This window comes from Emticicia sp. BO119 (assembly GCF_013912375.1).
In the GTDB taxonomy this organism is placed as follows: domain Bacteria; phylum Bacteroidota; class Bacteroidia; order Cytophagales; family Spirosomataceae; genus Emticicia.
The window spans coordinates 288,358-346,028 of sequence record NZ_JACETV010000006.1 but is presented as its reverse complement, the minus strand read 5'-3'; the positions used below and the strand labels follow the sequence as shown (position 1 = coordinate 346,028).

Below are 57,671 nucleotides of genomic sequence, written 5' to 3'. Positions count from 1 at the left end.
ATAAAATAGGAGAGGATTCACTCTACGCACATGGCATTGTACCCTGGCATATTAATTCTATGAAATATCAGCTAACAGAAGCATTCCGAAAAAAGGATGTTAAAAGAATATTGAGCCTTTCAACTGATATAGGGCATTATATTGCTGATGCTCATGTACCATTGCATACTACCAGAAATTATAATGGACAGCTAAGTAATCAGGTAGGAATACATGGATTCTGGGAAAGTCGTTTACCTGAAACTTTTGCGGAAAATTACGATTTCTTTGTCGGGCAAGCTACTTACGAAGAATTCCCCCAGAAAAGAGCCTGGCAAACTGTAATAAATGCCAATGCTGCTTTAGATTCAGTGCTCTTATTTGAAAAGGATTTAAGCATTCAGTTTTCTGAAGATAAAAAATTTAGTTTTGAAGAGATAAATGGTATTACCACGCGTGTATATTCCAGAGAATTTACCACTAAGTATCATCAGATGCTTAAAAATCAGGTAGAACGACAAATGCGGGCATCAGTAAAAATGATTGGAGATTTCTGGTTTACTTGTTGGGTAGATGCGGGCCAACCTGACTTACTGCCACTGAAAAAATATAAGCCTAACAAAGAAGACGAGGAAGAAGAAAAAGCTGAGAAAGTAAATTGGTTGAGAAGAATATTTGAGGTGAGAAAGGAGGTTGATAATTAGTTGATAGTATGATTTAAACCACGGAGTGGCTCCGACTTTATCACAGAGTAACACGGAGTTAAAAAATACTACTCTGCGTTACTCTGTGCCAAACTTTGTGAGACTCTGTGGTTAAAAACAACCTATATCCGAATAAACAATTTCTTATTATACATCCATTTCAAAATCAACCAATCAATGGCAAGCATCAGAAAACCATGAACTAAATATTGATAAGGTTCTCCAAAAATGGTAGCATAGTTTTGCCCCAGATGTATTTTTAATGATTTAGAAACATAAGAGTTAAGTCCATCAGCAATTACATAGGCGGCAATCGAGTTCATGCCTATTACTGTCAGAAAAAAGAACCAGTTGCGTTTTTGCAGAACATCTACTGTCCAATAGAAAAAGGCCAGAAATAAAAAGCACCAACCGGCACTAAATACAACCCAGGTGGGCGTCCAGATTCTTTTTACATTCGGACAAATGCCAAGCCAGTTAAGAAGCAATCCTATTACAAGCCCTGAAACACCTAAAATAGCAAATAGCTTAATCTTCTCCTGCGGGGTTTTATCTGATTTTAAGAGATTCCCGGCAATTAAGCCTAATATCATTGTTGCTAAAGTAGGAATAAAGCTTAAGGTAGCGTAGCCACCTCCATTAAACAGAAATGGTTTTTCTCGCGGGAAAAGATTCAGAAACCAGCGGTCAAAAGCCCATGCAAGGTTGGTATTTTTATTCCAATGTGCAGCAAAGCCAGTCAGGTTATTTTCCCAGTCTTTAACTGCCCCGGCATTGGCATAATCAAAGTCAGGACCAGGTAATGGATAAAGTGCAAATGCCGCCCAGTAACAAACAAGAATAACCACTAAAGCACCTATCTGAACACGATGAGAAGCAAACCCCAAAAGAAATAAAAAAGGATAACCTAAACCTATCTGGGTAAGTGTATCTTCAAAGGTAAAATTCGTTTGTTCCTTCCACTGAGAACGTAAGAATATGCCTAATAAAATTAATATCAACGAACGCCAAATTGCATGACGGAAAGTTTTCCAGAAGTTGTTTTCTTTACTTAGACGGCTGGCAATAGAATAGGGAAGAACCACCCCAACTAAAAACGAGAAAGATGGCTGAATCATGTCATGTAAGGCACAACCGACCCATTCGACATGGCTTTGGTGATAAGCTAAGAAACTCCAGAATGAACTATCAGGTAAGGCTTCAGAAACTTTGTGTAATCGAAAGACTTCGGCCATCATTAGTAGCATAACAAAGCCACGATAGACATCCGCCGATGCAAGGCGGGTAGGTATGTTAGTGGTGGTCATAGAATAGAGGTTGAGATAAGGAAAGTAAAAATATAAATTTCTTTACTAAGTCAACCTACTATACTTATTTTATTCTTACATATACCCCTCTACCCCCAAACCAAATAAAGCAAAATCATATTTTACCGGGTCGGCAGGGTCAAGCTGTTTGAGATTTAGAGTAAGTTCAACAGCCGTTTGCCAATCTGCTTTCAGGCGGGTTATCAACCCTAATTTACGACCTACCCGTTCTACGTGCACATCACAGGGACAAACCAATTGAGCAGGAGATATCTTATTCCAGATGCCAAAATCTACTCCTTTTTCATCTTTCCGTACCATCCATCTTAAAAACATATTAATTCGTTTACAGGAAGAGTTTTTAGTAGGAGTAGCAATGTGTTTCATAGTTCGAACCGGATAATCCTCCAAACTAAAAAAGGCTTTCTGGAAATTTTCTAAAGCAATTTTGGTGTCTGTTGATTCAGGAGTCAGACCTTTAATAAATGCCTCCTCTAAAGATTCATGTCTTGAATAGAAATCTTTAAAAAACTCAATAAAGTAGAGAGTATCTGTTGTATTGAAAGTACGATGCTTGAATGAAAGAAAACGCTTCAAATCAGAATCCTGATGATTTTTTATAAAATCAAAGGGCACACCATCCATTAATTCTATCAACTCATTGCATTTGTTAATAATGGTCCTTCGCTGTCCCCATGCTAAGATGGCCGCTATAAAGCCCATAATTTCAATATCTTGTTTCAGGATAAACCGATGTGGAATACTGATGGGATCGTTAGGAATAAAACCGGGATGATTAAACTCTTCATATTTATCATTCAGGAGACTCAGTATATAGTCAGACATAGGAAAGCAATAAAATGCTCAAATATTATTGGAGTTATTCTATAAAACAGTGATAATTTATTTCTTAATTAATCTCAGAAGAAATACACAAACCCTTGAAATAGCAGAAAAAATTGCTACAATACCTGTGAATAAAAGGCCAAAAATAGTAATAATGGGGTAAAGAATAGCAAAGAATACTGTCCATATCTTATTTTTTGCAGTAGTAGCTATTGGTTTGAGCGAATTGTCTTTTAACTGATTAGGATTCATAAAATTGTGTTTTGTGTACTTATTATCCAATATTTTATAAAGCATAACTCAAAGATGCACGAATACGTTTATCTTTTGGCTGTAATTTTTCAAAAGCTTTAGGTGAAATCTTGATAATGGCATCTCCAGGACCAGATAATTTACCAATTACTTTTACCCAGACACTTTGCCCATTAGCTTCATTAACAATTTTAATCAATGTGCCTACCGGAGCCGTGCGATGCAGAGCTAAATATTTATTTGTTGACGAACCTGCCTCTATTACTTCAGCAATACCTTGTTCACTATATTTTTTTCCTGTTGGAGCATTTGGTACTGGCGTTTGAGGTTTATTGGCTAATGGTTTGGTAATAACTGTATTTGAAGGCTTCGTTTTTTCTACATCTCCGGCCGGGCCTGAGGCCGTTTTAGGTTTACCTACCGAAGCAGCAGGGTTTACTACTGGTTTGGGTTTAATCGCTTCTTTTTTCTCATCTTTAATGGCATTCGATATTAAATTTGCAGGTTTTTCTACTATTAATATCTGATTGATTTTTAGTATATCGTTGGTAAGCTTATTCCACTCTCTCAATTGCCATACTTTTACTTTATATCTGTTTGCTATACTAAAGAGTATATCTCCGGCTGCTACCGTATGAGTTTTAGGTTTAAAATCTTTTATTTCAGTAGTATTGTCAGTTACTGCATTTTTCAAGCTATCTTCTTTTTTAGGCAGGTTCTCTTTAGGTGTAGCCTCCGGAATATCAATTACCTCTATGCCGTTTTCATCTACAATTCCCCTTGGCCGGGTTGTTGTATCCTGTACAGAGTGGCCCTCTGTTATTCTTGGGCGTGGTATACTTTTGCTTCTGGTATTAAGAGGGATACTGATTACCTGATTAATGGCTACTATAGCATCTTTCTTAAATTCAGGATTAGTAGCATAAAATTCTTTTTCTGAAGAATTATATCGTTTCAAAACTGAGTAGAGAGTTTCGCCTTGTTCTATCTTGTGTAGAACAAACAATTTTCCATTTTTTTTCTCAATACCAATAGAATCGAGTGGGGTTGGAAGTGAATTACTGAATGATTTTGTCAGGTAAAGCACGAAAAAAGCCGTAGTAAAAAAGTATCTTAACATAGTAGTCAAGCGATTGGATTTAACGCAAATTTAATGATTCTGCGAGAGATTAACGCATATATTTTTTTTTTCGTGTAAATTAGCCCCGAATAAAACATTGAAACCTATGAAAATTCTTGGAATTATACCGGCAAGATTTGCCTCAAGTCGTTTTCCGGGCAAGCCTTTGGTCGATATTAATGGTAAAAGTATGATTCAGCGTGTATATGAGCAGGCATTAAAAGCAAAGAGTTTGCAAAGAGTTGTGGTAGCAACCGATGATGCCAGAATTCTGAATCACGTTTTAGAGTTCGGAGGTGATGCAGTGATGACATCAAGTAGCCATCCGACTGGTACCGATCGATGCTTTGAGGCACTTGAAAAGTCAGGAGGGGTAACAAAGTACGATTACGCTATTAATATTCAGGGAGATGAGCCTTTTATTGACCCCGATATAATTGACCAAATTGCAGGGTTATTGGATTTTAAGACTGAAATTGCAACGGCAGTTAAAAAAATCAGAGATTACGAAACACTAAACGACCCGAATGTAGTAAAAGCAGTCTTGACAATTCGTAAACAATGTTTATATTTCAGTCGCCAGATTGTGCCTTATGTTCGTGGTTATGAGCCTAATGAATGGTTGGAGCATGCTGATTTTTACAAGCATATTGGTATTTATGCTTATCGTAGCGATGTTTTAGAGCAGATTTCACATATTCCGACATCTCCTTTAGAAAATACAGAAAAATTGGAGCAGTTACGTTGGTTAGGTTTTGGATACAAAATTTATGCAGTTGTTACTAACTACGAAAGTTTTGGTATTGATACTAAAGAAGATTTAGAGAAAATACACCATTAAGAAAATCATATAGTATTTGTCTCGTAAAAGAAAGCAGGAAAATGGAGAATCGATTAAGTTTTTCTCTGTTTTTAAAATAGTAGTTATCTCTAAAAGGCATTTTTATTTTCCTTTCTCCATTTTCCTTGTTTCTTTGATCTTTTACTTCAATAAGGCACATACCCAAACGCCAACAGCACAAACACCTAAGCCGAGTGATTCTCGTCCTAATTCAATATTGATAGTTTTCATTCCCAATTCGTTCAACATTACCCCTTCCCATTCTGGAGGAAACTGATTGATAGCCCACATGAAGTATAATAATCCAATTGTAAAATAAATAATAGCCTCCCCTTTACCCTGTAATTTATGATAGCATAAAAAAACTGGAATGAGATAAGTCGGAATCCAGACATAAGGGTCAGGATCATTATACTGCACGAGGGCAGCGTAGACGAAAAAGGCCATAAAAAGCCATAAAATAATTTTTTTTGCCATTGGTCGAAAAAATTTGCAGTTAGGATTAGTATATCAAAGCAACCTAAAAAAACATTTGCTGTCAAGTTAAAAGTTTTATAACTTTCCTAAGTATTGCTCATTGGAATATTTTTTAGCTATGAACCCTAAATTTCTTTTAATCTTTTTACTCCCATTGTTATTTTCCTGTAATAGCAAGACCAAAACACTATTTACACTATTACACGGCTCTGAAACAGGGATTAGCTTTCAGAACACGGTGATTGAAAACGAGCAGTTTAATCTTTACGATTTTCATAACGTATATAATGGCGCTGGGGTGGCCGTGGGAGATTTGAATAGTGATAATCTACCGGATTTATATTTTACCGGGAACATGTCTGGCGACCGTATTTATATAAACATAAGTGATAAGGAAAAAGGCTCTTTAAAATTTCAGGATATTACAGATCAGGCAGGAATAATAAAACGAGGTTGGTCTACCGGCGTAACTTTAGCTGACGTTAATGCAGATGGATTGCTGGATATATACGTCTGTAAATCGGGAAACTATACGGGTGATTTACGCGCTAATCAATTGTATATCAATCAGGGAGTAGGCCAGAATGGGATACCTGCGTTTAAAGAAATGGCTCAGGATTTTGGTTTAGCAGATACTACTTATTCGAGTCAGGCCGCTTTTTTTGATTATGATAAAGATGGGGATTTAGATATGTACCTATTGACAACCACCAATGTTATTCGGAATCCTAACCGGATTACTATACCTGTAAATGATGGGACCGGGTACTCTAATGATAAACTTTTTCAGAATGATGGCGATGCCAAATTTACTGAGGTAACTAAAAAGGCAGGCATTCTGCATGATGGTAATGGCTTGGGACTGTCTATCTGTGATATTGATAATGATGGGTGGGAAGATATATTTGTTAGTAATGACTTTCTTCCTAATGATTTGCTCTATATAAATAATCATGACGGAACCTTTAAGGAAATGGCAAAAGAGTATTTGAAACACCACAGCCGTTTTTCGATGGGTAACGATGTAGCTGATTTCAATAATGATGGAAGAATGGACATTATGACAGTAGATATGTTACCTGCTAATAATGAACAACGTAAAATGATGACAGGACCAGGTAATTTTGAACAGTATGAAGTAGAGCTAAATACAGGTTACCATTCGCAATTTATGCGGAATATGCTTCACATTAATTTGGGAAAAACACCTGAAGGAAGAGTCCTTTTTTCAGAAATAGGTCAGATTGCGGGTGTACATAGTAGCCAATGGAGCTGGGCACCTCTTTTCGCTGATTTTGATAATGATGGATTAAAGGATTTATTTATTTCAAACGGCTATTTAAGAGATATTACCAACCTTGATTTTATTTCTTATAATGTAGCTTATGAAGAGCGTAATTTAGGAAATCTTAGAAGGTATATGATTGACAGGTCTCTGGAATTGCCTTCATGGAATGATGTAAATTGTTTTTTTAAAAATAGAGGTGACCTGACTTTTGAAGATGCTACAAAACAGTGGTTTGGCGATTCACTTTCAGTGTCAAATGGTGCGGCTTATGCTGATCTGGACAACGATGGTGATTTGGATCTGGTGATAAATAATACCAATAAACCAGCCTATGTGATGCGGAATGACGCTCCAAGAACTAATTTTTTGAAAATTCAATTAAAAGGAACTCCGAAAAATATTCATGGTTTGGGTAGTGAGATAACCATTTATGCCAAAGGTGTTCTGCAGAAATATCATCAGGCTGTTACGAAAGGGTATGCTTCTTCGGTTGATTATATTATTCATTTTGGTTTAGGTAGCAATACTAAAATAGATTCGTTAGAAGTAGTCTGGACAGATGGCAAAACACAGAAACTGAAAAATATAGGGGCAAATCAAACTCTTAAATTAGATTACATCAATTCTACAGCAAATAATAAATCTGTTGATAACCCGGAACCTACATTATTGGCAGATGTAACATCGTCAGTTAATATTAGTTTCAAGTCTGAAGAAGAGCGTTACGTAGATTATAATGTAGAAACCTTATTGTTACATAAATTATCACAGCAAGGTCCTAAAATGACTGTTGGTGATATAAATGGTGACGGTCTGGATGATTTTTTTGTTGGAGGCTCTTATAAAAACTACGGAAAATTCTTTGTGCAGACACCGGTGGGACTGTTTATACAAAAGTCTTATATCAATGAATCTTTACCCAAAGGTGAAGAAGATATCGAAATGGTATTATTTGATGCTGATAGCGACAAAGATTTGGATTTATATATAGTAAGTGGCTCTAATGAGTATCCTGACGGTTCAAACTATTATCAGGATAGATTATATCTGAATGATGGAAAAGGAAATTTTACTGATGCCACCAATCAGCTTCCAAGCATCAGACATAGCGGTTCTTGTGTGGCTGTGGCCGACTACGATAAAGATGGGGATTTAGATATTTTTAGGGGTGGTAGGCTAACACCTTTACAGTATCCTCAATCTGGGGATAGTTATCTGTTTAAAAATGATTATGGAATTTTTAGTGATTATACGACACAGACTTCCGCTGAGTTAGCTAAAATAGGTATGGTTACAGATGCTATATGGATAGACGTTGATAATGATACCTGGCTTGATTTGGTCGTAGTAGGAGAATTTATGCCTGTTACTGTTTTTAAAAATATCCAAGGCAAGTTAAGCAAATCAGGCGCCTTTCCTGATTCTGAAGGCTTTTGGAATACAGTTTCAGCCGCTGATTTTGATAAAGACGGAGATATTGATTTAGTTTTAGGTAATCTGGGCTTAAATTCCCGTTATAAATGCTCAAAGAATCAACCTCTCACAGTATATGGGGCAGATTATGATGACAATGGCCGTTGGGATGCAATACCTTCATATTTTATAAACGGAAAGGAACATCCAATTCCAACAAGAGACTATTTGCTTCGTCAATTACCTTTGTTTCGCAAGAAATTTCAAAATTATGCAAGCTATGCCAAAGCAACAATGAAAGATGTGCTGACAGACCTACAAATGAAACAGGCAATTATCAAAAAAGCGTACGTTCAGGAAAGTATGTATGCTGAAAACCTTGGCAGTGGTCTATTCGCTTTAAAACCGCTACCCCAAATGGCACAATGGGCACCTGTGCAAAGTATGCTAATAGACGATGTAAACCATGATGGCAATTTAGATATAATGATCGTTGGTAATGCTTATGATGCTGAACCTATTGCAGGAAAATATGATGCGTTTGTTGGACTTATTCTAATGGGTGACGGAAAGGGAGGCTTTAATGCTGAGCTTTATGATAAAACAGGATTTGTAGTAGATGGAGATTGTAAAGATATTATTACAGTGAAAACCGCCTCAAAAAACAGACTATATGTAGTTTCTCAGAATAAAGCTTCTCTTAAGCTATTTAAAAGCAAATAAAAAGTCCGTTAGCATACTGAACTATCGGACTTTTTGAGTAATCTAAATATTTATTCGACTAACTTAATAGCTTTTGTTTGTATAGGAATTGTATCAGTAAATAAAGCTGCTATCACCCCTATAATTGGTAAATCTTTGGTTGAAACTTCAACTGAACCTTGTTGTTGAGTCAAGCTGATTTTCTTTAGAATCTGGTCTGCTTTAGGATGAAACAAAATAATTTCTCCTGATGTTTTCCCAGTAGGCAAGGCATACTTTAACTTGAATGATGCAACCGTTTTTGCAGATGTATCTTCTTGAAGATAAGGTTCTTGCACAGGAGCAACAGAGGTTATTTTTTGTTGCTCGGGGGTACGGCCGTTCTGGTCAATGCTCTGGCAAAAGGCAGATAAGCTCAGAAAACATAGAATAATGAGTGTGTATATAATCTTCATTTTTTCAGATTTATTTTTTTTCGGCTTTTTTCTCTTTTTCTTCTTTACTCAAAATAGCTTCTTTATTCAAGACAGCCTCCAATCGGTCTAAACGGGTATTTAACGCTTCATATTGAGCCAATTTAGCCTTCAGATCTTCAATTTCTGCCTTTTGTTGTTCATTTACTGCTATCTGCTCTTTTAAACCCTGTAATAAAACAGGAATAAGGCCAACATAATTGACAGTTTTAAAGGTTCCCTTTTCACCGGGGAATGAGGTGGGAGTTACAAAAGTAGGTAAAACTTTTTCAACTTCCTGTGCTATCAGACCATATTGCAGCGTGTTTGAGAAACCTAAGTTAGGATATTCATCTGTTTTGTAATAAAAGGTTTTGGGGCTTAGCGAGCTAATAATTTTTGACATACTGCCCATATCCAAAATATTTCTTTTCAGTTTTATATCAGATGGTAAAACAATTGAACCTGGTAATATAGAGCCTTTTACAAATAATGAGTCTCTGACAAAAGCAAAGCCTTCCACATGAAGTGTAGCAAGAGGACTTGCAGTACCGATCCCAACTTTCCCTGAAGAGGAAATATCAACGCTACTCGTAGGAGCTCCTGGTCTGATTCGGAAAGGCAATTTGCTACCACCAGTTACATCTCTGATAAAAAAATTGGCTTCATTACCAGCCATATCCCAGGTTTGGGCAGTAAAGCCGCTAGTATTATTTTGTTCTAATCTTATGGCAGGTGTATCTCCGGTGTTGAAATGCAAGTCTAATACAGGTGTAGCGGTGCGTAAGCCAATTTTACCGTTTGAGGCCATAAAGAAAGAATTTGTTGGTGCACCAGCAATAATTTTAAATGGAGTCCTTGCTCCGGTTACATCATTAATAGCAAAGTGGCTACTACCACCACTTGCTGTGGCATTTGCTTCTAATTCCCAATCATTCGCTGGAAACGCACCGACGCTTGTATCGTCAAAGGCCAGACGTGTATTGTTCTCTTTTAATCGGATAGTGTTAAATCCAAAACTTTCGTTGTTGACACAGTCAAAACCAACGCATTCACTGCCTTGCACTATCAGATCATCAGCAATTACCTGATCAGCTATGCTACGCTCTTTTAGTTCGATTTTCTGCCCTAACTGGTCTTTCAGAAATTGCTCGGGGCTTTTGCGTTGTGCATAAACTTTCGGCACAACATATTGAGAATTCGTCTTTGTTTTTTTTGAGGTTTTCTGCGTATTCTGGGAGAAAGAATCATAGAACAACATTAGGCACAAAAACAATACACAACATGACATAGTAGAGGTTGTCATTTTCATGTTAGATTAGTTTTATGGTTTTAAATCAATTAGGTGACGGCCAATAAGCGGCTGGTATATTACTTATTGTTGTCAAAGTTAGATTTTTTTTATAGAAACTGGACTCCCTTTGACAGTTTTTTAGCCTTAAAAATTTATTTAATGGTTTTGTAATACTTTGAACCAACAATTGCTTAGTCTTTTTTCTGAAACCATTTGTAGAGAGCGGAAAAGTTTCTTACCTTTGCAGCGGCAAATTACCAGCTCCTGCTGAATCCCCCAGGTCTTGACCGAAGCAAGGGTATTGTGGTTGAGCGGTGAATTTGCCATTTTTTGTTTTTGGCTCATAGCAATTGTTCAAATATAAACCACTACTTTCATGTAGCTAACCCCCAAAGGCATGAAAGTTCCTAACAAAATCTTCCGGTTTTCGGATATGGGGCAAAATGTTCTATGAAATTTTTTATCGATACCGCCTCCCTCAAAGAAATACAAGAAGCACAAGACCTGGGTGTGCTTGATGGTGTTACCACTAATCCATCATTAATGGCAAAAGAAGGTATTGCCGGAAAAGATAATGTAATGCGCCATTATAAAGCTATCTGTGAGATAGTAGATGGTGATGTAAGCGCAGAGGTAATCTCGACGAAATATGAAGAGATGATTAATGAAGGTGAAGAATTAGCAGAAATAGATGAGCAAATAGTAGTAAAGATACCAATGATAAAAGATGGCATAAAGGCTATTAAGTATTTTTCAGAAAGAGGTATCAAAACCAACTGTACGCTGATATTCTCGCCGGGTCAGGCATTATTGGCAGCTAAGGCAGGTGCCACCTATGTATCACCGTTCGTAGGTCGTTTAGATGATATTTCAACTGACGGTATGAATCTGATTGAAGATATTCGTTTGATTTATGATAACTACGGATACGAGACTCAGATTTTAGCAGCTTCAGTTCGCCACCCTATGCATATTATTCAGTGTGCGAAAATTGGTGCCGATGTCATGACAGGTCCTCTTTCAGCAATTTTAGCATTATTGAATCACCCTTTAACTGATAGCGGCCTGGCGAAGTTCTTAGCCGACCATGCGAAAGTGAATCAGAAATAAGTCTTATTTTAATTGCAAGTCATTTTTGTGGTAATCAGCAAAGTGACTTGCTATTGATAGACATTAATGCTCAATACATGGAACCCGTTATTTCTTTACAGAATGCCTATATTTATCAAAGAGACCAACTGGTGCTATCAGCGGTCAATTTTACTATTTGCAAAGGTGAATTTGTTTATCTGATCGGGCGGACAGGTAGCGGGAAATCTTCAGTTTTACAAACACTCTATGCCGATCTTTGGTTAGAAAAGGGTACAGGTGTTGTAGTAGATTATGAACTTCATGCATTGCGACGCTCACAAATACCTTACTTACGGAGGAATATCGGAATAGTTTTTCAAGATTTCCAGTTATTAAGCGATAGAAATATAGAGCGAAACCTCATGTTTTATCTGAAAGCAATGGGTTGGAAAGATAAAGAAGAAATGAGTGTGAGAATCAGTGAAGTTCTTAACTTGGTCAACCTGCCTAATATTCTTGAAAAAATGCCTCATCAATTGTCAGGTGGTGAGCAACAACGGGTAGGAATCGCCCGTGCCTTACTAAATCAACCTCAAATCTTATTGGCTGATGAACCGACAGGGAATCTTGATGCTGAAATGTCGGTTGAAATTCTGAAACTATTTATGGATATTAACGAGCAGTCGAATACGGCTGTGCTGATGGCCACACATGATTTTGAACTGATAGAACGATTCCCTCGACGTACCCTGTACTGTGACAAAGGTCTGGTAAAAGATTTATCTGAAAGTATATAATTTCCTTAATTAAACCCGGTAATACCTATTTTAACGACCCACTGGTTTGTTGTTGTAAGAATCTGTTTACTTTTATATTCGAAGTTATTATCAATCTCAACCGTATGAGGTTTTACAATTTTTGTTGCATCGGCCTGTTGATAATAGACTCCTATATCTAAATAAGCATTTTTCATACTTCCAAACAATTTGAAACCAACGCCGACACCTAAGCCATAATTAGGTGTTAGTTTAGTCCATCTTTGCAAAGTTTCAGATTCATCTTCATTCAATTGCTCCACCAGGTTGGTCTGAATAATTTTAGCTCCAAAAAAAGCATCGGCATAAGGATTTATCTTTGAACTCCATAAGATAGGACGGTAGCGCGCCAGTCCATTTATCCAAAAAGAGGTATTATTTACTCGGAAATCACCACTATAGGTAGTAATAGGGTCTTCCCGGCCATCTCCCTGAAAACCAATTTCGGCACCATAAAATACGGGAGAGGCCTTTTTTCGTCCATAAGGATTAAATAAAATACCACCGGTTAGCCCGAATTTGGTACCGGCTTTATTTCCTTCTTTCAGAATGGTTCGGTAACTCCCGAGGGCATTGCCTAGATTCAAGGCAATAAAATAGGAGTACTTATCTTCAATATATTTAGGTTGTTGCTCCTGTTGAGCAACAACCTCTAAGAAACTTGCGCAAAAGAATAGATAAAGTATGAATCTCATTTTGTTACTACATTGGTTGAGATTATGAAATTATTTATGAATATTAATAAATTTGGACTGATAGAACATTTCCATGAAGTGCAAATAATGTGATAAATATATTGCAAATAGCTTATTCGAATTTTGTATTAAACCATGTAAGCCCTAGTTTAACTACCCATAAATTGGTATTTGTTACTATTTCTGTACTTGTAATTCCAAAGCTATTATCAATGAGTACAGAATTTGGCTTAAGAATTTTAGTAGCATCTGCCTGCTTGTAATAAATGCCAACATCGAAGTATAAATTTTTTTCACTTCTGAATAACTTAAGACCGACTCCGATGCCTACACCATAGTTTGGAGTTGTTGTTGTCCACTTTTGTAAATCTCGTGCCCCATCTTCACCTAAATTTTCCCACAGACTTGAATTAATATATTTAACTCCATAAAACGCGTCAATGTACGGATTGAACCTTGAACTCCATAAAATAGGACGGTATCTCACCAGAACGTTTAACCAGTTAGAAAAAGTAGTAATAGAAAAATCTCCGGGATACGAGGTAATTGGTCTTTCCCAATAGTTTATGGTACCAACTTCTCCACCTATCATTATTGGGAAAGACTTTTTTCCAAAAAAAGGATTCAATAACAAACCACCAGATATACCAAACTGGGTTCCTAATCTGTTTCTTTCTTTCAATAGGGTTTGATATTTCCCAGCGCCATTGCCCATATTCATGACCGTGAAAAAAGAGAATTTATTACCGATATATTCATTCCGGTCTGGTTGAGCTACACCCTCTAATAGGAATGCACAAAATAATAGACACAGCAAGGCTCTCATTTTTATTGCTATTTAGCAGTCAGATACGCAAAAGGTACTATCATTTCTTCTATTGAGATGCCTCCATGTTGGAAAGTATCTTTATAATGGCTCACATAATGATTATAATTATTAGGATACGCAAAGAAATAATCTTCCATCGTAAAGAAATAAGCCGTCGATACATTAGGCTTTGGCAACATAAATGCTTCGGGTCTCCTTACTACCAATACATGGTCGCCTTTATCGTCCAGATTCAGGTTTTTACCTTGTTTGTAGCGCAAGTTAGTATTTACATTTCTATCTCCTACAATTCTTTTAGGGTGTTTTACCCGAATCATACCATGGTCGGTGGTTATTACTAACCTACCTTTTTTCTCCGAAATTTTCTTCAATAAATCTAATAAAGGTGAATGTTCAATCCACGATCTTGTAATAGAACGATATGCCGACTCATCAGGTGCAAGTTCTTTAATCATACCCATTTCAGTACGTGCATGAGAAAGCATATCTACAAAGTTATAGACAATGGCTATCAGTTGGTTTTTTAATAAATTATTAAAATTATCAACCAGACTTTTCCCTTGATTTGTATTTAAAATTTTGTGGTAAGAGAAGCTGATATTCAGACGACTTTTATCAATCTGGCGTTTCAGAAATTCAGCTTCATTGTTGTTTAATGCATCTTCATTCTCTCCTTCATCATTCACCCATAAATCAGGGTGTTGACGAGCCATATCTGAAGGCATTAAACCCGAAAAAATTGCGTTCCGGGCATAGGAAGTTGCAGTTGGGAGTATGGCATAATAATCACTTTCTTCCTCTACATTAAAATAACCACTAATAACTTCCTCTAATATTTTCCACTGGTCATATCTCAGATTATCTATCAACAAGAAGAAAAGAGGAGAGTTAGCCTGCACCAAAGGGAAAACTTTTTTCTTCATTAATTGATGCGAAAGTAAAGGTTTATCAACTTTCGGGTCGTTGAGCCAATCTTCATAATTTTCTTCTATAAATTTACAGAAGTTAGAATTTGCTTCTGATTTCTGCATTTCAAAAACCTCTTCCATACTTTTATCTTCCGAACGGTCTAACTGAAGCTCCCAGTAAATGAGCTTTTTGTAGATTTCAGCCCATTCTTCATGCCCTATGCGGTCATTATACTGCATTGCCAGATTACGGAAATCCTGTTGATAGCCTAAATTGGTTTTTTCGGAAATTAGGCGTTTATTTTCAAGAATCTTTTTCACTGATAGCAGAATCTGATTCGGATTAAGGGGTTTTATCAGATAATCGGCAATGTTTGAACCGATGGCATCTTCCATGATCCGCTCTTCTTCCGACTTTGTAATCATTACTACGGGCAAATTTGGCTTCAGTAGCTTAATTTGTGAAAGGGTTTCCAGTCCGGTCATACCAGGCATCATTTCATCTAAAAAGACTACATCAAAGCGTTCGGTTTCTACTTTATCGATGGCATCAGCCCCACTTGGCACCGGAGTAACGTCATAGCCTTTGCCTTGTAAAAAAATTATGTATGGTTTTAGTAAATCAATCTCATCGTCTGCCCAGAGTATGTTATATCGCATAAGAGTATCAGTTTTATAAATTATGTAAAGCTACAATGCAAAAATATTAACTTTTATTGCCTATACGCATGCTTAATTTTTCTTAATTTGCGTAGATTGCGATATCGCCAAATTCATGAAAATTGATGCAATGAATAGTTAAGTCAGGTAAATTCGTATTTTTGTAACAAGACCAAAGACGACCCGAATTTGAAACGACTTCAACAATTTCTTGAAAGTATCCATCTATGGAACACAACAGTTTCACTGTATGATTTGTTGACGATTCTCTGGAAAAAAATTATAACCTTCGATATTGATCAGCGAGCCGCCTCTGTTTCCTATAGTTTTTTGCTGGCGGTTTTTCCGGGTGTTATCTTCTTATTTACTCTTATTCCATTCATTCCGATTAATCATCTCGATCGTCTGATTATGGATTTTTTGAGTGATGCCATGCCCCGCGGGATTTATGAAAATACATCTGTAACCATATTAGAAATTGTAAGCCGGAAACGGAGTGATATTCTATCTTTTGGGTTTTTCTTTACGGTTTTTGCAGCTACCAATGGTATGATGGCACTTATGCGTGCCTTTAATATGGCATTGCAAGTAAGAGAAAAACGTAATTATCTCAAGGCCCGACTTATTGCTCTCTTCCTTACGATACTGTTGATTATTGTGATGGTTTGTGCTATTGTTATTTTAGTGGTAGGCAGAATCATTATAGACTTCCTGTTTGCTAAAGGATTGCTGAGTGAGAATTTCACTTTTTATCTGTTTCAGATGGTTAGGTATGGGGGTATCTTTCTGATTTTCTTTTTTGGTATTTGTGTAATTTATTATTTTGCTCCTGCCGTTCATAAAAGATTAAAGTTTTTTAATATAGGTGCTTTTATCTCTTCTTTTTTAGGCATTTTAGTTACTAACCTTTTTTCATTTTATCTGGCTAATTTTAACTCCTATAATAAACTCTATGGCTCTATAGGTACGTTGATAGCCCTGATGGTGTGGCTTTATCTGATTGCTTTGATTCTGATATTGGGTTTTGAAATCAATATCTCAGTAAGAGATGCACTTTATTTCTACAGAAATGAAAAAGGTGGAGAATCCCCACCTTTAGAAGATTAAGCTGTATATTTTTTATTGCCAGAAGCCTTCGGCTATCATGGCTTTTTCTAATTTTGATCCTAATGAATCAGATGCTTTTACCAATGGCAGACGTACTTCTGAACTGCAAATGTGTTTGATTTCAAGACATTTTTTAATGCCAACCGGATTCGATTCTGTATAAAGCAAGGTGTCAAAATCAATGAATCTTTTCTGTATTTCGGCGGCTTTATCAAAATTACCGTCCAGGGCAGCCCAGGTCAGTTCACCAAATTCCTTCGGAAATGCATTCGCAATTACTGAAATCACTCCCTTAAAACCTACACTTATTGATGTAGTAACGAGGTTGTCATCACCAGACAATAAAAGGAAATCTTCTGGACAACGCTTGGCTAATTCCTGCGCATTTTCGATGGTACTGGCATCTTTTATTCCAATGATATTAGGATGCCTGGCTAATTCAACAATAGTCGGAATTTGTAAGCTGATAACTGTACGTCCCGGAACATTATACAATAAAACCGGTACTGGAGAAGCATCTGCAATGGCCGTAAAATGAGCAATTAACCCAGCTTGCGGCGGTTTATTGTAATAAGGACAAACCGATAAAATAGCCGTAACACCAGATAAATCGGTAGCCTTGATAGTTTCTAAAACTGCTTTGGTGTTATTGCCTCCTAAACCGTAGACAATAGGTAGGTTCTTGGGATTATTTTCTTTTGTAAACTTTAATAAATCAGTCTTTTCTTTGGCAGTGGTAGTTGAAGTTTCTCCGGTTGTACCTTGTACAACAAAATAATCTACTCCGCCTGCGCCTGTAAAATCGAGCAGTCTGCCGTAAGCCTCAAAATCAACTTCGTGCTGTTCGTCAAATGGTGTTATTAAAGCTACACCTACTCCTTGTAACGGATGTGCCATTTTTATTGAAATAATAGAATTGTATAGAAGGGCAAAGTTCGTCAGAAAATCGGACTTTGCAAAACGATAAAGTAAGTTCGGAACCGGTGTTTTATAGTCAACTCTCTGCTATTAATAAAACAAAACGTTTTGTCCATACACGGTGTTTACAAAAATGTTTAAAATACCTGAAAGTCAGCTCAAAAATGCCTTTTACAACCAGATTCTTCTTTTTAACGGAACAAAACGTTTTGTTTATGCGGAAAGATTATTGAAGCGACTGATATACAAGAATCCTGAATTTCCGGACAATATCAGAATAATGTGCATAAGGATGAACATTGGTGAATACCAAAAGAATCAAATCTTCTTTAGGGTCTATCGTATATTCTGAGCAATACATACCACCCCATGTAAGGGAGCCAGGAGTGGCGTTATCTCCATAATGCGATTCGGGCGTAATAATCTGCAAGCCTAAACCAAATTTATCTTGTCTGTCCCATACAAAGTTTTCGCCTATCTGGTTGCGGGTCATTAAATCTATGGTACTTCTGCTTAATAACCTTTTGCCATTAAACTCGCCTTTATTTAGTATAAACTGGCAGATTCTGGCATAATCCTGGATGGTACTTACTAAACCGGCTCCACCAGAAAAATAAGATTTTTGTCCCGTAATGGCAAATTTTCTATAAATTTCATTGTTATGCAGTGTCAATTTATCTTCTGTATTGCCTTTAGAATAGAGTTCAACTAACCGGTTGGCTTTATCTGCTGGTAAATAGAAATAGGTATCGTTCATTCCTAAAGGGTCAAGTACTTTTTTGTGCAGATATTCATCAAATGGCATACCTGAAAGTATCTCAATCAAACGGCCGAGTACGTCTGTATTCAAGCCATAAGTAAACTGCGCACCCGGGTCATGCAGGAGTGGACGAGCAGCAATTTTATCTACTACATCTTTCAGTTGGTCGTTCTCTATCGAGCAAAAGAATGGTACTTTAAACTCTGGTAATTCCTGTAAAGGATGTTCATAAGGAATACCCGCTGAATGGCTTAATAACTGACGAATTGTAATAGCTGATTTGGCTGGTCGGGTAATATATTTGCTATGGTCTTTTTCGTCATAGCTAACAAGAACTTTTGCATTTTTGAAAGAGGATATATATTTAGAGATAGGTTCATCCAGAAAGAACTTACCCTCTTCAAACAGCATCATTAAACCAATGGTCGTGATAAGTTTTGACTGAGAAGCTATGCGAAAAATATCGTCTTTTCTGAGTGGAGTTTTCGTCTCAAGATTACGGTATCCAAAGGCTTTTTCATGTACTATTTTACCCTTGTGAGCTACCAGCGTGACAATATTAGGGGCAATGCCTTTATCTACGATTTCCTGAAAGTGAGTATCTAATCTTTTTAATCTTTCGCTTGAAAAACCTGCCTCTTCAGGCGTTTTAGCTTGTGTTAAGACTTGTGGTACTTGTGCATTAACTCCGGTTAGCAAAAAGAGTATAAGGAAACCTGATATTGAAGCTAATTTTTTCATTGATAATCTGAATAGGTTCTGTTTGGCTAATAGTTTCTCAATAACGAGAAAGGTTTTACTACTTCTACATAGAATTTAAGAAGTAGTAAAACCAATATTAATTTTGCTTAGAATAAAATTAAATTCAGTTAGGCAGTTTTGATGATTGCCAGGAGTTAAACTGCCATCCCTTTTTACTGTCTTTTGTATAAACGGCTAAATAGCGCAGATGCAGAAGAACAGGTTTGCCATCGACAGGCGGCTGAGTAATCATAACTGTTCCGTTTACTACTGCTGTCTTTTCTTTATTGTAGGTACGCACCAACATAGCCTCTATATCTACTTTTGAGTAGACGCTGCTGCCGTTCAGAACCGACGCAACATAGGATTCTTTATTGTCTGTTTTACCACTTGAATGCACATATATCAGGTCGTCGGCCAGGATTTTATTCAGATATTCACCATCTTTTGCCACCTGAGCGGCAAAGCGTTTTTTTTCTAAATCTTCGATAGTGGTTTTTACACCCTGCCCAAAAGAGAATTGGCTAACCCATAGGAGTACACCTAATACAATTAACTTTTTCATGTTGAATATTTTTTAGTTTGAATACGAAGCCGGATTTTTACAAATCTACTTTTTTCATTTTTGGCACAAGAAGGTGCATAATGAACCATGCCAAAAGATAGGCTGCACCGCAAATGCAAAACATAATAAAGTATCCGGTTTGTATCTGTCCGATTTCGGTATAATAAACAAACATATTTTTTTGCACCAGCCAGGTCAGCAGGATACCACCCAAACCGCCAAACATACCACCAATACCTGTTACCGAACCTGTAGCTTTTTTAGGGAACATATCAGATACCGTAGTGAAAATATTGGCACTCCAGGCCTGGTGAGCCGATGCCGCAATACCAATTACCAATACCGCAAGCCACATATTGATTGCTCCCAAGTATTGAGAGAATAACACTGGTAAAACAGCGAAAGCGTAAATAAGCATACTTGTTTTACGAGCCTTGAAAGCGGGCCAGTTTTTATTGATAAAGTTTAATGGTAACCAGCCGCCGAAAATACTCCCTACACTACCAATGATATAAACCAGTGCAGAAGGCCATGCAACTTCAGTTTTAGAAAGACCATATTCTTTCATCAGAAAATCTGGCAACCAGAATAAATAGAACCACCAAACAGGATCAGTCAGAAATTTACCAATGGCAAAGGCCCAGGTCTGAGGGAATTTCAGTAGGGTAATCCAGGGTACTCTTTCCTGTTTAACGGGTTCTTCCTTGTCTGAATGAATATAGTCATATTCGGCTTTTGACAGACGTTTTTGTTTTTCGGGCACTTCATAGTAGATAAACCACAAAATAAGCCAGATAAAACCAATAGCTCCTGTGAGAATAAAAGCCCATTGCCAACCCCATGTTTCGGCAATCATTGGTACAGATAGTGGTACCACAATAGCACCGATATTAGTGCCTGAATTAAAAAAACCGGTAGCCAGGGCTCTTTCTTTTTGTGGGAACCATTCGGCAACTGATTTAATAGCAGCGGGAAAGTTCCCGGCTTCAGTAACGCCTAAAAAGACCCGTGCAATGATAAAACCTAAAGTACCTGTGCAAAACGCATGGGCAACTGCTGCCACGCTCCATAGCCCTGTAGCAATGGCATAGCCTAATTTTGTGCCGAATTTGTCGACAAAGCCACCTGCAAACACCATACCCATCGCATAGGCTAACTTGAAGGCCAATTCTATATTAGCATAGTCGTTTACTTCTTGTGTGGGTGTCCAGCCGAAGGCTTCGGCCAGATAAGGTTTTAAATAACTGATTACGTTTCGATCAAGATAGTTAATAGTGGTGGCAATAAAGAGAAGACTACAGATAGTCCAACGATACTTTCCGATTTTTTCCATAGTTTATAGGGTTAAAAGATTAGGTTCAGGAAAGGATTCTTTTCCTTTCGGTGATGGATTTATTTTTCTAAAACTAATTTTACAGGACTTAACAATCCAGAAGGAACAGGTTGCCAGTTAGCTGCATTAAAGGGTTGATAACGGATGTCCACCATATTGGTGTCATAAAATTTCTTCCAATTTACTCCTGTTTTGTCTAAATACCTAATTCGGTTGGCTGATAAATTGGTTACTTCTATTTCTAATTTATTACTTGTACTCAGCATATTGGCTGTGAATGGGACTCTGAAAGGCAATGACCAGTACTTGCCTAAGTCTTTTCCGTTGAGTTTAACAGTTGCCATTTCTCTTACATCTCCTAAATCCAGATACCCATTTCTGATCTGGTTTTTATCTAAACTGAATTGTAATTGATAATGGGCTGTTCCGCTAAAGTACTGGGCTGTAGAGTCACTCATATTTACCCACGATTGCAGACTATCTGTCTGGAACGAATGTGGAATAAAAGGTTCTCCTTTTACAAAATCTACTTTCCAGTTGCCTTTTAGTACAATCTTTTCTCCATCTGTTTTAACCGGAGAAATTTTCATTGCAGATGGTTTTTGATTATAGGCTTCAATAAACACGCTTTCTCCGCCAGCAAGTGCCAGCGGTATTTCTATCAAATTAGTATTAATTTTATTGACGTTGACCCACATGCTTTTCTGATGGAGAGGGTCGTAAATTTTAACAGCCTGTGCCGGAATTGCTAAATGAATATTACCCTGTTTAAACTGATTACCAAGATTGCTGACAAAGTAAATAGTACCTGTGGTATTTTTTTTACGGATAAATGATAAACCTGATTCAGCCAAAGGTTCTTTTCTGATTTTAGCAACTTTTAAACTTTCAATGATATTTGCACTAACAGTATTGTTAAGTTTTGATAGTATCTGTTCAAATTGCTTCTGGCGAGTATCCCAATTATGAAATCCGGTAGTAGATTTCGGGAGTCGATTAACAAAGAATACCGGTACCCCGGCACTTTTGCATTTTTCCAAATAAGCAAGTGTTTCCACCGGAAGATATTGCATCGGAGGTACTATTATAGCTTTGTAAACCTGCTTTCCCTGTGTAATCAATTGCTTGTTAGTAATCCGGGTATTTTTTAGCTGTAAATCAGATATAAAATCAAAGCTATAACCATGACTGGTTAACTCTTTACAGGCATCACCAAATGCAGATTTCAGCATACCATCTTTCATAATCGCGTGTACATCAATTGCATGCGTTTTTGCTTTATTGCCCACTGACTGCCATAAATCATGGATTGGGAAGTACATCAGAATATCATTATCCGGCCTGCTGTTTTGCAGTTTTTCCTGACATCGTGTAATATAGCTGTTCAGTTCCGGCAGGTATTCCCAGAAATGGCTTTGCTGATTGAAATTGGTTGATGCATAAAACAACCAGCCAGGGAATGGCTCGTTGGGAGGAGAATAGGGGAGACCATGATAAAAAATATGATTGACTCCGCCAATAAATGATTCATCAATAATAGGTTTAACCTGCGAAAGCGATACTTTAAAGTGATTGCCAAGCCAGGTAGCTGTTTCAGAACTGACTAATTTCTTACCCATCACATTAGATACAGATGAAGCCAGCTTCAAAACCAGCGCATCGGGTACTCCAAAACGATTTACCTCATAGTCAGGGTCAATACGCGAGAGAGGAATATCATAAGGTTTACTACCGAAAAATTCTGTTTCAGGAATATCGGCAATAGCATATAAATCTAAAATATTGGCAGGTGAGCCATGTGCTTCGTTACGGGTAATTTTACCTTGCTGTTTCGACCAGTTTACCCATGTTTTAGTGAAATCTTCGCGAAGAATATCCGAAAGTGTTTCGTTATAATCGCCCCAGATAAGCTTCTCCTTTTCAGTTTCGGCTTTTTCTTTAGCCAAAACGTCTAAATGTTCCTGCAGGTCGTATCTTCTTAACTCTTTGAATCGCTGAAAGAAGTTGGCCGTCCAGTTGGCACCGTAGGCTTCGTAAGAATCATTATAAAAAGCCCGGACAGGATATTTTTTTTCTCCAAAAGCTACATTAAAAGTTTGCAGGTATCGCTCAATAGCGGCTTTGTTGAAAGGGTCAACCACTAATCCTTCACCACCAGGTGCGGCTCTCTTCACTTTCTGATTGGTAGGAGCAAAAGTAAGGGTATATTTTCCGTCTTTTTCTATTACTTTGAATGCCTGAGCGGCATCCTGAGTAGATACATTTTTACCACCAAAAGGCCAGCCTGTTCCTAAAGTTAAATCAATACCCAAGTTATTTTTTTTAGCTTCCTTCAATGTGAAATCAAGCATTCCGAGCCATTCTTTTGATAAAAATGGCAGAAATTTGCTTTCTTCTCCTTTTACCCCATAAATCGGAATAATATGCATTCCACCGAAACCTGCTTTGGCGTATTCTTGTAAATTCTGCCTGATTCCCTCTTTTGTAACAGCACTACCCATCCACCACCAATAAGCCCAGGGCTTGGTAGTAGATACTTGTGCTGAAACCTGACAAGCAATCAGGCAAAAAAAGAGAATAAAACGTTTCATTAAACTTAATTACCAGCCAAAATAGTTTTTGGCGTTGTTGTAGCAAATGTTCTGAATAGTCTCACCAATCCAAGGAATATCATTAGGCAATTCGCCATTCTCAATATCATTGCCATAGATATTGCATAGAATTCTACGGAAATACTCGTGGCGAGGAAACGACAAGAAACTGCGGGAGTCAGTCAGCATACCAATAAAACGGCTTAAAAGCCCCATGTTAGATAGCGCATTGATTTGTCTTTCCATACCATCTTTCTGGTCAAGAAACCACCAACCAGAGCCAAACTGGACTTTTCCGGCCATAGAGCCATCATTGAAATTACCCACCATCGTGGCAATCAACTCATTGTCCCTTGGATTCAGGTTATAAATAATTGTTTTTGCTAACTGGTCGTATTCATCGAGTTTTCCTAAGAATTTGGATAAAGCAGCAGCCTGCGACCAGTCTCCAATAGAATCCCATCCTGTGTCAGGACCTAACAGCCGCATAGCACGCTTATTATTATTGCGTAATGCTCCTAAGTGAAACTGCTGTGTCCAACCTAATTCGGCATACATTTTACCTAATTCATGCAGAATAGCGGATTTGAAAATAATTGCTTCTGCTTCCGAAAGAGTTTTGCCTGCAATGGCATTTTTAAAGGCACTATCGGCCGACTCTGGTGTAAAATCGGCAGCATAGATTTGCTCCAGACCGTGGTCAGAGATTTGCCCACCCTGGGAGGCAAAGAAATCTGCTCTCTTGCGAAGCGCCTTCCGCAAATCTTCAAAAGATTGTATTTCAAAGTTAACTATGACGCCTAATTTCTGAATATAAGTCGGGAAATTGGGATTATCAATCAATATAAACTTATCTGGCCGGAAAGCAGGGAGAACTTTTATCTCAAAATTGCCGGCTTCTCCTAATTGTTGGTGATATTCTAATGTATCCAATGGGTCGTCAGTCGTACAAACCACCTTTACATTCATTTTACGAAGAAGATTACGCACCGAAAATTCAGCAGAATTGACTTTCTCAGAGCTGATGTCATAAATATTTTGAGCCGTTGCTGGGCTTAAAGTATCTTTTATATCAAAATAGCGTTGTAGTTCGAGGTGTGTCCAATGATACAACGGATTCCGCATCGTATAAGGCACAGTTTCTGCCCATTTTTCGAATTTCTCATAGTCAGAGGCATTGCCCGTACAGTATTTTTCATTGATTCCATTCGTACGCATGGCTCGCCATTTATAGTGGTCGCCATAAAGCCATATTTCAGTGATATTCTTAAACACTTTATCTGACAGTATCTGGTCAGGCGGCAAGTGGTTATGGTAATCAATGATAGGCATAACTTTCGCAAACTCGTGGTAGAGAGTGCGGGCGGTTTTGGTTTGCAACAAAAAGTCTTCGTCTAAAAACGGTTTCATGCTCTCTGAAAGGCTATTTTTTAACAGCGACACAAGGATTTTCAGTTCTTTGCTAGCTCTTAATAATTATTGAAATATTGGTTCAGCAAAACTATTTAGTTTAAATTAATTTATTCTGCCCTAATTTTTCTTTTTTTAATACTATTTTGACAAAAAGAAAATGCAATAAGGTACCTTATATTATCTCTTAGTGCTATGTTGCAATAGCCAAGTCGCTAAATCCTTTGCTGCACTAAAATTCTGATATACAATCGGGATACGTCGGCCATCAGTATATTCGTTATACAACCAGGGGTCGCCAACGGCAAATACAGTTCCTTTCCCTATTTTGGCAGCAGCTATAATCACCTCGCCTTTTTCAGTTAGAATCGACTTAGCTGTACCGCTTAGTGCCAATGGCGCTAATTCTTTTATATAAACTGACTGAGTATTTTTGAAGACAGGATTATTAGCCTGAATATCCAGACGGCCCTGTTCCCATTGTGTACCTTGCACCATATTGATATTTTTAGGCAGGAATTGAATACCAAATTCTTTCGCTAACAGATTAAAGTTTTTATGTTCACAATTGGCAGTATCATTCGCCATCATCACTAAAACTCCTCCATTGCGTACCCAATTGCTGATATTTTTAATATCATCTGCCTGAATAAAATTAGGCTTGACTGTTTCTTTTTTAGTATCGGGGTCAACAATAATGTACACATTGACGTCTTTCAGATTTTCGACTGTAGGTGCGGATTTGATAGTAGTTGTTTTGGCACCCAATTGATTAATGATATTACCCCACACCCAGAAACCTGAGTGCATTCGGTCATCCCACGTATAATGAAAATTCTCTTGATTACCATTCAGATCTTTTCTGAACTCATTATTGAAATGCCCATCCACAGCTACTATTTTACCTTTCCCAAGCGCATTCTCATTGGCAATTTCCATTTCAACACTTGCAAAGATAAATGGTCCAACACCCTTCAAATCATTCTTGCGGATAGGCTCACTCAGATAGTATTCATAAGAACCATCACGGTAAGGATTGCCTCCCAAACCACCAACGCTAACTGTTTTATTAAGGCTGATAGTGCCGTCTTTTTCTTTTTCAACAAACTCTTTCAAAATGCCTGCATAACCTTTTTTAGCGGCTGTCAGATATTTGGCATCCAAATAACCCAGTCTTACACCTTTAGCTAAGACATACACAAACATACATGAACCCGAAGCCTCAAAGTAGTTTCCTTTTCTATTCCCTTGTGAAGTCATCTGATACCAAACGCCGGTTTTAGCATCCTGATATTTTACCAATGCAGGAGCTAAGCGTTGCAGATATTTAATAAGATTTGATTTTTCAGGATTATTTTCAGGGAAATAATCTAATACATCAACCAAAGCCATGGCATACCAACCAATGGCGCGACTCCAGAAATGCGGTGAAAGCCCCGTTTTTTTATCAGCCCATTTTTGTTCTTTACTTTCATCGTAGCCGTGATACACCAGGCCTGTTTGCTCATCTACGGCATATTTCTCAATCAAGGCAAATTGTTTGGCAATATCATCAAAATGCTCCGTTTTATTAAATAGCTTGCTGTATTCTGCTGCAAAAGGCTCACACATAAACAAGCCATCTAACCACATCTGATTAGGGTAACGTTGTTTATGCCAATAACCACCCTCTTTAGTTTTAGGCTGATTTTCTATTTGTTTCCATAACAAATTAGCGGCCTTAATATACTTTTCTTTATCGGGCTGGGTTTGTTGGGCAAGCAACAACAAAGCTCTACCGGTGGGTACATTATCCAGGTTGAACTCATTATAAGGGTATGTGCGAATACTGCCATCTTTCTGCACATAACGGTCGAGGTCTTTGCGGATATACTCAAAATACATGCCGTCTCCGGTGCGGTACCATACTTTTTCGAGTGCTTTTAACATAAGCCCCTGCTCGTAGTCCCAGGCGGCAGGTCTATTGGGTTTAACGGCAATAGAATCTCTGTGCCAGGTCATAAACGATTCTGCCATCTGAACCGAATAGGGTTTTTGTGCCAGAGTCGTCAGACTATTTATAAAAAGAATAACAAGTAATTTCGTAAGTTTCATTATCAGAAATAATAAATATGAATAATTATCATTATAGTTGAATACTACCAGGCTACATTGGTTTTCTGACCTGCTTTCAGATTGATTTTCTTCGATTTTTTACCGTTGATAAGCGTGGTTTCTCCGCCATTTTTAGAATAAATAGTTAAAGACTTAATATTTTTATTCTCCCAGTTCATCGACACTTCAAAACCACCTCTGGCACACAAGCCTTTTACCGAACCTGTCGCCCAGTCGTCAGGCAAGGCAGGTAATAAGCGAATTACGTTCTCATCTGATTGAACTAACATTTCTGCCACCGCAGCCGCTCCACCGAAGTTCCCGTCAATCTGAAAGGGCGGGTGAGCATCAAATAGATTAGGATAAGTACCTCCACCGCGTGCATAGTTGGTTTTTACACCATCGGGTTCTACATAGTGCAATAACTCACGATACATTTTATAGGCATGATTACCATCCCATAGCCTTGCCCAAAGATTGATCCGCCAACCTTTCGACCAGCCCGTTGTTTCATCACCTTTAATCTCTAAGGTTTTACGACAGGCATCTGCCAGTAAAGGTGTTTTTTCAGGCGTGATATGATTGCCCGGAAACAAGCCGAATAAATGCGATTGATGGCGATGCTTCGGGTCTTCGTCCTCCCAATCATAATACCACTCTTGTAAATTCCCTTTTTTACCAATCTGATAAGGGTATAGCTTAGTTAATGCCTGCTCTAATTTCGCTCTGAATTCAGCATCTGCATTCAATATTTTAGAAGCTTTGATAGTCTGTTCAAAGCACTCACGAATCATAGCCAGATCAGCAGTGCCGCCGTAAAGCGTAGCACCTTTATACCCTGCTGAATTAATATATTTGTTTTCGGGAGAGGTAGAAGGGGAGGTAACAAGATGTCCGTTCTTATCTTCAATCAACCATTCCAGACAAAATTGTGCTGCACCACGCATCAGGTCATAAGCCTCATTTTTCAGGAAATTCAAGTCTTTTGTGAAAATGTAATGTTCCCACAAATGTGTGCTTAACCAGGTGCCGCCCATTGTCCAGTTAGCCCAAACAGGGTCACCTTTACCAAAATCACCTACCGGATTACTCATCGCCCATATATCAGAATTGTGAGCTACTGTCCAGCCATTCACGCCATAGAAGGTTTTAGCCGTAATTTTCCCGGTTTCAGAAGCATTTTTGATAAAACCTAAGAGCGGAGCGTGCATTTCGGACAGGTTTGTATTTTCTGCCAGCCAGTAATTTTCCTCGGCATTGATATTGGTAGTATAATTACTACTCCAGGGCGGACGCATATAAGGATTCCAGATACCTTGCAGATTGGCAGGTACCCCTTTGGTGCGAGAGCTACTGATTAGAAGGTAACGACCGTACTGAAAATATAAGACTTCCAAAACTTTATCCTCTTTACCTTCAGCATAACGTCTTAAACGCTCATCAGTAGGCAAAACTGGAGCTTGTGATTTACCCAGATTTAAGCTAACCCTATTGAAATAAGTCTGATAATCTTTAATATGCGCCTGTTTTAATTGGGTATAAGTTTTGACAAAAGCTTTATTCAGATTAGTCATTGCAATAGCCCGATTGTCGAGACCCTCGGTAGCAGGATTTTTATCAAAACCATTGAAACTGGTAGCTATGGACACAAAAAGTAATACATCAGTGCCATTTTTGATACCGACTGTGCTATCTGTATGTACGAGTTCGCCACCACCATTATTCTTGATTTTGGCTAAAGTTGTGAAACGTGTTCCTTTGTTTTCATCAAATATGACTGCATCCGGGATATTAACATAATTAGGTGCGGCTTTTACAGGAGCATAGCCATCTACTTTTAGAAGATGCTCATTACCAGAGACTTGGCTTTTCATTTGGCTATTAAATTTTACGTCAAAATTTAACATACCAGGCTTATTACTGCTTAGCTTGATTACCATCACCTGGTCAGGGTGAGATACAAAATATTCTCGGGTATATTTCACCCCGTCAATTTCGTAGGTGGTTTTAGAAATTGCCTCACCGATATTTAGTTCACGATAATAATTTTGGACACTGTCTCCATTCGCAAAGTTGAGGTATAAAGTTCCCAGTGGAGCAAAAGATTCTGAATACTTACCTTGAATATTGCGATAGAGTTTATCTGCTAACTGATAATCTTCATTTTTCAATGCTTCTCTGATAGCCGGAATATTTTTATAGGCTTCCGGGTTCATATTAGGATTGACAGGTTCTCCGGACCACAAAGTAGCATCGTTCAAATAAATTTTATCAGACTGAACACCGCCAAAAACTGTAGCACCTAATTTCCCGTTGCCAAGTACAAGACTTTCTTCAAAGTACTGAGCAGGCTTTTTGTACCATAGGGCTTCATTTGGCTGTGCATAACTTAAGGTTGTAATTGCAAAAAGTAGTAGTAGTAGTTTATATTTCTTCATTGTTGGAATTTGATATTAGCGTCAGAGTTTAGGTATTTCCGATAAATTGATGCCCAATAACTTTTTGCTGATGGCGTTTAAGGAACTTTCGGTTCCTTCAAAATGGAAAGTGCGCTGCGTATGTGTCAGACTTTCATTACGCTTTAAAGCTATGGCAGGCGACGAAGTCTCCAATTCATAAAATTGCCCCATCTGTGAACCTGAATCATTCTTTCCATCATTATAGGCATTAATCGCATCGCCTTTATACGGATTTTTCTGTATCTCCCACATCGAATTCACATAGTCAGTTTCACCATTATAATCAAACTGAACAATAGTCAATATTTTATTTTCTGCATCATAACTACCAGCCACAGGTTTTAAGGCTTGTGGCGGAATACCGATTTTGCCTCTTGATTGCGCATCGGCTTTGAAAAACAAAATATCATCTTTTTTTACTAATCTATCTGCCGCTATTTTGCCAAAATAACTATCGTTAATCTCGTCTGCCTTACCTGATTGGTAAGGGATAATAATCGTATTTTGCGGAGAAGCCTTCATCATACCTAAAAGCCAGATGGATAGTAAACCTTTCGATTTGTCCCAGTCTTCAGCTCCTGTGTTCTTTACCACATTCTTTGTTTGATAGCCAACCCATGCTAAATCTTTCAAAGAAACGCCTAATAATTTTTCAGCTTCTACCTGATTTAATAAACTGATTTCGCGATTCAGATTTACTTTGAATTTTGTGCCTGAATAGTTTTCTAATTCCATATCTTTCGAGAAAACAGCTTTGTCGGCCTGTTTTTCTATTAAATCATAGGAAACCGTATCTATTTCGGCAGGGGTTTGCCAGTTGGCAAAATCGAAAGTACTGCCTTTTTTGAAGAATACTGAATATTGACCACCCTCAGGGCCAAACCAGAAACGTTCCTCACCACCAAAGGCATTCATGTGTGGTGTGTATTTACCTGAAGCAATCACGTCATGGTTAATCCAGCCATAGCTGAAACCATTCATGCCTTTGGCCGAACTGGTCATTACACGTGCCTGATAGTCGCCTACAATGACTACTTTCATGCTGTCCTGCTCTAATAATACTACTTCTTTATATTTTTTCAGAAAATCATAATCATAATCAAATGTCTGCTCTGATTTCATAGTTGTTTGTGTTTCGCTGGCCTTGTGGTTAGTATTACAAGACCAGATAGATAATACCAACAAGGTTGAAAGTACTTTTTTCATTGCTATTTAATTTAGCAGTTTCATTACCGCCTCATCGCCCATTAGGGCATTAGCTGGTAAAGGGTGTTTTTCATCAAATACTTTTAAATCTGCGGCAGTTAAAACTGTATTAACACTTTCATCTACTTTGCCGTTTACCTTTACTTTATTAATATCTAATTTCAGATGTTTAGCTAAAAAATCATAGGCCGCCAGGCGTTTCGAAATACCATAATCATGCTTTTCATTCGGCAGATGCACGTTTTCTAACTGGTTCTCAGCGCCATAGAAAGAATAAATCCTTTTCACGAATGGATATTCAAGTTCCGGTGTATTTTTTGTCCAGTCACCACCATCCGAAATCATAATCATTGGGCGAGGAGCAGCTAAAGCAGCAATTTCAACATTGGTAGTGGTATGAGTGGGGCGTTTATGGACAGGCATGCCACTCTCACAAACACAGCCACCAAAGAAGAAACCTGATACCATCACTACAGGTACGGATACCTTAATTCTCTGGTCGATGGCAGTTAATAAAAAGGTTTGTGTACCACCACCAGACTCTCCTGTCATACCGATTCTGTCTTTATCAATATTAGGCAAACCAAGCAAGAAGTCTAAGGCGGCAATACCATTAGCCAATTGCACTTTCACAGCTTTCGGGATTTTATGATCGCATTGTTTCGAATCTCCCATGCCTATCATATCATAGGCAAATACTACGGCCCCCATACGTGCCAGAGTAGCGCAACGTTGTTGGGTATATTCTTTGAATCGTGGGTCTTGACCATGTCCATGAGGGCAAAGAATACCCGCCATTTTTCCGGTTTGATTCAATGGACGATACAGATTGCCTGTCACATAAATGCCATCCAGACTCTGGAATGAAACATTCTCAACACTATACCCATTAAGTTCTTTCTTGCTATGAATAGTAATGTTTGATGGTTTCTTTAGTTTCAATTTGTTTAGTTCTGAGCCTTCCAGAATACCCTGACGGATGAGTGCGGCATGCTTTTCCCAGCTTTTTTTATCAGAATATTGTCTGGCTAAGTCTTCGTGTACTTTTACAGCCTGTTCTTCGGTGTAGAATTTTCCCTGCATCAGATCAGGTTTTTCGGGATTGTACTGGCTGAATGCACAGAAACCAACCAAAGAAAGACAAATGGCCAAAAATGAGAATTTCATAGGAGTGAGGTTTATGGTTGAATAAAATCTTCTCGCATAGGGTTAAAGACGTCAATCAGTACACCATCTTCTAAACAGACTGCCCCATGTAGCACATCAGATGGCACAAAATACACATCGCCTTCATGCAGGGTTTTGGTTTCATCATTGATGGTGATTTCAAAAACGCCACTGGCAATATAGCTGATTTGCAGGTGAGGATGCTTATGAGTTGTGCCAATTCCTCCTTTCATAAAAGCGACTTTCACCAGCATCAGGTCTTTAGAATAAGACATGATTTTGCGCTTGATTTTATCGTTAACTACTTCCCAGGGCAACTCATTGTCGGTTACTAATGTTTTTTCAAAGGCGGTATGTACGAAAGCGTTCAAGGTTTCTGAATTATAGGGTTTATTGAATAGATTATACTTCTATGGTAAAGTAAAAGTACCTATTATTTCTAAAGAAAATATTTACTCTCGATTGATATTTTTATGCAAACGTTATCGGGAACGTTGCCAAAATTGCACTCAGGTGTTAATAGAATTGTAAATATCTAAGAAATATCCCAAAAAGCATAAAGATTAATTCAATCTTGGTAGTTCTGTAATAAAAAAACCCCGATAGCCATGAAGCATCGGGATTTGAGGAGCGATTTTATTTTACCAAAAATTTTCAGTTAGTGGTTAAAGTTGCCGACTTCTGAGCTGACACCAGACCGTTTTCTGCTACAATTTCAGCAAAGAAGACACGTGAGGTTTTTGGGGTTTCCTGCGCGGTAACAGGTACAGCTAAAACATAGTTTCTGAGGATTGCATCATATTTTTGTGTACCGGCAGGAACCGTAGCAACCAGGGTTTTTGTACCTGAAGCAGTAGGCGCCCAATATACCCTGAATTCTTTTACTGGCACTTCTGACGTAAACTCAATATTAAAATTGGTATTTGTTCCAGGCGCAGCAGTAAGCCCTGTTATTACAGAGGTATTGGCAGTAGTAGTTCGGGTTGTTCCTAACCATACAACCGATATTTGCGCTACTTTACCTTTGGTAGCAGTTATTTCATTTATTAGGTCTGGTTCTTCATAGCACCCAGTCATAAGGATTGCCGAAAGTGCTAATAGTGTACATAAGAATATTTTTATATTTTTCATATCTCTCAAAATTTAAAATTGTTGAATTAACAGACATTATTATTTTGTAAATACCCACATTTTTGCGCCTGGCTGTTTCTGGTTTGCTTCTGCATTCTGGGCATTTCTTGTTAACTCTGACGATGGGTATTTCATACGCTGGATTCGTTGCCCATTCAGGTCAGGGTTGACATTAAGTGGCATCGGAAAATCCAGATAATTATATTTCCTTACATCTGTCCATATATCTCCAATCAAAAACATGGCTTTGTATTTCTCCCGCATGATTTTCAACAAAGTAAGACTATCCTGACCACCACCTACTGCAGGATTACTTACATAAAGGTCAAAATCTTGTGGACTTACGCCTAATTTGGTCATATTGGCTCTTACAATATCTATAAAAGCAGCATAACCTTCGTTAGTTGTACCTGTTGAAGTAATAGTGCCGCCGTTAGCTAAGAATCTGGCTTCGGCTTCTATTGCTTTTACTTCGGCGTAAGTCATCATCACAATGGGTGAATTGATATTTGAGTGCCAGGCTCTTGTAGTAAAATCTACTGTTGAACCTGCACCTGAGCCAGGTACTACACCCGAATAAGTGGTTTGCCCGTTTTTTAAACTAACTATAACAGGAAGGCGAGGGTCAACAACACCCTGTACTTTGCCATTCATCAGGTCAACGAAAGTACTGCCATATGTAATTGACAAGTTGCCTGTGCTATTTGCCAATGCCACACGGCTGTACCAGGGACTCAGGTTTTTTGAGTTGTATTGTAACTGGAAATCATCTGCGTTGCTTGTCATGGCATTTGGTAATGCAGCTAACGCTGTTTGAGAGGCCGTCTGTGGGTTTAAAGCTGATTGGTGCATTGCATAACGGGCTTTAAGCGAATAGGCCAGACGAGACCACTTGCCTAAATCGCCACCATAAATAAGGTCATCAGTGCCTGGCTTCACACCGGAATTTTTAGTTAATTCTGCAATACCTTCATCTAATAGTTGTTGAATAGTCGTATAAATAGTTTGTTGACTATCATAAGTAGGAGTGAAGATTTTCTGATCAGCCTGCGAGTAAGGTACATTTTCCCAGTTTACAGTGGCTAATCCCAGATTATAAGCTAAAAGCGTTTTGGCGATACCTACATATGCCGGATTGTTGTCGGCAGTTCCTTTCTGAATAATAAGATTTAACTGCGGTATTACGTACAGATATAGGTTTGACCACCCCGCAGCGTTTTCAGCCTCATAATAGGCATCGGTTCCGTTAGTACCTAAATTACTGCCTATTTGCTGAGCGTATTGTCCGGCATAATAGGCTTGTTGATAACTGGCTTCACTTGTATAAAACTGAGCAGTTGGTAAAAGCTCCTGTACTGTTGCATCAGATTTTAAGGTTGGGTCAACATTCACGTCAAGAAAGTCCTGACAACCGGATAAAACAGTCATAAACCCACCGAACAGAAGAGTATATATATAATGTATTTTTTTCATTGTAATAAGATGTTTATAGAAGTGGATTAGAAATTAGCCGATACACCAAACATAAAACTTCTGGTAGCAGGGTTATTTCTACCCACAAAACCGATAATATTGGTACCCGAACCAAAAGATAAAGCTTCGGGATCGTACCCACGGAATGGCGTATTCAGGAATAAGTTGGTTCCGGTAAAGCTGAATCTTACCCCATTTTTAAATACAGATTTACCAATCAGACTTTGGGGAAGCGAGTAGCTTAAGTTGACTGTTCGAAGGCGAATCCACGACGCATCCTGAATATTTAATTTCGACCAGCCATTGAAACGTGTGGAAGTAGATGGATTGTAAAGTGCATCATCTAAATAGACAGTGCGTGTATTGGGTACATACGTAACAGAACCATCGGCCCCTTTTTGCTCCACAACACCATTAAATACTACCTGCTCGTAGCGTCGTTCAGTCAGTTTAATAGAACCACTGCGCAATGCATTTCTTTCACCTAAGTCAATGGCATCGCCACCATGACGCCACTCTAACAAAGCTGATAAACTTAACCCTTTGTAGTTGAAAGTATTGGTTAAGCCACCCAGCCAGTCGGGCAAAGCATTGCCATATTGTGTCAGGGTTGTGCTCGTAACCGGAAAACCCGTGTTGGCATCAATAAGTAATTGTCCATCCGGGGCCCTTCTATAATCATAGCCCCATAAATCACCGATTTTGCTGCCTTCACGAATTCTTAAACTACCCACTACATTATCATAATAAGAAATTTCCTGTAATTCGGCAGGCATTTCAATTACTTTACCAGACATTTTCGACCAGTTTAAAGAAGCATCCCAGCTAAAATCCTTGTTCTGGATGATTTTTGCAGTAGCCAATAATTCTACCCCTTTATTGCGAATCAGTCCGATATTGGTATAGTAGAAAGAATAACCTGACACGTTAGATACGGGAGCCCTGACAATCTGATTTTTGCTATCCATAGTAAAATATGTTGCATCAAGCATAAACCGATTTTTGAAGAAGCGTAACTCAGTTCCTACTTCAATTGATGTAGTACGTTCTGGTTTCAGGTCAGGATCAGCAGTTGTAAGCCTGCGGAAGTAGCCCGGCACTGTATTTCCAAACGGGAAGTTATCGGTAATATCAAAATAGCTACCAGATACATAAGGGTCTGTACCTTTCCCAACCTGTGCCCATGAGGCACGCAACTTACCATAAGACAGCGTATTATTGCTGCCAAAATGCTCTGTGAATATATAGCCTGTACTAAACGATGGATAAAAGAACGAGTTATTGGCCTGCGGAAGAGTAGAAACAATGTCGTTTCGTCCGGTGGCGTTCAGATACAAAATGTCTTTATAGCTCAGTTTGGCATCGGCAAAGAAACTGGCGATACGGTAATGTGCCGGAGAATAGAAACGTGTCTGCTGGTTTCTGTAAGAACTGATGTCGTTGGTAAATGGAGCTTTAAAGCCCTCTCCACGAATATAGTAGCTATCAGGACGTTCGCTGTTTACCAAAGAGTTACCAACCATTAAATAGCCGTTCCAGTTATTTCCAAAATCCTTTTTGGCTGTAACATACAGGTTTGAGTTTAGCTCACGATAATTCAGAAATTCATTTACCAAGAAACCTTTTACCTGAATCCCGACGTCAAAAGTACTGTCTACCTGGCGGCTGCGGGTTTCATGATAGGTATCGTATGTCAACTGATATTTGGCAGTCAGCCAGTCAGTAATATTGTAATTTAAGGTAACATCAGCAATGTAACGGTTTACTTTATCGATCCGTGGACTTTTTTCAACCAGATAGCGAGGATTATCAGTAAAACCCGGAAGGATATTTTTCTGCGTTCCATCCGGATTCAGATAATCATTCACATCATAGGTATTCGGCCAGTAACCTAAGGCACTAAAGATAGATTTATCGCCGGCAGGTGGGCGTTTGCCGCCTGAATTGATATAGTTGAATGAAGCTGAAACTGAGAAATTTTTGGTGATATTATATAACCCAGCTACTTTGGCAGATGTACGGCCAAAATCAGTATTCGGTACAATACCTGCCTGATAACTACGGCCTAACGATACGTAAATATTCCCCTTATCGCCACCTTTAGTCAGTGTAATGTTGTTATTGTTGGTGAGCCCCGTTCTGTAAAATCCACGGAAGTTATCGTAGATTTTATCGGTTGTATTCTGAGGGTCCAAAACCGGACCGAAAGATTGGTAAGGTGTTCTGCCTGGTCCTAAAGGAATAAATTCGCCTAATCTACCTTGCAGGAAAGTTGTTTGAATTGAAGGTGATTTACCTAAAACATCGGCACTGACAGACGAAGAAACAGAGATATTCAGTTTGCCGGATTTGCCTCTTTTGGTTGTAATGATAATTGCCCCGTTTGAGGCCCTTAATCCATATAGTGCAGTAGCTGAAGGCCCTTTTAAGATGGAGATACTTTCAATATCATCAGGATTAATATCAGCAGCCCGGTTGGTATTAGCAAATTGCTCACCTGCACCTGGCGAGTTACTACCAGCACTTGGTAAAGGATTCCCTGCACTCGTAGAGTTGGAGATGATAATCCCATCAACTACAAATAAAGGCTGGTTATCGGCATTACCACTTAATGAGGTAACGCCCCTCAGGATAATATTGATACCAGCACCAGGCGCACCTCCAGAACCTGTTACGACTGCTCCCGCAATTTTACCTTGCAAAGCACCCACAATATTCTGGTTTCCCGAATTCTTTATTTCCTCTGACTTAATAGATTGTATTGAGTAACCAATAGCACGTTTTTCCTGCGTTTGTCCTAACGCAGTCACTACTACTTCGCCCAAAGCCGAGGCCGAAGCATTCATCACGATGTTAATAGTTGTCTGATCTTCTACCAAAACGGTTTGGGTTTCCATACCCACAAAACTGAAAATCAATTCAGTTCCTCTAACTACTGAGATGCTGTATTCGCCATTCGCATCCGTAATAGTTCCAACATTTTTTCCCTTGGCTGTAACATTGACGCCCGGAATTGCCGTGCCATCATCTGAAGATGTAACTTTCCCTCTGATTGTATTCTGTGCAGATACTTTTAAAGAAAGCAAAAGACATAGCAAAAAACTTAGTTTGTGTAGCTTTTTTTTCATGAAAATGTAAATATATTTGGTTTTAGTATGGTAAATGTAAGAAATCTATCCATAACATCTACCCTTATACAACGAGACTCATATAGCTAAAAGCTTGATTGATTTTTTAGGTTAGCTATGAAATAGCAGTTTTTGTGGATAAATAGGGTATAAAATGAGATAACATAGAATTATTTTTTCTGTCGTAATATTTGTTGGGTTTAAAACTGTCTGCAGATATAAGAATTGAAATATTGCTCATTTCCAGGTAATTGAGCGTGGAGTGAAAAACATTAAAAGTTTATTAAAATAAGTTATAAAAAGCCCATATAATAAATATATTTCAGATTTTAAAAAAATAGGCATACTTATTGTAACTTTTCTGAATTAGAAGTTTTTATCTGAAGATTTTACGTAATGAAATAAATAATACTGTTTAGATTTTAATTCATGCTTTGCTGTGTTAGAACAGACCCTGTAGTCGGATAATAATTTGATAAAATCTATGGCACGATAATTTCAATACTCTCAATATATTTTCAAAACTGCTATCAATCAATTTAAATTTTAAGGTTTATATTCTTTATCCTTTGTTCTTCATGATTGGCTGATGGATATAAGTCATAGTTATAGATTGCTTAGGTTACATTTTTCGTGATTGTAAAACGATATATGGAAGAAATAGAGCTTCTTAAGAAACAGATTGAACAAGAACGTGATGCTCGTATGAAGGCTGAGGCTCTTCTGCAGGAAAAAGCCATGCAGTTAGCTCAGATACATGAACAATTGCAGAATTCTAATGCAAATTTTGAACGCCAGATAGAAGAGGGCGATGCTGCTTTGCAGCAAATAGAGAACCATTATCAGCTATTGATAGAGTCTTTGAATGATATTATCTACAAAATTTCGCCAGAAGGCTTTTTTACTTTTGTGAATCCGGTTGTTGAGCAGGTATTGGGGTATCAAGAGAGAGAAATAATCGGAAAGCATTTTACCGAATTAGTTTTACCTGAATATAGAGAACCACTTGTGAATTTTTACTGGAACATGATGAAGGAAAAACAGGGAAGTACTTACACAGAATTTCCTGTAATGGCCAAAGATAAACGAACAGTCTGGATTGGTCAGAGTGTACACCTTCTTAAGAAAGACAACAGAATTGTTGAACTGTCTGCCGTTGCTCGTGACATCACTGAAAAGAAAAACACCGAAGATGTGCTTAGAACCACTCAAGGTCGATTAGCCGCTTTGATTACAAATCTGCAAAAAGCAGTATTGGTTGAAGATGAAAACAGAAAGGTGATTTTAGTGAACCAATTATTCTGCGATTTTTTTGATATTGCCGCTACTCCTGAAGCCTTAATAGGTACCAATTATCTCGAATCATTAGAGAAAGTCAAGTTTTCGTTTAACGACGCTGAAGGCTTTGTACGCCGGATGGCTCAACTATTGGATAAACAGGAAATAGTAGTAGAAGAAAAATTAATTACGACTGATGGGAGAATATTAGAGAGAGACTATATACCGATTTTTCTTGAAGGTGCCTATCGTGGCAACCTCTGGGAGTATGCCGATATTACACAAAGGCACCTATCAGCTGAGAGTATTCGTAAGAGTGAAGAAAAATATCGTAAAATTATGGACAACATGGAGTTAGGATTGCTGGAAGTTGATAATGACCAGCGAATTATTCGTGCTTATGACCGCTTTTGCAAAATGATTGGCTATTCGGAAGAAGAATTAGTAGGTAAAATTGCTCCGGAATTATTTATATCAAAAGATTACGAAGATGTTCTGGCAACAGAACAGGAAAAAAGAATACATGGGAGGGGGAGTTCGTATGAAATGAAACTTGTAAGAAAAGATGGAAACCCGCTTTGGACAATTATCAGTGGAACACCTATTATTGATGAATATGGCAATACGATTGGCTCAATAGGAATTCATTATGATATTACAGAGCGCAAACAATTAGAACAGGAATTGGAGAAAGCCAAGCAAGTAGCCGAAGAGGCAAGCAAGGCTGAAAAACAGTTTCTGGCCAATATGAGCCACGAAATTCGAACGCCGCTCAATGCCATTATCGGAATGACTCACCTGTTGTTTGATACTCGTCCGAGTCAGCAACAAAAAGATTATCTTGATGTACTAAAAACAACCGCTGATTTTCTTTACGGGCTGATAGCCAACCTATTAGATATGGCCAAAATAGAAGACGGCAGGATAGAAGTGAAGAAAAAACCTTTTGATCTGGCAGGGCTACTTCGTACAACCCAGCAGATTTTTAAAATCAAATTAGGGAATCGTCCGATTACTTTAGACCTAATGCTTGACGGGCAGATTTCAGGCAATTATATTGGTGATGATTTACTACTGAATCAGATATTACTGAATATTGTTGGCAATGCTGAAAAATTCACTCAGGAAGGGTCAATTGATATAGCAGCCAAAGTTAAGAAAGAAGAAGGAGAAAATGTGTGGATTGAATTTAAGGTATCTGATACAGGGATTGGTATTCCGGAGGAAAAATTAGATTTGATTTTTCAGAAGTTTGAACAGGTTACGATTCACGGGAATAAACATAAAGGGACAGGTTTAGGGCTGACAATTACAAAGCAATTAGTGGAATTGCAAGGCGGTACTATTTCTGTAAAAAGTCGTGAGGGGCAGGGTTCTACTTTTACTTTTACTCTTCCACTTCAAAAAGTACCTGATGGTATCAATCCCATAAAGAAAGATCCTTCAGCTGAAGGTCTTGTTGTAAGCCAGGTATTAGTGGCAGAAGATAATGCCATGAATCAGAAGTATATCAGTAATTTATTGAATAAATGGAATATCCCGTTTGTAATTGCACCAGATGGTAAAAAAGCGGTTGAACTGGCTCAGCAACAAGCTTTTGATATTATACTTATGGATATTCAGATGCCGAATATGGACGGTTATGAAGCAACCATTCATATCAGAAATACTGAAAACCTTAATAAAAAGACCCCTATTATTGCTCTGACTGCATCGGCAATGATCGACCAGAAGAACAGGGCTATGGCTGTAGGTATGAACGATTTCATTTCAAAGCCATTTACACCTAATCATCTTTTGGGTACTATTCAGGAGTATCTGAATGCAAAAAAGGTATCTGTTAAAGAAGCTGTTTCAACTACTGGAAAAAAAATAGAGTTAAACCGGGCTTGTCTGAATGAAATGTATGGTGAAGATAAAGAATATGCTGCTGATATGTTCCAGACTTTTCTCTCAGAGGTGGTGCCGGATTTTGGTACGCTAAAAGAACTTATTAGCGGACAGGACTGGGAGAATCTTGCAAAAGCGGTACATAAACTAAAACCTACTTTAGCAATGGTAGGGCTTACAGATTTGGAAAAAAGAATGCTTGATTTTGAAGAATCCATAAAGCAAGGACCAGAAAAGGAGGCTTTATTGGCAACCTGGAAAGATATTTTTAATGATATTAATCAAAGCCTTCCAATTATTCAAAGTGAATTAGCCAAATTACGAACATGAAATTAAAATGTATCATCGTCGAAGATGAAGTAATGGCTCGAAAATCATTACAGCGGCTCTGCGAGCAACATGAATCGCTTGATTTAGTTTCTGTTTTTGAGAACGCTGAAGATGCCTTGGTTTTCTTATCTACAGAAAAAGTAGATGTTATTTGGCTTGATGTAGAGATGCCAGGGCTTTCGGGTTTTGATTTGCTGGAAAACCTGACATCTATACCGCAAGTAATCATGACTACTACCAAGATAGAGTATGCCTTTGATGCCTATCAGTATCAGGTAACCGATTACCTGAAAAAACCTGTCATGTTGCCACGATTTAAAATGGCAGTTGATAAAGTATTAGAACTCAACGCCCGTAAAACAACGGTATCTACGCAAAGGCAGGAAATTTATGTTAAAACAGATGGCAGATATATCCGTTTGGCTTATTCTGACATTCTCTATATAGAAAATATTGGTGATTATGTGAAAATCTATACCCATGATAATTCCTATATAATTCATACTACCATGAAATATCTGGAAGAGAAATTAGGAAATCAGTTTTTGCGAGTACACCGCTCATTCATTGTTCATCTTGATAAAATTGTAGATATAGAAGAAAATAATCTGGTTATTGCCAAAAAAGTAATACCTATCAGCAGGGCAAACAAGCCAGAACTGATGAACCGTTTGAATATGTTATAGGTGGTATTGCCAAACAAATAGCATGAAAGATTGCCCGAGTACCGCCGAAATATTTTTTCTGGAAAAGAATATAATGGTATTTTTTTTGCTTTATTCTTACGTAAAAATTATAATCGTATGTTTGAGTTTAATGCTCATCTTGATGCTGACTACATCAACGAAATTTATGGTGGCGACTTGTCTATCGTACAAATTATGTTTAATTCCTTTTTAGAAGAGAGTATTCCGGTCTGGAATGAAATGTATGATAAAATTGTTGCCAAAAATTATGCAGAAGTTGGTCGCCTGGCACATCAGATTAAACCATCTTTCTCGATGGTAGGGCTTACTTTTCTGCATCCCAAAATTCAGGCATTTGAAACATTTGCCAAGTCAGGTCCTGCACAAGGAGAGTTGTTGACTCAATACCAACAGATTGCCGTAGATGTAAATCATGCAAAACTGGTAATTGAGGAAGAACTGAAACGAATGGAGGATTATGTTTAATAAACCACTTGCCTGGATAATGTAAACAGGTTTGCTGCTGTCTTTTACTTTCCTGCCTTTATGGCTTTCCTACTTTATATGTTATACCAATAATGAAAACTATCATTGAAATTCTTTTCTGGGTTTGTATAGGCCTGGTTTTTTACACTTATATAGGCTATGGTATTCTGGCGTGGATATTTGTTAAAATCAGAACACTGCTGGGTATTTCGTTTCCGATACTTGATGACCCCGCTTTTCAGCCTGAAGTTACTCTTGCCATACCTGCTTATAACGAAATGAGTTGTATTGAAGCCAAAGTAAAAAACTCTTTCGGGCTGGATTACCCGGCTGATAAAATAGATATTTTGTTTGTGACAGAAGGCTCTAATGATGGTACAACCGAATACATACAGTCGTTAATGCCTAAGTATCCGAATCTGAAAATAATTGGTGGAAACGAGCGCAAAGGTAAGATAGAAGCAATGAATATGGCTGTTAAGACTATCCAGACACCGATAGTTATTTTCACCGATGCAAACACTACCTTGAATAAGTCAGTTATAAAAAATATTGTACGTCATTTCAAAGACGAAAATGTAGGAGCAGTAGCAGGCGAAAAGCGGATTCAGGTAGATGATAGTGAGGCGGCTGCAGGAGCAGGTGAGGGGCTATACTGGAAATATGAGTCTTTCCTTAAAAAACTGGATACAAAGTTGTATTCAGTGGTAGGTGCAGCAGGCGAACTATTCGCTGTTCGAACAAATTTGCATGGTACGGTTGAAAAAGATACTTTGCTTGATGACTTCATGATATCTTTAAGAGTAGCAGCAGATGGTTATCGGGTAATCTATGAACCTGAAGCTTATGCAATTGAAAGGCCATCGTTTTCTATTCAGGATGAAATGAAACGTAAAATCCGTATTGCAGCAGGAGGCTTCCAGTCAATTGCTCGTCTTGGATTTTTATGGAATATTTTTAAATATGGCTGGTTATCTTTTCAATATGTATCACATAGAGCCATGAGATGGGCAGTGGCACCTTTTTGCTTACCGCTTATTTTTGCCTTAAATCTGGCTATTGTATGGATGGAAGGTATAAGCGAACCAGTGACATTATATAAAGTATTGCTTTTAGCGCAGGTTGTATTTTATTTGTTAGCCTTTATTGGCTATTGGCTCGAAAATCAGAAAATCAGAATAAAGCTGCTTTTTGTACCTTTTTATTTTTCATTTATGAATTATTGTGCCATAAGAGGCTATAATCGCTATCGGCAAGGTATTACTTCTGGTATCTGGGAGAAAGCCAAGCGTGCACAATAAAACCAGATATAATAATTTTGAATAGAAACAGTTATTATTAAATTAGTAGCTGTTTTTATTCAAAAAGTATATAGAATTATACTGCAATCACAGATTTGAAATTATTGCTGTAATTGAGTCAAGATTTTTCCTCCTTTTATTGAATTTTTGCTGCCCAAACAGACTCCGCTATTGAGTTACTCAAAAGAATATAATTTAGAGAAATTCTAATTTTTGATAAGTATTTCTTACAAAAATAAGATTGGGTATGATATTTGAGAAACTTGCTAATAAGCCACAGGGCTTATCTGATAACAATAGACAACAAACCCTTGTTGATAAGAACATGACGTGCTTTAAGAGATTTTTTACGGCATTTATTGCGGTATTGACACTTATTTACACTGAAGCAGAGGTACATGCCCAGGTTACTTCTGTTGATGCTACCTTGGCAAAAGCCTTTGCTACTGATGAATTATTGCCTTTTCTGATTGATGCTGCCTTGAAAAATTCGGGTGAAGTAAAGAAATTTGATAAAAGTATTCAATTGGCTCAAGCCAATCTGAAAATAAATAAGAATTCTATTTTTAGTGTATTTGGCTTGCAGGCAAGCTATGCTTATGGTACTAATTATGCAGCGGTGGCAGATGCTACGGCTTCAACCAATTTTAACAGACTTACCACTACACAAACAGGTTTTTATAATTTGGGTGCTGGTATTTCTCTGCCTTTGACAACTATTATCAACCGGAAACATCTCGTGAAATCGGCACAAATGCAGATGGAGGTATTTGGCCATGAAAAAGAAAATGCTACCCTGGCATTGAAATTAGAGGTGATAAGAATGTATCAGGAACTAAAACTATCACAGAAATTATTAGCAATCAGTTCAAATAATAAGCAATCGGCACAACTGAATTATGATTTGGCTGAAAAAGAGTTTGTACAAGGGCAGCTGACAGTAGAGCAACTTTCAAAAGTACTTGAAATGAATAACAAAGCAAAGATAGAGTATGAGCAAACCATAAATCTGTTTCAGACTAATATTTTGCAATTAGAGACATTCACGGGAACAACTTTAGCATCATTATTAAAGAGAGTACGATGAGTTTTTTGCATTTCCTTAATTTAATTTTAAAAAATCTGAAGTGGCTAATTATAGTACCTATAATTTTAGCTGCTACAATTTTTTATTTTACACGTAAGGAGAAAAAAGTATATTCTTCGGAGTCAACAATTTATACAGGTATTGCATCTGGGTATAGCCTGAGTGGTGAAATCAAGGCTGATTTCTTTTCTACAAGCAATGCTTTTGATAATTTGTTAACACTTATACAATCGAGAGATACCAAGCAAGAGGTAGCTATATCATTGCTCGCCGAACACCTATCTTTAAAAAAACATGATCCGGAGGTATTGACCTGGCTGGCTTATGACGAACTAAGCAAACAAATACCAGATAGTATAAGAAAGATTATCGTAAAGCCTACTCTACCAGAAACCCGCGCCGCTATTGTTAAATATATGGAGAGCAGCGATGATAATCTTATTTATGAATTGCTCAATTCAAAAGAACCCTTTTATTCTTTAGATGCCTTAAATAAAATAGAGTCAAGCCGTATTAATTCCAGCGATTTGGTAAAGTTATCCTATGAAACTAACGACCCCCTTATTTGTAAACGGACATTAGAATTGCTGGAGGAGATTTTTATGGAGAAATATAAATCTGTAAAAGGTGGACAAACTACTTCGGTTGTAGATTATTTTGAGACACAGACCAGAAAGGCATTTGTGAAACTTGATTCTGTAGAAAAGCTCTTTTTAGATTTTAATAAAAATAATGACATTATTAACTATTATGAGCAAACCAAGGCAGTAGCAGGAGAAAGAGAGGATCTGTATGCGATGAACCATGCCTTGGAAATGGACGAAATGGCATCGGGTAGGGCTCTTGAAAAAGTAAACGAGAGTATTAAGAATCGGGTGTACCAGTCTATTTATGGAAGTGAAATAATAGATGAAAGGCAAAAGCTTTCAGACGTTTACAACAAAATAGCCAATAGTGAGATTGTCAACAAAGACGGCTCAAATAAAAAAGAATTAGACAGCCTGCAAAGCCTGGCAAATACTTACGAAGCAAATATCAAGAAAACGCTTAGTAATCTGAACCAGCAAACCAATACGCCAAACGGGATTCCGACAAAAAATGTGTTGGACGAATGGCTTAAGACCACCCTTGCCTTTGAGCAAAGCAAGGCGAAACTGGCTGTTATGGATAAGCGGAAAAAAGAGTTTACAGAAGAATACAGAAAGTTTGCTCCATTAGGTGCTATTCTTAAAAAAATTGAAAGGCAAATCAATGTTTCTGAGCAGGAGTATCTGCAACTTTTACATGATCTTAATCAGGCGAAACTCTCTCAGCAAAATACCGAACTTACTTCCAAATTAGATGTGGTTGATCCACCGTTCCTACCACTTAAGCCAAACCCATCAAAACGTATTATTTTGGTAGTAGTTGGCTTTATGGTTGGCTTTGTACTTGTTATGGCTGTGATATTGGGCAGGGCGTTTATTAATAAAACTCTCTTGGAGCCAGCAAGAGCAAAAAAAATGGTTAATCTGCCATTGCTGGGAATATATCCACTTTTAAACGAAAGAGCTGATTTTTTAAGACAAGCTGATTTGCGCCTGTTGCAACATTTATTAGCCCAGATTGATGGCCGTCAGCAGACTATCTATCTTGGTTTTATCAGTACCCAGAGAGGGGAGGGAAAAAGCACCATAATTGATATTTTAGAGAGGCAATTGATAGATCTCGACTATAATGTAGAAAAACAATTGTTACTTTCAAATACAGAGTATCGTCAACTGGGTATTACAATGCCCTTGAGTTTGGCTGCACATCAGTTAGAATGGGCTAATGGGCAAGAGGTTATTCAACAGCACCATGAAACAGAATTGATGAGAATTCAAAGTGGAGGATTATCAAGAAAAACAGGAAAAGATTTTGTGCTGATAGAGTTTCCGGCTCTGGAAAAAATGGTTATAAAGCCCGGACTTTTTCCACCTTTACACCATTCTATTCTCCTTTGCAGGGCTAATCGTATCTGGGATAAGAAAGATAAAGAAATGGTATCTATTTTTACACAGACAACCGGAAGCCAACCTATGTTTATACTGAATGGCGTTGAAACAGATTTCGCAGAAGAATATATCGGTGAAGTACCGAAGAAACGTAATGCTATAAGAGCATTCATCAAAAAAGTAGTAAAATTTGAGTTTGGTAACAGAAAGTCTGTCTACAGGTCATAATTCACCATGAGCATGGAGAGCAATGTTTTTTATACCACTAACCGAAACATTATTAAGAATATTTGGCTGATACCGATTGTTCTTATAACGGTTGCGTGTGGTTGGCTCATTGCCAGGAAAGGGGTTGCCATCGGGATGATTTTTCTTGTATTACCCTTTATTGCAGGCTTTGTAGCACTTGTGTTTCTGAAGCCGCGTATAGGGATGTTTACTTATATAGTCTATGTTTTTGTAATGCCCACAATAGGGAAACATATTCCTGGGTTACAGGTGGGTTTAGGTACAGACGGCATACTATTACTAACGCTATTTGCTATATTGTTTTTCAGGAGTGACAAGTTCAAATTCAGATACATTAACAACGATTTGTTCTGGACTGCCGTAGTATGGTTTGTAATTACCATTTTACAATTAGGAAACCCTGAGAGACCCAGTATTCTGGGGTGGGTTTATGAAATGCGTTCAGCGACACTATACTGGATATTAACCATACCTTTGGCGATTCTGCTTTTTTATAAGAAGTCAGATATCAATACGTTTTTTACTATTATTATCGTGCTTTCGCTTATTGGAGCAGTTTATGGAGTAAAACAGATGAAAATGGGGCCAGATGCTGCTGAAAACAGATGGCTGGAGGAGGGCCCTAAGAAAACCCATGTTTTATTTGGTAAACTTCGTGTTTTTTCCTATTACTCAGATGCGGCACAGTTTGGGGCTTCTCAGGCACACATAGCCATTATGTGTATCATTCTGGCAGTCGGACCTCATTCAAGAAAAAAGAAACTTACCTATATGATTGCTGGATTGGTAATTATGTACGGTATGATCATCTCTGGTACAAGAGGTGCTTTATTTGGCCTGGTAGGAGGGGGCTTCATGTTTCTGATACTGAGTAAGCAGATAAAAATTCTGCTTTTGGGCGCCATAGTTGGTGGAGGAGCTCTGGGGGTGCTGAAATATACTACTATAGGTAATCAAAACGCCGAAATCCGACGTTTACGTACATCATTAGATCCTAAAGATGCTTCTTTGCAGGTACGGTTTATTAATCAGCAAATCTTGGCTAATTATATAAAAAATAAGCCTTTCGGTGCAGGAGTAGGAACAATGGGAACCTGGGGGACTATTTATAACAAGAATAAATATATTTCGACGATCCCACCTGATAGCCTTTATGTGAAAATCTGGGGGATGTACGGCATTGTGGGTTTTCTGATCTGGTTCGGAATGATGATGTATATTCTGGGTAAAAGTGCCGGAATCATCTGGAAAACGAGAGATCCAGTGCTCAAAAACCAATTGGCCTCACTCTGTTCGGGCGTCGCCGGAATTCTGCTTTGCAGTTATGGTAATGAAGTATTAAATGCAATGCCTTCAGAAGCTGTAGTGTTTGTAAGTCTGGCATTTATATGGCTGAGCCCAAGATGGGACACGCCTGAGACTAAAAAAATAGAAACTGACGAGAATGAAGAGTTGATTTATTCTAATAATCATAAAATTGGTTTAACCAATCAAGTATAAGTAGCCTGTATGTCCTTTGTGTAAAACCTGATAATACGATGAATGTAATTTACCTTTTATTAAACATTATTCTCTACTGTGTTCTCATCTACTTGCTCGTTCAGGTAGTCTATCTGCTTTTCTATTCTATAGCAGGCAAGTTAGCCTCAAAAGAGAAATTTGTAGAAGCAAAGGTTCTCAGAAAAATCAGGATTTTTATTCCTGGTTATAAAGAAGATGCTGTAATTATAAATACAGCCAAAGAAGCCGTTAAGCAGGATTACCCAAAAGATAAATATGAAGTGGTGATTATTGCTGATTCTTTCAGCGAAGCTACATTAAGCACTCTCAAAGCACTTCCTCTTAAGGTAGTAGAAGTAAGTTTTGAGAAAAGTACAAAAGGGAAAGCTCTGGAGAAAGCTGTTGAATCAACTGCCCAGGAACCTGTAGACATACTATTGATTCTGGATGCTGATAATCATATGTCTCAGGGGTTCTTGCATGCGGTCAATAATGCATTTGAGAAAGGCTATCAGGTAGTACAAGGTCATAGAACGGCCAAAGATTTCAAAACACCTTTTGCCTTGTTAGATGCTTGCACAGAAGAGATTAATAATCATATTTTCCGTAGAGGGCACGTGGCTGTTGGCTTACCCTCGGCCCTTATAGGGAGTGGTATGGCTTTTCAATGGGATTTCTTCGTTTCGTTACTTCACAATATTGGCGATACCTCTGGGGAAGATAAAGAAATGGAATACAGAATTATCAGACAAGGGAAAGATATTGCTTTTCTTGACGGTAGATTTGTTTATGATGAAAAGGTGGCTAAAACTGATGTTTTTAGCAAACAAAGAAGCCGTTGGATTGCTATGCAGATTGAGTTTTTCGAGAAGTATTTTGTTGAAGGATGGGTACAGTTGTTCAGAGGGAATATAGCTTTTTTTGATAAGGTTTTTCAGACCTATCTTTTACCAAGGGTTATGCTTGTAGCTATTGTATTCCTTTGGTTGTTATTGACAATCCTTTTCTTTCAGGAGTTTTTATATGTATCAATTGGAATGTTTTTTGCTTTGGTTTTAGCATTGTTGATGGGTATTCCGGCAAATTGGTACAACAAAAAATTGCTTATGGCATTTTTGCAGATACCAAGTGCTTTGTTTTCAATGCTGAAAGCCATGTTACATATCGGCAAAGCCCGGAAACAATTTATTCATACGCCTCACGGTGAATCTTAACATCTAAATTGTATCTATTATGCCCTGGGATATTATTGGTGTAACCGGAGTAATATGCGTACTCTGGGGTTTTGTAAAAGGTCTGAAAACTAAAAGCAAACGCTATGTCAAAAGAAGTTGATGCATATATTCTGATTGCCCAGCAGGAATGGGAGTTAAACTTAGGAAGTAATGCTCGGAATCTGGCTGCTGAAATCAGCAAAACCATGCCTGTAGTATATGTGAATCCCGATACTAATCTTAAATCTCTGATTTTCAGAATAGGTACTCCTTATGGACGTAAAAGATTAAAATTAGCTTTGGGCATTGGTGAAAATACTATAAAGATTGCCGATAACCTTTGGTTACATACACCGAAGAATATAAGCACTTCGATTAATTTTCTAAAGAATTTTAAGTTATACGATATTCTGAACAAGAGGAACGCCAAAGGTTTTTTTGATAGTTTAAAAATGGCTGTTAAAAAACTTGGCTGGAAACCTGAAAAATGTATTGTTTTTAACGATAGCCAGATGTTTGCCGGGCCATTTGTTAAAGAGTTCTTCAGTCCATTATTGAGTTTTTACTATATCAGAGATAACCTGGTTGAGCAAGCGTATTTCAAGTTTCACGGGCCACGTATAGAGCCGATTACTATCAGAGACGCTGATGCTATTTTTACAAATTCAGCTTATCTTGCTGAATATGGTGCAAAGTATAATACGAGAAGTTCAGACATAGGGCAAGGATGCGAAACTGATATTTATGATGCTTTCTCAGAAAAAACAGAACCAGCTGATTTAGCACAGATTCAATACCCCAGAATAGGATATGTAGGATTTCTTACTCATGAGCGATTGGATATTCAATTATTAGAACAAATTGCTAAAGCAAGAAAAAACTGGCAAATTGTTCTGATAGGACCTGAAGACGCTGTTTTCGAAAGAAGCAGATTGCATGAGATTCCGAACGTACACTTTTTAGGTTCTAAAAAAACAAAAGAATTGCCTGCCTATATGCATTATATGGATGTTTGTATGAATCCGCAGGTGATTAATGGTCTAACAATTGGTAATTATCCCCGCAAAATTGACGAGTATTTATCAATGGGTAAACCAACAGTTGCCACTGAGACTCTCGCAATGAATATGTTTTTGCCGCATGTAGAATTGGCCGTTGGATTAGAGGGCTATCTGAAAGCCATAGAAAAAGCTTTGCAACCACAGACGCATGATCAAAAAATAGCTGCCATCAATTGTGCCAAAAGCCATACATGGGAAGCCTGCGTAGAGAAAATCTTTGCAGTACAAGAACAGCTATTAAACGAAAAAGAAGAGTCTCACCTTAAAAGCATTTCATCGCTGTAATTACTCGCATGAATTTAAAGAATATCATATCAAAACTGCGAAACAGACATTTCCTGTCATTGTTTGGCAATGGAGCAATGGCTGTTTTAGGAATGGTGCTTGCTGGCATTTTATTCAGATTCATGCCGTCAGATGACCTTGGCTATTGGTTCTTTTTTCAGTCGGTATTTGTATTATTAGATACATTCAGAAGTGGTTGCTTACAGGTAGCATTAATAAAATTCTATACAGGCGCTGAAAAAATTAAGGCAGAAGCTGTATTAGGTTCGGTATGGTACCTTGGGATTGTTATCACCGTAGTGATGGCGGTCTTAAACTTATTGGCTATTCCTTTGCTCAATATTATTGGTAGTCAGGGAATTACTATCACAATCCAATGGTTCGGAATTACTTTCCTTTGCAGTTTGCCTTCAAATATTGCGATGTGGGTACTACAGGCCGAACAACGATTTGATAAATTATTGATTCTAAGAGTGATCAACCAGGGCCTATTTATTCTTGCTGTTTTAGCAATGATTATATTTCATGAATTATCATTGTCTAAAATATTGATAATAAATGCAGCTTGCGTATTGGTTGTAAGTATTTTTAGTTTAGCAAAAGGCTGGACACACCTAAACACCTTTAAGAAACGAACAAAAGAATCTATCAGTGAGTTATTCCATTTTGGTAAATACAGTGTAGGAACCACTATCAGTACTAACCTGCTCCGAAGTTCCGATACGTTTATTATTATGATAGTATTAGGTGTTGCAGGGCCGGCGGCTGTGGCTATGTATAATATTCCGATGCGCCTCATGGAGATTATAGAGATACCACTCCGTAGTTTTCTGGCAACAGGCATGCCTTCTATGTCTGAGGCTTTCAATAAAAATAATAAGAAAGAGGTAGTGAATATTATGCAGAAATATGGGGGCATGCTCACCATCTGTTTGATACCTATCTGTCTGATAGCCCTTATATTAGCCGATTTAGCGATTGGTATTTTGGGGGGAGGTAAATATGTTGATACACAAGCCGTTACGGTTTATCGCGTTTTCATGTCATTTGCTATGTTTTTCCCGCTTGACCGATTCATGGGGGTTACTTTAGATATTATCCATCAGCCAAGAATCAACTTTTATAAAGTATTATTGATGCTGGCAACCAATATCACTTTTGATTTCTTAGGTCTTTACCTCTTCGAAGATATTATCGGAGTGGCAATTGCCACCTTCTTTACTTTTTTAACGGGCGTTAGTTTTGGATATTTCTGGTTGAAAAAATATCTCGATTTTACGCTATTTGGTTTCTTTACAGTCGGATTCAATGAGATTAAACAATTATACAGCCAGTTTTTCTATAAAAACAGGCCTGCTTCCTAATATTTATCTATGAAAATTGCCCATTTAATACTGACCCATGCTAATCCGACTCAATTAAAAAGATTGATTGAAAGTTTGGTACATCCTGAAGCAGATTTTTACATCCATGTTGATCTAAAGGCAGCTATTGAACCATTTTTACCTTTAGCCAATAATCAGGTTTTCTTTGTTCAGAATCGTGTAAAAGTATATTGGGGTGCATATAGCATTGTTCAGGCGACGGTAAATAGTTTCAAACAAATTCTATCTTCTCACAGGAAATATGATTATGTAAACCTGATGAGCGGACAGGATTATGCATTGAAAAGTACGGAGGCAATTCATGCCTTTTTTGCACAAAATCCGGATAAAGCTTTTATGGATGCTTTATTGATAAATAGTGAATGGCAGGAAGCATTGCCTAAGCTAACGAAATATCATTTTGTGAACTATCACTTTAAGGGCAGGTATGTGGTTGAAAAAATTGTGAATCTATTTGCTCCACTCCGCAAAATGCCTAATAACCTCATTCCGGTTGGTAGAACCCAGTGGTTTTCCATGAGCCTGAAACATGTTGAATATATTGTAGAATATTTAGAGGAAAACCAGAATGTCAGAAGATTTTTTGAAATGACCTGGGGTTGTGATGAAATTATATTCCAGACCATTTTATACAATTCTCAGTATAGAAAAGATATTGTCAATGATAGTTTGAGATACATAGACTGGTCAGAAGGTAATGCAAGTCCCAAGACTTTTACAATTGTAGATTTTCCGGCATTGATGGAGTCAGGAAAATTGTTTGCCAGAAAATTCAGTCTGAAAGATTCAGCGGAGTTATTAGACGAATTAGACAAGGTAAAATATAATTACAAAGAAGTGCATTGAGTAGCACTAAACATTCAGTACTTCGTTATAAATTCCTACCATTTGTTCGGTAGTGCGTTTCCATGAGAATAGTTTAACTCTTTCCAGCCCGTACGCGATTGCTTTTGTTCTCAGTTCAGTATCGGTTAGCACTTTAACTATCTTATCAGCAATATCCTCTATTTGTGTAGGATCAATTAATATGGCACCATCTCCGGCTATTTCAGGCATAGCAGATGTATTGCTTGTGATTAATGGAGTACCACATTGCATAGCCTCTAATATAGGAATCCCAAAACTTTCTCTCAAAGATGGGTAAAGAAACAATTGCGCCAGTTTATAGAGTTTAGGTAATTCCTGATTATGAATATAGCCTGTAAGCATGATATGATTCATCAGGTGCTCATTATTTTGTGATTTTATCAAAGAGTGTAGGTGTTCCCGATTAAAATCAGGCATAACCAAAGTGAAATCTAATTGCTTTCTTTCGTGCAGCAGGCCTAAAGTCCTGATAATATTCGGTAAATTCTTTTTCGGGTCTGTATTACCCAGCATCAGCACAAATCGCTCCGGCAGATTCATTCGTTTTCGGAATGCCTCTAATTCTTCTGCACTATATTCATTACTGAAATGATTACTGCAGGCATTGTAAACAGTTCTTACTCTTTCCTCCGGCAGATTTAAGCCTTCAATAATCCTCGTTCTCTCATAATTGCTTACCGTAACAATCATAGAAGCCTTTTTAGCAATTTTAGGCACATTCCATTTCCGGTAAACATTACCCAATCTCTGATATAAAACATTATTTTTACTTACCCGCTTTTCCAGGTAAATAATATCATGAATTGTAACCACTAATGGAATATTGATATTGAGAGGAGCGGTATTGCTGGTGCAATGCAATAAGTCCACTTTATCTTTTTTGGTTTCGCGTGGTAAAAGGTATTGCTCCCATACAGGATAGGAGGTCGGACCGCTGAATTTTACTTTGACGTTTTTCGTAGAGTGCAATGTATTGGTATCTTCGTATGGCTGTGCATAAGCATAGTATTCATGAGGTGTCTCTATTTGTTGCAACTGACGTAATATCTCAAGAATGACAATGTCCATGCCATGCTTTTTGGGTCTGAAAATTCGTTGAGCTTCTATTCCTATACGCATTTGATTACAAAGTAAAATTTGTTTTGATAGAGAAAAAAAGGCGTAAAAATTACTAATAGTATTTCGATAATTGCCTTTTTATGATAAGCTGACATTCAATTTATCATGAATGTCTTTTGTGCTATTGCTGAAATTCCAGACAAAACCCTGCCAGAATGCTTTGAGATGCGGCCAGTCACGTTTGAGTAAATACCCCAACATATTTTTGGGTACAGCTATCAGATAATAGTATATAAACATCAGGAGTTTCTGAAAGCCAAATGTATTGCGGCGCAAATAGAGTAATCTGTTACGGCTATAATAATAGGTTTTTAATGTTGATCCTTTCCCGGTACTCATCGATTCCTTATGCCAGACTCTGCTTTTTGGTTCATACCAGATCGTAAAACCAGCCCGTTTGAATCTTTCGCAATAGTCCATTTCTTCATAATACAAAAAGAAAAGCTCTGCCATCATACCTACTTTATCAAAAGCCTCTCTTGAATACATCATGGCTGCGCCATGTGCTCTTGAGGTTGGTTGGGCTACATTGTGTTGTCCTTGGTCTTTTTCAAAATGACCTATCGAAAATCCTCGTCCGGTAACGGGATTAATAGGTAAAAAGCCTGCAAACTGGATGGTGTCCGGTTCGTCGAAATACAATAGTTTCGGACAAACAATACCAATCTTTTTATCACTTTCCATCCGTTCAACCAACGGCTCTAAAAATCCAGGATCAACTTCTGTATCATTATTCAATAGAAAGAAGTAATCGCCTGTGGCCGCTTTCATGCCAACGTTATTACCACCTGCAAAACCTAAATTGGCTCCGGTCTCAATATATTTAATCCACGGAAAATCAATTGGCAACTGATGCCCCGGTTCTTTATTACTATTATCAACTACAATTACCTCAATTGAAGGGTACGTGATTTTCTCCAGCGAACGTAATAATTCGGCAGTTACAGCAGTACCATTAAAATTGACTGTGATAATTGAAACTTTAGGTGTTTTGCTTGGCATAAAATTCAGTGAGAATAAACAGACTTATACGTTCTCAGATTGTAATAAAGCAGGGAAAGTCATAAAGAAAATTTTCATGTCATATTTGAACGAGAAGTTTCTCGCATATTCAATATCTAACTGAATTCTCTCTTCTTCGGTCATATCTTTTTTGCCTTTACCTCTTTTGGTTACCTGCCAAAGTCCGGTTAAGCCCCCAGGCCCGGCAAAGCGCTCAATGTATTCGTCGGTTGTCAGTTTTTCTGCTTCATATAATGGTAAAGGGCGGTTACCTACCAAAGACATATCTCCTAAGAAAATATTAAACAATTGTGGTAACTCATCAATACTGCTATTACGCAAGAATTTGCCTAATCTGGTGATACGAGGGTCGTTCTGGAACTTCATAAAAGCTACTTTCTCTTTCTTTTCTGATAAGTACATTTTTTCACAAACCATTTCACCATCAAGGTACAGTTGTTGTTGACAAGTGCCGATCCCTACGCAGGTTTCACAGAGCCCCATTGCCTGTTTAGGTTCGTTTGCTTTAGTGTACATATTCAGCGAACCCATGTTTTTAATCAGCTTATCGGCATCGGTTCGCATAGTACGGAATTTATAGATACTAAAAATCTTGTAACCGGCACCTACGCGCTTCGATAGATAGATAACCGGACCTTTGGAGTCAAGTTTGATTAAAATTGCAACGATAATTAAAAGTGGAGATAGCAATAACAGAGCTAATCCTGTGGTTGATACATCTATAAACCTCTTCCAAAGCGGAATTTTTACATCTAAGATACTTGCTTTGGTTTGCTGCATCGCTTTGTAATGACGCCGTTTGATAAAGTAATCAAGACGCGTTATTAAATCTCCGCTACTGAAATCGCTCGGATATATATCGTCTCCGCCCTTTTCATGAATCTCTTTCAGCAAGCCATGTGTAATATGGTCGCTTGTGATAATTACCGGAAGTGCTCTTGTCCAGGCCTGACTACGAATGGTTTCTAAAAATTTCAGACCACCACTGGTTCTGCCAATAACAACTGCATCAGGAGGATAAGTGTTTTTGAGATATTCAAGACAATTTTCAGCATTGTTCATCACTTTTACATGAATTTTTTCTCCGAATTTTTTCAGAAAATCTACCGCTGCTTTGTCATCTCTTTCTACTAATATGATCTTAATCGGAAGTTTCTCTTCTTCAGTAACTGTCGTAGTATTGGGTACAGTATTATTCATATACTAAGATGAGGTTAATATGAATCAACTATAGATTTTGGTTTTACACGTCGTAAAATCGCTTTGATTTTAGCATGTACTTCCATTGGATTGAAGGGTTTGAGCATAAAATCATCTGCACCTATGTTCAGACACTCAATTCTTTCTTTGCTTTCGTCAGTTCCGGAAAGAATAATGATTGGCAGGTCTGCATACAGATTACTTGCTCTTATGACTTTAGTAAATTCTTTCCCGTTCAGATTTGGCATATTCAGGTCAGCAATGATAAAATCGGTATCATTACCAGCTTCAAGCCAGCTCATACCTTCCATTCCATCATTTTTGGCTGTTACTTCAAATTCTTTATTAAGAAAGTGTTCTAAAACTTTTCTGATGCTTGCCTCATCATCAATTATCAGAAGTTTTAATTTTTTGTTCATCGTTGTTACAATTAGTGAGAAATTTAGAAAAACATGCGTAATATTCTGTATTTAAGCATCATTTAACGATATACGAAAGGGGTATTGTTAAAGATTTGCACTTTTATTATTGATATAGAATGAACAGAAATATTAATTGCAATGATTACAGTTATATAAAAAATTACCTTTCAATCGTAGCAAATTATATAGCAATTATTTTGCCAAAATATATGGCAAATCTGTTTTTATAACATTGTTAAAAAATAGATTCTGGTTGTATTAAAATAACTTTTTGTCAAGTAAAACTTATTTTCATAATACTGTTCAATGTTATTTGCACAGTTCTCCATAAATCAGTCCATGGCCTGAATCTTACCACTATGAATAACTCCTCTTATTGAACAAAGATATGAGCACAAACCTGATGCCAAGTATGTCTGGTAATTATTTAAAATTATCGGGTGGGGCATTAAAATTTTAATATAAGACAATGGTACCTGATTGAATAGAAATAGTAGAACCTTATTTGAGACTTAGTTGTCAATCAGTGGAACTGATTAATTGTTTGATTTTTGTAAGTTTTGGTTTGAATTTCGT

Annotated in this window: 46 protein-coding genes (1 of these 46 running past the window's edge); 17 read left to right on the top strand and 29 right to left on the bottom strand. The window is 37.7% G+C overall.

The genetic code is table 11. From position 1 onward, the window contains the following. Nucleotides 1–683 carry the 3' portion of a zinc dependent phospholipase C family protein gene (locus H1R81_RS20035; RefSeq protein ID WP_229251185.1) on the top strand. Its footprint begins 253 nt before the window's first position, so only the last 683 of its 936 coding nucleotides appear in the window; its start codon lies off the left edge, out of view; its stop codon occupies nt 681–683. Nucleotides 684–805: 122 nt separating this feature from the next. On the opposite strand, the gene H1R81_RS20030 is transcribed toward H1R81_RS20035, so the two are convergent. The 4 genes from H1R81_RS20030 to H1R81_RS20015 form a co-directional block, all read right to left on the bottom strand. After that, complete coding sequence (locus tag H1R81_RS20030) at nt 806–1,990, bottom strand: acyltransferase family protein (RefSeq protein WP_229251176.1); 1,185 nt, start codon at nt 1,988–1,990, stop codon at nt 806–808. 75 nt (nt 1,991–2,065) lie between these two features. Beyond that, nucleotides 2,066–2,836, bottom strand: coding sequence for a TIGR02757 family protein (locus H1R81_RS20025; RefSeq protein ID WP_181842516.1), 771 nt, complete (start codon nt 2,834–2,836; stop codon nt 2,066–2,068). A gap of 57 nt (nt 2,837–2,893) precedes the next feature. Further along, on the bottom strand, nt 2,894–3,088 hold the full coding sequence (locus H1R81_RS20020) for a hypothetical protein (RefSeq protein ID WP_181842515.1): 195 nt from the start codon (nt 3,086–3,088) through the stop codon (nt 2,894–2,896). Nucleotides 3,089–3,122: 34 nt separating this feature from the next. After that, nucleotides 3,123–4,208: a LysM peptidoglycan-binding domain-containing protein gene (locus tag H1R81_RS20015; RefSeq protein ID WP_181842514.1), complete on the bottom strand. Its 1,086-nt coding sequence runs from the start codon at nt 4,206–4,208 to the stop codon at nt 3,123–3,125. Nucleotides 4,209–4,314: 106 nt separating this feature from the next. On the opposite strand from H1R81_RS20015, the gene kdsB reads away from it, so the two are divergent. Next, nucleotides 4,315–5,049, top strand: a complete 735-nt coding sequence (gene kdsB, locus H1R81_RS20010; RefSeq protein WP_181842513.1) for a 3-deoxy-manno-octulosonate cytidylyltransferase — start codon at nt 4,315–4,317, stop codon at nt 5,047–5,049. Nucleotides 5,050–5,190: 141 nt separating this feature from the next. On the opposite strand, the gene H1R81_RS20005 is transcribed toward kdsB, so the two are convergent. Next, nucleotides 5,191–5,526: a transmembrane 220 family protein gene (locus H1R81_RS20005; protein ID WP_181842512.1), complete on the bottom strand. Its 336-nt coding sequence runs from the start codon at nt 5,524–5,526 to the stop codon at nt 5,191–5,193. 118 nt (nt 5,527–5,644) lie between these two features. On the opposite strand from H1R81_RS20005, the gene H1R81_RS20000 reads away from it, so the two are divergent. Beyond that, a complete protein-coding gene (locus tag H1R81_RS20000; protein WP_181842511.1) occupies nt 5,645–8,950 on the top strand; it encodes a VCBS repeat-containing protein in 3,306 nt (1,101 codons plus the stop codon). 50 nt (nt 8,951–9,000) lie between these two features. Here H1R81_RS20000 and H1R81_RS19995 read toward each other — a convergent pair whose 3' ends face one another. From H1R81_RS19995 to H1R81_RS19985, 3 genes are all read right to left on the bottom strand, one after another. Further along, nucleotides 9,001–9,384, bottom strand: coding sequence for a hypothetical protein (locus tag H1R81_RS19995; RefSeq protein WP_181842510.1), 384 nt, complete (start codon nt 9,382–9,384; stop codon nt 9,001–9,003). Between the two features lie 10 nt (nt 9,385–9,394). After that, a complete protein-coding gene (locus H1R81_RS27725; protein ID WP_181842509.1) occupies nt 9,395–10,567 on the bottom strand; it encodes a tail fiber domain-containing protein in 1,173 nt (390 codons plus the stop codon). Between the two features lie 264 nt (nt 10,568–10,831). After that, nucleotides 10,832–11,002 (bottom strand): hypothetical protein, encoded by a 171-nt coding sequence (locus H1R81_RS19985; protein ID WP_181842508.1) that lies wholly within the window; start codon nt 11,000–11,002, stop codon nt 10,832–10,834. 123 nt (nt 11,003–11,125) lie between these two features. On the opposite strand from H1R81_RS19985, the gene fsa reads away from it, so the two are divergent. Beyond that, a complete protein-coding gene (gene fsa / locus H1R81_RS19980) occupies nt 11,126–11,785 on the top strand; it encodes a fructose-6-phosphate aldolase (RefSeq protein ID WP_181842507.1) in 660 nt (219 codons plus the stop codon). A gap of 77 nt (nt 11,786–11,862) precedes the next feature. Beyond that, complete coding sequence (locus H1R81_RS19975; protein WP_181842506.1) at nt 11,863–12,543, top strand: cell division ATP-binding protein FtsE; 681 nt, start codon at nt 11,863–11,865, stop codon at nt 12,541–12,543. A 5-nt stretch (nt 12,544–12,548) separates the two neighbouring features. Here H1R81_RS19975 and H1R81_RS19970 read toward each other — a convergent pair whose 3' ends face one another. The 3 genes from H1R81_RS19970 to H1R81_RS19960 all read right to left on the bottom strand — a co-directional run bounded on the left by H1R81_RS19970 (nt 12,549) and on the right by H1R81_RS19960 (nt 15,653). Further along, entirely contained in the window at nt 12,549–13,256 is a 708-nt protein-coding gene (locus H1R81_RS19970; protein ID WP_181842505.1) for a hypothetical protein, read from the bottom strand. Nucleotides 13,257–13,368: 112 nt separating this feature from the next. Continuing rightward, nucleotides 13,369–14,082, bottom strand: a complete 714-nt coding sequence (locus H1R81_RS19965; RefSeq protein ID WP_181842504.1) for a hypothetical protein — start codon at nt 14,080–14,082, stop codon at nt 13,369–13,371. Between the two features lie 8 nt (nt 14,083–14,090). Next, entirely contained in the window at nt 14,091–15,653 is a 1,563-nt protein-coding gene (locus tag H1R81_RS19960) for a bifunctional response regulator/alkaline phosphatase family protein (protein WP_181842503.1), read from the bottom strand. 189 nt (nt 15,654–15,842) lie between these two features. Between H1R81_RS19960 and H1R81_RS19955 the strand changes: the two genes are divergently transcribed. Then, on the top strand, nt 15,843–16,760 hold the full coding sequence (locus H1R81_RS19955) for a YihY/virulence factor BrkB family protein (protein WP_181842502.1): 918 nt from the start codon (nt 15,843–15,845) through the stop codon (nt 16,758–16,760). A gap of 12 nt (nt 16,761–16,772) precedes the next feature. Here the strand turns inward: H1R81_RS19955 and dapA are convergent, their stop codons facing one another. The 14 genes from dapA to H1R81_RS19885 form a co-directional block, all read right to left on the bottom strand. Beyond that, nucleotides 16,773–17,657, bottom strand: coding sequence for a 4-hydroxy-tetrahydrodipicolinate synthase (gene dapA, locus H1R81_RS19950; RefSeq protein ID WP_181842501.1), 885 nt, complete (start codon nt 17,655–17,657; stop codon nt 16,773–16,775). A gap of 247 nt (nt 17,658–17,904) precedes the next feature. Beyond that, nucleotides 17,905–19,179 (bottom strand): serine hydrolase, encoded by a 1,275-nt coding sequence (locus H1R81_RS19945; RefSeq protein WP_181842500.1) that lies wholly within the window; start codon nt 19,177–19,179, stop codon nt 17,905–17,907. A 124-nt stretch (nt 19,180–19,303) separates the two neighbouring features. Continuing rightward, the gene (locus H1R81_RS19940) at nt 19,304–19,744 is read right to left on the bottom strand and encodes a nuclear transport factor 2 family protein (RefSeq protein ID WP_181842499.1); all 441 of its coding nucleotides are present in this window, start codon (nt 19,742–19,744) and stop codon (nt 19,304–19,306) included. A gap of 37 nt (nt 19,745–19,781) precedes the next feature. After that, on the bottom strand, nt 19,782–21,077 hold the full coding sequence (locus H1R81_RS19935; RefSeq protein WP_181842498.1) for an MFS transporter: 1,296 nt from the start codon (nt 21,075–21,077) through the stop codon (nt 19,782–19,784). Between the two features lie 59 nt (nt 21,078–21,136). Then, nucleotides 21,137–23,668, bottom strand: a complete 2,532-nt coding sequence (locus H1R81_RS19930) for a glycosyl hydrolase (protein WP_181842497.1) — start codon at nt 23,666–23,668, stop codon at nt 21,137–21,139. Nucleotides 23,669–23,677: 9 nt separating this feature from the next. Further along, a complete protein-coding gene (uxaC, locus tag H1R81_RS19925) occupies nt 23,678–25,078 on the bottom strand; it encodes a glucuronate isomerase (protein ID WP_181842496.1) in 1,401 nt (466 codons plus the stop codon). A gap of 180 nt (nt 25,079–25,258) precedes the next feature. Next, the gene (locus tag H1R81_RS19920; RefSeq protein ID WP_181842495.1) at nt 25,259–27,172 is read right to left on the bottom strand and encodes a glycoside hydrolase family 88 protein; all 1,914 of its coding nucleotides are present in this window, start codon (nt 27,170–27,172) and stop codon (nt 25,259–25,261) included. 44 nt (nt 27,173–27,216) lie between these two features. Continuing rightward, nucleotides 27,217–29,610: a glycosyl hydrolase family 95 catalytic domain-containing protein gene (locus H1R81_RS19915; protein WP_181842494.1), complete on the bottom strand. Its 2,394-nt coding sequence runs from the start codon at nt 29,608–29,610 to the stop codon at nt 27,217–27,219. Between the two features lie 21 nt (nt 29,611–29,631). Continuing rightward, on the bottom strand, nt 29,632–30,837 hold the full coding sequence (locus H1R81_RS19910; RefSeq protein WP_181842493.1) for a DUF6786 family protein: 1,206 nt from the start codon (nt 30,835–30,837) through the stop codon (nt 29,632–29,634). A 6-nt stretch (nt 30,838–30,843) separates the two neighbouring features. After that, nucleotides 30,844–32,004 carry an alpha/beta hydrolase gene (locus H1R81_RS19905; protein ID WP_181842492.1) on the bottom strand — a complete coding sequence of 387 codons (1,161 nt, stop codon included), beginning with the start codon at nt 32,002–32,004 and terminating at the stop codon, nt 30,844–30,846. Between the two features lie 11 nt (nt 32,005–32,015). Beyond that, nucleotides 32,016–32,375 carry a cupin domain-containing protein gene (locus tag H1R81_RS19900; protein WP_181842491.1) on the bottom strand — a complete coding sequence of 120 codons (360 nt, stop codon included), beginning with the start codon at nt 32,373–32,375 and terminating at the stop codon, nt 32,016–32,018. A 283-nt stretch (nt 32,376–32,658) separates the two neighbouring features. Beyond that, nucleotides 32,659–33,135: a hypothetical protein gene (locus H1R81_RS19895; protein ID WP_181842490.1), complete on the bottom strand. Its 477-nt coding sequence runs from the start codon at nt 33,133–33,135 to the stop codon at nt 32,659–32,661. Between the two features lie 39 nt (nt 33,136–33,174). Further along, entirely contained in the window at nt 33,175–34,608 is a 1,434-nt protein-coding gene (locus tag H1R81_RS19890; RefSeq protein ID WP_181842489.1) for a SusD/RagB family nutrient-binding outer membrane lipoprotein, read from the bottom strand. Between the two features lie 26 nt (nt 34,609–34,634). Continuing rightward, on the bottom strand, nt 34,635–37,736 hold the full coding sequence (locus H1R81_RS19885; RefSeq protein ID WP_181842488.1) for a SusC/RagA family TonB-linked outer membrane protein: 3,102 nt from the start codon (nt 37,734–37,736) through the stop codon (nt 34,635–34,637). A 651-nt stretch (nt 37,737–38,387) separates the two neighbouring features. Here H1R81_RS19885 and H1R81_RS19880 point away from each other — a divergent pair. The 11 genes from H1R81_RS19880 to H1R81_RS19830 all read left to right on the top strand — a co-directional run bounded on the left by H1R81_RS19880 (nt 38,388) and on the right by H1R81_RS19830 (nt 53,310). After that, nucleotides 38,388–41,234 carry a PAS domain S-box protein gene (locus tag H1R81_RS19880; RefSeq protein ID WP_181842487.1) on the top strand — a complete coding sequence of 949 codons (2,847 nt, stop codon included), beginning with the start codon at nt 38,388–38,390 and terminating at the stop codon, nt 41,232–41,234. Then, the gene (locus tag H1R81_RS19875) at nt 41,231–41,920 is read left to right on the top strand and encodes a LytTR family DNA-binding domain-containing protein (RefSeq protein ID WP_181842486.1); all 690 of its coding nucleotides are present in this window, start codon (nt 41,231–41,233) and stop codon (nt 41,918–41,920) included. Before H1R81_RS19880 ends, H1R81_RS19875 begins: the two co-directional genes overlap by 4 nt. 117 nt (nt 41,921–42,037) lie before the next feature. Then, nucleotides 42,038–42,406: an Hpt domain-containing protein gene (locus H1R81_RS19870; protein WP_181842485.1), complete on the top strand. Its 369-nt coding sequence runs from the start codon at nt 42,038–42,040 to the stop codon at nt 42,404–42,406. 92 nt (nt 42,407–42,498) lie between these two features. Continuing rightward, entirely contained in the window at nt 42,499–43,707 is a 1,209-nt protein-coding gene (locus H1R81_RS19865) for a glycosyltransferase family 2 protein (RefSeq protein WP_181842484.1), read from the top strand. A 247-nt stretch (nt 43,708–43,954) separates the two neighbouring features. Beyond that, nucleotides 43,955–44,794, top strand: a complete 840-nt coding sequence (locus tag H1R81_RS19860) for a TolC family protein (RefSeq protein WP_181842483.1) — start codon at nt 43,955–43,957, stop codon at nt 44,792–44,794. Further along, nucleotides 44,791–46,998, top strand: a complete 2,208-nt coding sequence (locus H1R81_RS19855) for a hypothetical protein (protein ID WP_181842482.1) — start codon at nt 44,791–44,793, stop codon at nt 46,996–46,998. The genes H1R81_RS19860 and H1R81_RS19855 overlap by 4 nt, the downstream gene beginning before the upstream one ends. A gap of 12 nt (nt 46,999–47,010) precedes the next feature. Next, on the top strand, nt 47,011–48,519 hold the full coding sequence (locus H1R81_RS19850; RefSeq protein WP_181842481.1) for an O-antigen ligase: 1,509 nt from the start codon (nt 47,011–47,013) through the stop codon (nt 48,517–48,519). A gap of 38 nt (nt 48,520–48,557) precedes the next feature. Then, nucleotides 48,558–49,733, top strand: coding sequence for a glycosyltransferase family 2 protein (locus tag H1R81_RS19845; protein ID WP_181842480.1), 1,176 nt, complete (start codon nt 48,558–48,560; stop codon nt 49,731–49,733). 104 nt (nt 49,734–49,837) lie between these two features. Continuing rightward, the gene (locus H1R81_RS19840) at nt 49,838–51,079 is read left to right on the top strand and encodes a glycosyltransferase (protein ID WP_181842479.1); all 1,242 of its coding nucleotides are present in this window, start codon (nt 49,838–49,840) and stop codon (nt 51,077–51,079) included. An 8-nt stretch (nt 51,080–51,087) separates the two neighbouring features. Further along, nucleotides 51,088–52,443, top strand: coding sequence for a lipopolysaccharide biosynthesis protein (locus tag H1R81_RS19835; RefSeq protein WP_181842478.1), 1,356 nt, complete (start codon nt 51,088–51,090; stop codon nt 52,441–52,443). 9 nt (nt 52,444–52,452) lie between these two features. Continuing rightward, nucleotides 52,453–53,310: a beta-1,6-N-acetylglucosaminyltransferase gene (locus H1R81_RS19830; RefSeq protein WP_181842477.1), complete on the top strand. Its 858-nt coding sequence runs from the start codon at nt 52,453–52,455 to the stop codon at nt 53,308–53,310. Between the two features lie 6 nt (nt 53,311–53,316). Here the strand turns inward: H1R81_RS19830 and H1R81_RS19825 are convergent, their stop codons facing one another. The 4 genes from H1R81_RS19825 to H1R81_RS19810 all read right to left on the bottom strand — a co-directional run bounded on the left by H1R81_RS19825 (nt 53,317) and on the right by H1R81_RS19810 (nt 57,092). After that, nucleotides 53,317–54,450: a glycosyltransferase family 1 protein gene (locus tag H1R81_RS19825; RefSeq protein ID WP_181842476.1), complete on the bottom strand. Its 1,134-nt coding sequence runs from the start codon at nt 54,448–54,450 to the stop codon at nt 53,317–53,319. 78 nt (nt 54,451–54,528) lie between these two features. After that, nucleotides 54,529–55,452 (bottom strand): glycosyltransferase family 2 protein, encoded by a 924-nt coding sequence (locus H1R81_RS19820; protein ID WP_181842475.1) that lies wholly within the window; start codon nt 55,450–55,452, stop codon nt 54,529–54,531. 24 nt (nt 55,453–55,476) lie between these two features. Next, a complete protein-coding gene (locus H1R81_RS27680; RefSeq protein ID WP_305040910.1) occupies nt 55,477–56,673 on the bottom strand; it encodes a sugar transferase in 1,197 nt (398 codons plus the stop codon). A 14-nt stretch (nt 56,674–56,687) separates the two neighbouring features. Then, a complete protein-coding gene (locus H1R81_RS19810; RefSeq protein WP_130019809.1) occupies nt 56,688–57,092 on the bottom strand; it encodes a response regulator transcription factor in 405 nt (134 codons plus the stop codon). Between the last annotated feature and the right edge of the window lie 579 nt (nt 57,093–57,671).

Bases quoted from the DNA above. Each gene is read 5' to 3' on its own strand.
- H1R81_RS19920 (WP_181842495.1), bottom strand. From the start codon at position 27,172: ATGAAACTTACGAAATTACTTGTTATTCTTTTTATAAATAGTCTGACG.
- H1R81_RS19875 (WP_181842486.1), top strand. From the start codon at position 41,231: ATGAAATTAAAATGTATCATCGTCGAAGATGAAGTAATGGCTCGAAAA.
- H1R81_RS19965 (WP_181842504.1), bottom strand. From the start codon at position 14,082: ATGAGAGCCTTGCTGTGTCTATTATTTTGTGCATTCCTATTAGAGGGT.
- H1R81_RS19970 (WP_181842505.1), bottom strand. From the start codon at position 13,256: ATGAGATTCATACTTTATCTATTCTTTTGCGCAAGTTTCTTAGAGGTT.
- dapA (WP_181842501.1), bottom strand. From the start codon at position 17,657: ATGGCACATCCGTTACAAGGAGTAGGTGTAGCTTTAATAACACCATTT.
- H1R81_RS20015 (WP_181842514.1), bottom strand. From the start codon at position 4,208: ATGTTAAGATACTTTTTTACTACGGCTTTTTTCGTGCTTTACCTGACA.
- H1R81_RS19940 (WP_181842499.1), bottom strand. From the start codon at position 19,744: ATGAAAAAGTTAATTGTATTAGGTGTACTCCTATGGGTTAGCCAATTC.
- H1R81_RS19960 (WP_181842503.1), bottom strand. From the start codon at position 15,653: ATGCGATATAACATACTCTGGGCAGACGATGAGATTGATTTACTAAAA.
- fsa (WP_181842507.1), top strand. From the start codon at position 11,126: ATGAAATTTTTTATCGATACCGCCTCCCTCAAAGAAATACAAGAAGCA.
- H1R81_RS19915 (WP_181842494.1), bottom strand. From the start codon at position 29,610: ATGAAGAAATATAAACTACTACTACTACTTTTTGCAATTACAACCTTA.
- H1R81_RS19810 (WP_130019809.1), bottom strand. From the start codon at position 57,092: ATGAACAAAAAATTAAAACTTCTGATAATTGATGATGAGGCAAGCATC.
- H1R81_RS19930 (WP_181842497.1), bottom strand. From the start codon at position 23,668: ATGAAACGTTTTATTCTCTTTTTTTGCCTGATTGCTTGTCAGGTTTCA.
- H1R81_RS19935 (WP_181842498.1), bottom strand. From the start codon at position 21,077: ATGGAAAAAATCGGAAAGTATCGTTGGACTATCTGTAGTCTTCTCTTT.
- H1R81_RS20000 (WP_181842511.1), top strand. From the start codon at position 5,645: ATGAACCCTAAATTTCTTTTAATCTTTTTACTCCCATTGTTATTTTCC.
- H1R81_RS19880 (WP_181842487.1), top strand. From the start codon at position 38,388: ATGGAAGAAATAGAGCTTCTTAAGAAACAGATTGAACAAGAACGTGAT.
- H1R81_RS20020 (WP_181842515.1), bottom strand. From the start codon at position 3,088: ATGAATCCTAATCAGTTAAAAGACAATTCGCTCAAACCAATAGCTACT.
- H1R81_RS19850 (WP_181842481.1), top strand. From the start codon at position 47,011: ATGGAGAGCAATGTTTTTTATACCACTAACCGAAACATTATTAAGAAT.
- H1R81_RS19945 (WP_181842500.1), bottom strand. From the start codon at position 19,179: ATGAAAAAATTAGCTTCAATATCAGGTTTCCTTATACTCTTTTTGCTA.
- H1R81_RS19890 (WP_181842489.1), bottom strand. From the start codon at position 34,608: ATGAAAAAAATACATTATATATATACTCTTCTGTTCGGTGGGTTTATG.
- H1R81_RS20030 (WP_229251176.1), bottom strand. From the start codon at position 1,990: ATGACCACCACTAACATACCTACCCGCCTTGCATCGGCGGATGTCTAT.
- H1R81_RS19905 (WP_181842492.1), bottom strand. From the start codon at position 32,004: ATGAAATTCTCATTTTTGGCCATTTGTCTTTCTTTGGTTGGTTTCTGT.
- H1R81_RS19830 (WP_181842477.1), top strand. From the start codon at position 52,453: ATGAAAATTGCCCATTTAATACTGACCCATGCTAATCCGACTCAATTA.
- H1R81_RS19975 (WP_181842506.1), top strand. From the start codon at position 11,863: ATGGAACCCGTTATTTCTTTACAGAATGCCTATATTTATCAAAGAGAC.
- H1R81_RS19820 (WP_181842475.1), bottom strand. From the start codon at position 55,452: ATGCCAAGCAAAACACCTAAAGTTTCAATTATCACAGTCAATTTTAAT.
- H1R81_RS19845 (WP_181842480.1), top strand. From the start codon at position 48,558: ATGAATGTAATTTACCTTTTATTAAACATTATTCTCTACTGTGTTCTC.
- H1R81_RS19840 (WP_181842479.1), top strand. From the start codon at position 49,838: ATGTCAAAAGAAGTTGATGCATATATTCTGATTGCCCAGCAGGAATGG.
- H1R81_RS20025 (WP_181842516.1), bottom strand. From the start codon at position 2,836: ATGTCTGACTATATACTGAGTCTCCTGAATGATAAATATGAAGAGTTT.
- H1R81_RS27680 (WP_305040910.1), bottom strand. From the start codon at position 56,673: ATGAATAATACTGTACCCAATACTACGACAGTTACTGAAGAAGAGAAA.
- H1R81_RS19855 (WP_181842482.1), top strand. From the start codon at position 44,791: ATGAGTTTTTTGCATTTCCTTAATTTAATTTTAAAAAATCTGAAGTGG.
- H1R81_RS20005 (WP_181842512.1), bottom strand. From the start codon at position 5,526: ATGGCAAAAAAAATTATTTTATGGCTTTTTATGGCCTTTTTCGTCTAC.
- H1R81_RS19885 (WP_181842488.1), bottom strand. From the start codon at position 37,736: ATGAAAAAAAAGCTACACAAACTAAGTTTTTTGCTATGTCTTTTGCTT.
- H1R81_RS19895 (WP_181842490.1), bottom strand. From the start codon at position 33,135: ATGAAAAATATAAAAATATTCTTATGTACACTATTAGCACTTTCGGCA.
- H1R81_RS19860 (WP_181842483.1), top strand. From the start codon at position 43,955: ATGATATTTGAGAAACTTGCTAATAAGCCACAGGGCTTATCTGATAAC.
- H1R81_RS19995 (WP_181842510.1), bottom strand. From the start codon at position 9,384: ATGAAGATTATATACACACTCATTATTCTATGTTTTCTGAGCTTATCT.
- H1R81_RS19835 (WP_181842478.1), top strand. From the start codon at position 51,088: ATGAATTTAAAGAATATCATATCAAAACTGCGAAACAGACATTTCCTG.
- H1R81_RS19910 (WP_181842493.1), bottom strand. From the start codon at position 30,837: ATGAAAAAAGTACTTTCAACCTTGTTGGTATTATCTATCTGGTCTTGT.
- H1R81_RS19870 (WP_181842485.1), top strand. From the start codon at position 42,038: ATGTTTGAGTTTAATGCTCATCTTGATGCTGACTACATCAACGAAATT.
- H1R81_RS19865 (WP_181842484.1), top strand. From the start codon at position 42,499: ATGAAAACTATCATTGAAATTCTTTTCTGGGTTTGTATAGGCCTGGTT.
- uxaC (WP_181842496.1), bottom strand. From the start codon at position 25,078: ATGAAACCGTTTTTAGACGAAGACTTTTTGTTGCAAACCAAAACCGCC.
- kdsB (WP_181842513.1), top strand. From the start codon at position 4,315: ATGAAAATTCTTGGAATTATACCGGCAAGATTTGCCTCAAGTCGTTTT.
- H1R81_RS19985 (WP_181842508.1), bottom strand. From the start codon at position 11,002: ATGGCAAATTCACCGCTCAACCACAATACCCTTGCTTCGGTCAAGACC.
- H1R81_RS19825 (WP_181842476.1), bottom strand. From the start codon at position 54,450: ATGCGTATAGGAATAGAAGCTCAACGAATTTTCAGACCCAAAAAGCAT.